The 57671-nt window shown below is 68.7% G+C and carries 47 protein-coding genes and 2 pseudogenes (1 of these 49 running past the window's edge); 30 read left to right on the top strand and 19 right to left on the bottom strand.

The annotated features are described in order from the left end of the window. The 7 genes in view from ACQE3C_RS02510 to ACQE3C_RS02480 are tightly spaced (at most 44 nt apart) and all read left to right on the top strand, a layout consistent with a single transcriptional unit that may run on beyond the window. Positions 1 to 314, top strand: partial view of an ABC transporter substrate-binding protein gene (locus tag ACQE3C_RS02510; protein ID WP_434537625.1) — the end only. Its footprint begins 1021 nt before the window's first position; the window shows 314 of its 1335 coding nt (coding positions 1022–1335); the start codon falls outside the window, past its left edge; the stop codon is at positions 312 to 314. A 4-nt stretch (positions 315 to 318) separates the two neighbouring features. Further along, entirely contained in the window at positions 319 to 1317 is a 999-nt protein-coding gene (locus tag ACQE3C_RS02505; protein WP_434537624.1) for a carbohydrate ABC transporter permease, read from the top strand. Next, positions 1317 to 2144, top strand: coding sequence for a carbohydrate ABC transporter permease (locus ACQE3C_RS02500; protein ID WP_434537623.1), 828 nt, complete (start codon positions 1317 to 1319; stop codon positions 2142 to 2144). Before ACQE3C_RS02505 ends, ACQE3C_RS02500 begins: the two co-directional genes overlap by 1 nt. A 44-nt stretch (positions 2145 to 2188) precedes the next feature. After that, positions 2189 to 4444 carry a family 43 glycosylhydrolase gene (locus ACQE3C_RS02495; RefSeq protein WP_434537622.1) on the top strand — a complete coding sequence of 752 codons (2256 nt, stop codon included), beginning with the start codon at positions 2189 to 2191 and terminating at the stop codon, positions 4442 to 4444. Beyond that, positions 4441 to 5439, top strand: a complete 999-nt coding sequence (locus tag ACQE3C_RS02490) for a glycoside hydrolase family 43 protein (RefSeq protein WP_434537621.1) — start codon at positions 4441 to 4443, stop codon at positions 5437 to 5439. Before ACQE3C_RS02495 ends, ACQE3C_RS02490 begins: the two co-directional genes overlap by 4 nt. 40 nt (positions 5440 to 5479) lie before the next feature. Beyond that, positions 5480 to 7381, top strand: a complete 1902-nt coding sequence (locus ACQE3C_RS02485) for a glycoside hydrolase family 2 protein (RefSeq protein WP_434537620.1) — start codon at positions 5480 to 5482, stop codon at positions 7379 to 7381. Then, complete coding sequence (locus tag ACQE3C_RS02480; RefSeq protein ID WP_434537619.1) at positions 7378 to 8460, top strand: aldose epimerase family protein; 1083 nt, start codon at positions 7378 to 7380, stop codon at positions 8458 to 8460. Before ACQE3C_RS02485 ends, ACQE3C_RS02480 begins: the two co-directional genes overlap by 4 nt. Before the next feature lie 527 nt (positions 8461 to 8987). Here ACQE3C_RS02480 and ACQE3C_RS02475 read toward each other — a convergent pair. Then, positions 8988 to 9218: a transposase gene (locus tag ACQE3C_RS02475; protein ID WP_434537618.1), complete on the bottom strand. Its 231-nt coding sequence runs from the start codon at positions 9216 to 9218 to the stop codon at positions 8988 to 8990. Positions 9219 to 9223: 5 nt separating this feature from the next. Here ACQE3C_RS02475 and ACQE3C_RS02470 point away from each other — a divergent pair. Then, positions 9224 to 9499 (top strand): annotated as a pseudogene (locus ACQE3C_RS02470) (transposase); the annotation flags it as partial. Between the two features lie 12 nt (positions 9500 to 9511). On the opposite strand, the gene ACQE3C_RS02465 reads toward ACQE3C_RS02470, so the two are convergent. Continuing rightward, positions 9512 to 9805 (bottom strand): hypothetical protein, encoded by a 294-nt coding sequence (locus ACQE3C_RS02465; RefSeq protein WP_434537944.1) that lies wholly within the window; start codon positions 9803 to 9805, stop codon positions 9512 to 9514. Positions 9806 to 9983: 178 nt separating this feature from the next. Beyond that, entirely contained in the window at positions 9984 to 11690 is a 1707-nt protein-coding gene (locus ACQE3C_RS02460) for a D-glucuronyl C5-epimerase family protein (RefSeq protein WP_434537617.1), read from the bottom strand. Positions 11691 to 11968: 278 nt separating this feature from the next. Here ACQE3C_RS02460 and ACQE3C_RS02455 point away from each other — a divergent pair, with 278 nt between their 5' ends. Further along, positions 11969 to 12631 carry a glycoside hydrolase family 19 protein gene (locus ACQE3C_RS02455; RefSeq protein WP_434537616.1) on the top strand — a complete coding sequence of 221 codons (663 nt, stop codon included), beginning with the start codon at positions 11969 to 11971 and terminating at the stop codon, positions 12629 to 12631. On the opposite strand, the gene ACQE3C_RS02450 is transcribed toward ACQE3C_RS02455, so the two are convergent. Together ACQE3C_RS02450 and ACQE3C_RS02445 are read right to left on the bottom strand one after the other, a co-directional pair. Beyond that, entirely contained in the window at positions 12632 to 13414 is a 783-nt protein-coding gene (locus ACQE3C_RS02450; RefSeq protein WP_434537615.1) for an FAD-dependent oxidoreductase, read from the bottom strand. A 145-nt stretch (positions 13415 to 13559) separates the two neighbouring features. Further along, positions 13560 to 14540 (bottom strand): annotated as a pseudogene (locus ACQE3C_RS02445) (NADH:flavin oxidoreductase); the annotation flags it as partial. 185 nt (positions 14541 to 14725) lie between these two features. On the opposite strand from ACQE3C_RS02445, the gene ACQE3C_RS02440 reads away from it, so the two are divergent. Genes ACQE3C_RS02440 through ACQE3C_RS02420 form a run of 5 tightly spaced genes read left to right on the top strand, consistent with a single transcriptional unit; the run spans position 14726 to position 21377 of the window. Beyond that, positions 14726 to 15142: a DUF5318 family protein gene (locus ACQE3C_RS02440; protein ID WP_434537614.1), complete on the top strand. Its 417-nt coding sequence runs from the start codon at positions 14726 to 14728 to the stop codon at positions 15140 to 15142. Then, positions 15135 to 17426, top strand: coding sequence for a transglycosylase domain-containing protein (locus ACQE3C_RS02435; RefSeq protein WP_434537613.1), 2292 nt, complete (start codon positions 15135 to 15137; stop codon positions 17424 to 17426). Before ACQE3C_RS02440 ends, ACQE3C_RS02435 begins: the two co-directional genes overlap by 8 nt. Further along, positions 17423 to 18847 (top strand): hypothetical protein, encoded by a 1425-nt coding sequence (locus ACQE3C_RS02430; protein ID WP_434537612.1) that lies wholly within the window; start codon positions 17423 to 17425, stop codon positions 18845 to 18847. The genes ACQE3C_RS02435 and ACQE3C_RS02430 overlap by 4 nt, the downstream gene beginning before the upstream one ends. A gap of 56 nt (positions 18848 to 18903) precedes the next feature. Beyond that, positions 18904 to 20061 carry a mannosyltransferase family protein gene (locus ACQE3C_RS02425; protein WP_434537611.1) on the top strand — a complete coding sequence of 386 codons (1158 nt, stop codon included), beginning with the start codon at positions 18904 to 18906 and terminating at the stop codon, positions 20059 to 20061. Positions 20062 to 20072: 11 nt separating this feature from the next. Then, positions 20073 to 21377 (top strand): O-antigen ligase family protein, encoded by a 1305-nt coding sequence (locus ACQE3C_RS02420; protein WP_434537610.1) that lies wholly within the window; start codon positions 20073 to 20075, stop codon positions 21375 to 21377. Here ACQE3C_RS02420 and ACQE3C_RS02415 read toward each other — a convergent pair. Continuing rightward, entirely contained in the window at positions 21313 to 22440 is a 1128-nt protein-coding gene (locus ACQE3C_RS02415; protein WP_434537609.1) for a glycosyl transferase, read from the bottom strand. The genes ACQE3C_RS02420 and ACQE3C_RS02415 overlap by 65 nt on opposite strands. Positions 22441 to 22484: 44 nt before the next feature. On the opposite strand from ACQE3C_RS02415, the gene ACQE3C_RS02410 reads away from it, so the two are divergent. After that, the gene (locus ACQE3C_RS02410; protein WP_434537608.1) at positions 22485 to 23765 is read left to right on the top strand and encodes a glycosyltransferase; all 1281 of its coding nucleotides are present in this window, start codon (positions 22485 to 22487) and stop codon (positions 23763 to 23765) included. Here the strand turns inward: ACQE3C_RS02410 and ACQE3C_RS02405 are convergent. Beyond that, a complete protein-coding gene (locus tag ACQE3C_RS02405) occupies positions 23762 to 25129 on the bottom strand; it encodes a lipopolysaccharide biosynthesis protein (RefSeq protein WP_434537607.1) in 1368 nt (455 codons plus the stop codon). The two genes, ACQE3C_RS02410 and ACQE3C_RS02405, sit on opposite strands and share 4 nt — an antisense overlap. A gap of 36 nt (positions 25130 to 25165) precedes the next feature. On the opposite strand from ACQE3C_RS02405, the gene ACQE3C_RS02400 reads away from it, so the two are divergent. Further along, the gene (locus tag ACQE3C_RS02400) at positions 25166 to 26389 is read left to right on the top strand and encodes a glycosyltransferase (RefSeq protein ID WP_434537606.1); all 1224 of its coding nucleotides are present in this window, start codon (positions 25166 to 25168) and stop codon (positions 26387 to 26389) included. Continuing rightward, positions 26386 to 27720: an O-antigen ligase family protein gene (locus ACQE3C_RS02395; RefSeq protein ID WP_434537605.1), complete on the top strand. Its 1335-nt coding sequence runs from the start codon at positions 26386 to 26388 to the stop codon at positions 27718 to 27720. Before ACQE3C_RS02400 ends, ACQE3C_RS02395 begins: the two co-directional genes overlap by 4 nt. Here the strand turns inward: ACQE3C_RS02395 and ACQE3C_RS02390 are convergent. Further along, positions 27631 to 28320, bottom strand: a complete 690-nt coding sequence (locus tag ACQE3C_RS02390; protein WP_434537604.1) for a hypothetical protein — start codon at positions 28318 to 28320, stop codon at positions 27631 to 27633. The genes ACQE3C_RS02395 and ACQE3C_RS02390 overlap by 90 nt on opposite strands. 89 nt (positions 28321 to 28409) lie before the next feature. On the opposite strand from ACQE3C_RS02390, the gene ACQE3C_RS02385 reads away from it, so the two are divergent. The 6 genes from ACQE3C_RS02385 to ACQE3C_RS02360 all read left to right on the top strand — a co-directional run bounded on the left by ACQE3C_RS02385 (position 28410) and on the right by ACQE3C_RS02360 (position 34935). Then, a complete protein-coding gene (locus tag ACQE3C_RS02385) occupies positions 28410 to 29867 on the top strand; it encodes an O-antigen ligase family protein (protein WP_434537603.1) in 1458 nt (485 codons plus the stop codon). A gap of 4 nt (positions 29868 to 29871) precedes the next feature. Then, positions 29872 to 30525 carry an acyltransferase gene (locus ACQE3C_RS02380; protein WP_434537602.1) on the top strand — a complete coding sequence of 218 codons (654 nt, stop codon included), beginning with the start codon at positions 29872 to 29874 and terminating at the stop codon, positions 30523 to 30525. After that, on the top strand, positions 30525 to 31616 hold the full coding sequence (locus ACQE3C_RS02375; RefSeq protein ID WP_434537601.1) for a DegT/DnrJ/EryC1/StrS family aminotransferase: 1092 nt from the start codon (positions 30525 to 30527) through the stop codon (positions 31614 to 31616). The genes ACQE3C_RS02380 and ACQE3C_RS02375 overlap by 1 nt, the downstream gene beginning before the upstream one ends. Position 31617: 1 nt before the next feature. After that, positions 31618 to 32616 (top strand): Gfo/Idh/MocA family oxidoreductase, encoded by a 999-nt coding sequence (locus ACQE3C_RS02370; protein WP_434537600.1) that lies wholly within the window; start codon positions 31618 to 31620, stop codon positions 32614 to 32616. Positions 32617 to 32727: 111 nt separating this feature from the next. Continuing rightward, positions 32728 to 34032, top strand: a complete 1305-nt coding sequence (locus tag ACQE3C_RS02365) for a nucleotide sugar dehydrogenase (protein ID WP_434537599.1) — start codon at positions 32728 to 32730, stop codon at positions 34030 to 34032. A gap of 15 nt (positions 34033 to 34047) precedes the next feature. Beyond that, on the top strand, positions 34048 to 34935 hold the full coding sequence (locus ACQE3C_RS02360) for a DUF4031 domain-containing protein (RefSeq protein WP_434537598.1): 888 nt from the start codon (positions 34048 to 34050) through the stop codon (positions 34933 to 34935). A 12-nt stretch (positions 34936 to 34947) separates the two neighbouring features. Here the strand turns inward: ACQE3C_RS02360 and ACQE3C_RS02355 are convergent, their stop codons facing one another. After that, on the bottom strand, positions 34948 to 36165 hold the full coding sequence (locus tag ACQE3C_RS02355; protein ID WP_434537597.1) for a glycosyltransferase family 4 protein: 1218 nt from the start codon (positions 36163 to 36165) through the stop codon (positions 34948 to 34950). Between the two features lie 51 nt (positions 36166 to 36216). On the opposite strand from ACQE3C_RS02355, the gene ACQE3C_RS02350 reads away from it, so the two are divergent. Further along, a complete protein-coding gene (locus tag ACQE3C_RS02350; RefSeq protein WP_434537596.1) occupies positions 36217 to 37344 on the top strand; it encodes a glycosyltransferase family 4 protein in 1128 nt (375 codons plus the stop codon). Here ACQE3C_RS02350 and ACQE3C_RS02345 read toward each other — a convergent pair. After that, positions 37333 to 39177 (bottom strand): polysaccharide biosynthesis protein, encoded by a 1845-nt coding sequence (locus ACQE3C_RS02345; protein ID WP_434537595.1) that lies wholly within the window; start codon positions 39175 to 39177, stop codon positions 37333 to 37335. The two genes, ACQE3C_RS02350 and ACQE3C_RS02345, sit on opposite strands and share 12 nt — an antisense overlap. Before the next feature lie 166 nt (positions 39178 to 39343). Here ACQE3C_RS02345 and ACQE3C_RS02340 point away from each other — a divergent pair, with 166 nt between their 5' ends. Then, positions 39344 to 42010, top strand: coding sequence for a hypothetical protein (locus ACQE3C_RS02340; RefSeq protein WP_434537594.1), 2667 nt, complete (start codon positions 39344 to 39346; stop codon positions 42008 to 42010). 6 nt (positions 42011 to 42016) lie between these two features. Here the strand turns inward: ACQE3C_RS02340 and ACQE3C_RS02335 are convergent, their stop codons facing one another. Genes ACQE3C_RS02335 through ACQE3C_RS02315 form a run of 5 tightly spaced genes read right to left on the bottom strand, consistent with a single transcriptional unit; the run spans position 42017 to position 47591 of the window. Then, positions 42017 to 43051, bottom strand: a complete 1035-nt coding sequence (locus tag ACQE3C_RS02335) for an alanine racemase (protein ID WP_434537593.1) — start codon at positions 43049 to 43051, stop codon at positions 42017 to 42019. Position 43052: 1 nt separating this feature from the next. After that, on the bottom strand, positions 43053 to 44186 hold the full coding sequence (locus ACQE3C_RS02330) for a lipid II:glycine glycyltransferase FemX (RefSeq protein WP_434537592.1): 1134 nt from the start codon (positions 44184 to 44186) through the stop codon (positions 43053 to 43055). Between the two features lie 10 nt (positions 44187 to 44196). Continuing rightward, positions 44197 to 45948, bottom strand: a complete 1752-nt coding sequence (locus ACQE3C_RS02325; protein ID WP_434537591.1) for an FAD-binding oxidoreductase — start codon at positions 45946 to 45948, stop codon at positions 44197 to 44199. Beyond that, a complete protein-coding gene (locus tag ACQE3C_RS02320) occupies positions 45945 to 46808 on the bottom strand; it encodes a lysophospholipid acyltransferase family protein (RefSeq protein WP_434537590.1) in 864 nt (287 codons plus the stop codon). The genes ACQE3C_RS02325 and ACQE3C_RS02320 overlap by 4 nt, the downstream gene beginning before the upstream one ends. A 6-nt stretch (positions 46809 to 46814) precedes the next feature. Next, positions 46815 to 47591: an SDR family NAD(P)-dependent oxidoreductase gene (locus ACQE3C_RS02315; protein ID WP_434537589.1), complete on the bottom strand. Its 777-nt coding sequence runs from the start codon at positions 47589 to 47591 to the stop codon at positions 46815 to 46817. A 99-nt stretch (positions 47592 to 47690) separates the two neighbouring features. On the opposite strand from ACQE3C_RS02315, the gene ACQE3C_RS02310 reads away from it, so the two are divergent. Further along, the gene (locus ACQE3C_RS02310) at positions 47691 to 48437 is read left to right on the top strand and encodes a hypothetical protein (protein ID WP_434537588.1); all 747 of its coding nucleotides are present in this window, start codon (positions 47691 to 47693) and stop codon (positions 48435 to 48437) included. Between the two features lie 13 nt (positions 48438 to 48450). Here the strand turns inward: ACQE3C_RS02310 and ACQE3C_RS02305 are convergent, their stop codons facing one another. Next, positions 48451 to 48969: a hypothetical protein gene (locus ACQE3C_RS02305; RefSeq protein WP_434537587.1), complete on the bottom strand. Its 519-nt coding sequence runs from the start codon at positions 48967 to 48969 to the stop codon at positions 48451 to 48453. A gap of 122 nt (positions 48970 to 49091) precedes the next feature. Between ACQE3C_RS02305 and ACQE3C_RS02300 the strand changes: the two genes are divergently transcribed. The 4 genes from ACQE3C_RS02300 to ACQE3C_RS02285 are packed head-to-tail and all read left to right on the top strand — an operon-like array spanning position 49092 to position 53176. Next, on the top strand, positions 49092 to 49985 hold the full coding sequence (locus tag ACQE3C_RS02300) for a carbon-nitrogen hydrolase family protein (protein ID WP_434537586.1): 894 nt from the start codon (positions 49092 to 49094) through the stop codon (positions 49983 to 49985). A gap of 42 nt (positions 49986 to 50027) precedes the next feature. Beyond that, on the top strand, positions 50028 to 50948 hold the full coding sequence (locus ACQE3C_RS02295) for a polysaccharide deacetylase family protein (RefSeq protein WP_434537585.1): 921 nt from the start codon (positions 50028 to 50030) through the stop codon (positions 50946 to 50948). A gap of 33 nt (positions 50949 to 50981) precedes the next feature. After that, the gene (locus tag ACQE3C_RS02290; protein WP_434537584.1) at positions 50982 to 52553 is read left to right on the top strand and encodes a GAF domain-containing protein; all 1572 of its coding nucleotides are present in this window, start codon (positions 50982 to 50984) and stop codon (positions 52551 to 52553) included. Continuing rightward, positions 52550 to 53176, top strand: a complete 627-nt coding sequence (locus tag ACQE3C_RS02285) for a response regulator (RefSeq protein WP_434537583.1) — start codon at positions 52550 to 52552, stop codon at positions 53174 to 53176. Before ACQE3C_RS02290 ends, ACQE3C_RS02285 begins: the two co-directional genes overlap by 4 nt. A gap of 6 nt (positions 53177 to 53182) precedes the next feature. Here the strand turns inward: ACQE3C_RS02285 and ACQE3C_RS02280 are convergent, their stop codons facing one another. The 3 genes from ACQE3C_RS02280 to ACQE3C_RS02270 form a co-directional block, all read right to left on the bottom strand. Continuing rightward, positions 53183 to 54373 (bottom strand): acetate/propionate family kinase, encoded by a 1191-nt coding sequence (locus ACQE3C_RS02280; protein WP_434537582.1) that lies wholly within the window; start codon positions 54371 to 54373, stop codon positions 53183 to 53185. Positions 54374 to 54416: 43 nt separating this feature from the next. Further along, positions 54417 to 56489 carry a phosphate acetyltransferase gene (gene pta / locus ACQE3C_RS02275; protein WP_434537581.1) on the bottom strand — a complete coding sequence of 691 codons (2073 nt, stop codon included), beginning with the start codon at positions 56487 to 56489 and terminating at the stop codon, positions 54417 to 54419. A 76-nt stretch (positions 56490 to 56565) separates the two neighbouring features. Continuing rightward, a complete protein-coding gene (locus ACQE3C_RS02270; protein ID WP_434537931.1) occupies positions 56566 to 57558 on the bottom strand; it encodes an IS481 family transposase in 993 nt (330 codons plus the stop codon). Positions 57559 to 57671: the final 113 nt, after the last annotated feature.

Genomic DNA, 57671 nt, shown 5'->3' with positions numbered 1-57671 from the left:
AGGCCTCGCGCGTGTTCCTCAACTGGATCTCCCAGCACTCCCTCGAGTGGGCCAAGGGCGGCCAGGTGCCGGCCCGCAACTCGGTGCGTGAGTCGGCCGAGTTCCAGGCCCTCACCGGCCAGGCCGAACTCGCCAAGCAGATCGACGACCTGGTCTTCCTGCCCGCCGTGGCCGGTATCGGCGACGCCGGTGCCGAGTTCGACAAGGCCTTCAACGAGATCGTCCTGGGCCAGAAGGACGTGAAGTCGACCCTGGACGGGGCCGTCGAGCGCGCCAACAAGATCCTCGAAGCCAACGTCAAGAAGTACGGCTGAATCGATGAGTGCTGGCCCCGCCACCCGGGCGCGCTCGTCCCAACCCACAGGGACGGGCGCGCCCCGGCGGCGCCGCAGCCACGTGCACGGAAACCCGCTCGTGCCCTGGCTGTTCATGGCGCCGTTCCTGCTGCTGTTCTGCAGCTTCGTGGTCGCACCGGCCGTCTACGGCCTGTGGATCTCGTTGCACGACTGGGACTTCACCCTCGAACGGCGTCCCTGGGTCGGCCTGCAGAACTACGCCGACATCTTCGACCCCGAAGCGGTGATCAGCCAGCCGTTCTGGAACGGCATGAAGAACACCGGCCTGTTCGTGCTGCTCAGCGTGCCCTTCCTGATCAGCCTGCCGCTGGCCCTGGCGCTGCTGCTGAACCGCGAGTTCCCCGGACGAACCTTCTTCCGCGCCACCTTCTTCGCCCCCTACGTGCTGGGGGTGGCCGTGATCGGCGTCATGTGGCGCTACCTGCTCGACGGGCAGTTCGGCTTCGTGAACTATGTGCTGCGCACCGAGATCTCCTGGACCAGTTCCCAACCCTGGGCGTGGGTGTCGCTGGTCGGGGTGACCGTGTGGTGGACGATGGGCTTCAACGCCATCATCTACATGGCCGGCCTGGCCGACATCCCCACCGAGCACTACGAGGCGGCCTCCCTCGACGGCGCCTCCGCCTGGCAGAAGTTCGTCCACATCACGCTGCCGGGCCTTCGTCCGGTGCTGATCTTCATCTTCATCACCACCGTGCTGGCCAGCGCCAACATGTTCGGCCAGTCGTTGCTGATCACCAACGGCGGCCCCACCGAGACGACCCGCACCGTGCTCATGGTGATGACCGACCTCGGCTTCAGCCAGTCCCGCGCGGGTGCGGCGGCAGCCGAGTCCTACATCCTGGCGCTGTTCCTGGCCGTGGTCTCGATCGCGCAGTTCTGGCTGCTGCGTGACCGCGGCGCCGCCCTGGAACGCCGCGCCGCCAAGGCCATCAAGCGCGAACAGAAGGGAGCCCTGTGATGCGGCGCGCCACCCGAAACCCGTTCTTCTGGCTGCTGCTGGTCGCCCTCGCGCTGGTCTTCATCGCCCCGATCGTCTACATGATCCTGACCGCGTTCAAGACCAACGTCGACGCCCAGACCGCGCCACCGTCGCTGCTGCCGCGTGAATGGACGACCCAGGCCTTCACGACCTTGTTCAACGACCCGGGCGCCCCGGTGCTGTCGTGGCTGCTGAACTCGGTGCTGATCGCCTCGATCTTCGCGGTCGTCTCGGTGCTGGTCTGTGCGATGGCCGGCTACGCCGTGGCCCGGATGCAGTTCCCCGGGCGCAACGCGGTGTTCGTGGCGATCATCTCGACGATGTTCATTCCCGGGTTCGTGTTCCTGATGCCGAACTTCGAACTGCTCAGCAAGCTGGGCTGGCTCGACAGCTACCAGGCGCTGATCCTACCCGGCGCCGCCAGTGCCTTCGGCATGTTCTTCATGCGCCAGTTCTTCCTGTCCCTGCCGCACGAGCTGGAGGAATCAGCGCGGCTGGACGGCGCGGGCCCGGTGCGCATCTTCTTCTCGATCATGCTGCCGAACGCCCGCCCGGCCGTGGTGACCCTGCTGGTGCTGCAGTTCCTGGCCAACTGGAACGACTTCCTGTGGCCGCTGTACGTGCTGTTCAGCGAGGACATGCTCACCCTGCCGGTCGGCCTGTCGCGCCTGCAGGGCTCCTACACCATCGACTACCCCGTGGTCATGGCCGGCGCCTCCCTGGCTGCGGTGCCGGTGCTGATCCTGTTCGTGTTCGTCCAGCGCTACGTCATCCAGGGCGTGGCCGCGAGCGGCCTCAAGGGCTGACCCAGATCCCCTCACCACCACCCCTCACCAATTAGGAGACAACGATGTCGACCACCCATCCCCTCCGACTGCGACGCTGGTTCGCGGTTGCCCTGGCCGCCTGCCTGGCCCTGACCCTGGTCACCCCCGCCGGCTCGGCCGAGCCGGGCGGGGCGACCTACACCAACGACATCTCCGCCCCCTATGCCGACACCTACGCCGACCCGGCCGTCATCCAGGGCAAGGACGGCTGGTGGTACACCTACGCGACCGCCGACCCGCTGCGCTCCGGTGGCCCGAGCGTCGTCGGCCACATCAGCCGCACCCGCGACTGGGTGAACTGGGAGTACGTCGGCCCGATCTTCACCGCGGCGAACCGCCCGTCCTACGCCACCGCCAACGCGGGGCTGTGGGCGCCCGACGTGCGTTACATCCAGGGCCGCTACGTCATGTACTTCACCGTCACCGACACCACCCTGAACCCCGGCGGCGACTACGCCATCGGGGTGGCCACCGCCGACGACCCGAAGGGCCCCTGGACCCCGACCGACGAGCCGATCATCGCCCCCCGAGGCCCCGGCAACGGCGACTGGTTCAACACGATCGACCCCAGCGGGTTCACCGACACCGACGGCAACCAGTACCTCTACTGGGGCGGCTACTACGGCGGCACCCACGTCACCCGGGTCAGCGCTGACGGCCTGAGCGTGGTCGGCGAGCCCACCCAGGTCGGCCACTGGGACCGCTACGAGGGCAGCTATGTCGTGGAGCACGACGGTTGGTACTACATGTTCGCCTCCTCGGCGAACTGCTGCGCCGGCCCCTCGACCGGCTACTCGGTCTTCTCCGGTCGTTCGAAGTCGCCCATGGGCCCCTTCCTCGACAAGGAGGGCCGGGACATGAACGCCTCGGTCACCGGCGGCACCCTGGTCGTCACCCAGAACGGGAACAAGTGGATCGGTGCCGGCCACAACGCCATGTTCACCGACGCGGCAGGTCGCGACTGGTTGCTGTACCACGCCATTGACAAGAACAAGCCGTGGCTGAACCAGCCCCACGGCATCAACCGTCGCCCGATGCTGATGGACCCGATCGACTGGATCGACGGCTGGCCGGTCGTCAACGCCGGCTCCGGGCCCTCGGCCACCCCGATGCCGGCACCGGTCACCCAGTCGCTGCTCAGCGCCACCCCGTGGGACCCCGCCGACGGCATCGAGCGGGCCACCCGGGTCAGTGACCCCCAGGGTGGCGACTCGGCCCGTATCAAGGGCACGTCGAACACCTCGAACCTGCCCGCCGGTGACTTCCGGCTGCGCTTCGACCTGTTGTCCGACGAGCCGATGAACATCTTCATCGGCAAGAACAACCAGGTCAAGCTGTTCGTCGACCCGGTCGCCGGCACGCTGGAGGCAAAGGCCGGTGGGGCCTCCGGCACCGACACCCTGCCCACCATGCAGGGCTGGACCAGCGTCATCGTCGAACTCGACAACGGGCGGCTGACCGCCTCGGTCTCGATGGAGGACTTGGCCGACCCGGCCGCGGTCGTCCGGCTCGACCTGGGTCGCTACAGCCTGAACGAGGGACCGGTCCGGTTCATCGGGCAGGGACTGGTCGACAACCTGACCGCCGCCCGCCCGGCCGTCGAGGCGACCCGGCTCGCCCCGCAGCCGCTCGCCGGCCAGGTGCTGTTCACCGACCAGTTCAACGGCACCGACGTCGACCCGTCCTGGACCTGGGTCCGCCCGCAGACCGACACCCGGGTCACCGGCGGCAACCTGGTCTGGCCGCTCAAGGCGGTCGATGTCGTGGGCACCGCCAACACCGGCGCCCTGTTGATGCGCAATGCCCCGACCGGGGATTGGATCGCGACGGTCAAGTTCACCCTCGACCTGGGCAGTGGCACCAACAACCGCAACTTCCAGCAGGCCGGGCTCATCGTCCGCAACACCGACGATGACTTCGCGCGACTCGGGTCGGTTTCGATCTGGGGCACCCGCACCGTCGAATGGGGACGAGAGACCTCGGCGGGGCCCGGGGCGGGCCTGTCCTGGGGCGGGGCGATCGTCGGGCCCAGCAACCCGACCATGTACCTGCGCATCGCCCACCACCAGCAGTCCAACGGTGACCACCTCTACCGGGCGGCCATCAGCCACGACGGGGTGACCTGGACCTGGGGGGCCACCTGGACCTTCGCGGCTGGCACCACCCCGCAGATCGGGCTCTACGCCGGTGGGGGATCGCAGTTCAACACCGCCGCGACCTTCGACTGGTTCACCCTCACCACGGCCAACAGCGCTCCGGGAACCTGGCCGCAACCGTGAGGAAAGCCGTCGTCCCATTCGTCCTGGCGCTGCTGCTCGCGATCGCGGGCTGCAGCGGCCAGGCCGACCCCCAGGACCCAGGAGACACCATGGGCTTCACCAACCCGGTCTACCCGTACAACTTCCCCGACCCGCAGGTCATCGCCGACGGTGAGGGTGGCTACCTGGCCATCGCCACCAACGGCAACGGGATGAACGTGCAGGTGCTGACCAGCCCCGACATGGTCAGCTGGACCCAGGGCAGCGATGCGCTCCCGGCGCTGCCGGGCTGGTCGAGCTCGGGCAAGGTCTGGGCACCGGAGATCATCGAGTGGACCGACGGCAGCTACCGTCTCTACTACACCACCAGGGCCCCCGACCCGGCCTGGCAATGCCTGTCGGTGGCGGTCAGTGACACCGCCGCCGGGCCCTACGTGGACGAATCGTCCGAGCCGCTGATGTGTGAGATCGATGAGGGTGGGTCGATCGACGCGACCCCCTTCATCGACTCCTCGGGCAAGGCCTGGCTCTACTGGAAGAACGACGGCAACGCCATCGGTGTCGACACCTTCATCAAGGTCGCGGCGCTGAGCGCCGACGGGATGAGCGTCACCGGCGAGACCACCAACCTGTTCCAGCAGGACCTGCCGTGGGAGGGCAACCTGGTCGAGGGGCCCGCCCTGGTCGAGATCGACGGCCTGTTCCACATGTTCTACTCGGCCAACGACTACGGCTCCGACCGCTACGCCGTGGGCCACGCGGTCGCCGAGAGCCCCACCGGGCCGTTCACCAAGCACCCCGACCCGGTGCTGGTGACCAACGAGGTCGCCGCCGGCCCCGGCCACAACCAGATGATCAAGGTCGGCGAGCAGTGGTGGATGGTCTACCACGCCTGGTTGCCCGGCGAGGTCGGCAACGAAGCCTTCGGCCGCCAGATGTGGCTGTCGAAGGTCGACTTCGACGGGCGCACCGTCACCGTCCAACCCCCCACCCTCGACCAGCCCACCAAACCCTGACCACCCCACCCAGCTCACCCAAGAAGACCGGAGACACCACATGACCACGACTGCCGCCACGCTGGCCTGCGTCGAGCCAGCCTCGAAGGCTGACGGCAGCTACCCGCGGCCCACCCTCGTCCGCTCGGCTGCGACCCTGCTCGACCGGGTGGTGGGCTTCGCCCACGACGACGACCTGGTCGGCCTCGACGAGCGCTGGTTCGCCGACGAGTCGGTCTTCACCCAGCAGATCCAACTGCCCTTCCCGCCCGAATCGGCGGCCTCGGGGCTGGGGGCGACCGGCTTCCACCCCTGCCTGTGGTACCGCATCGAACTCTCGGACGAGGACCTCGCCGGGGCCGGGCACGAACCCGGACGTCGCCTGCTGCTGCACTTCGGGGCGGTCGACTACGAGGCCACGGTCTGGGTCAACGGGCACCAGGTGGGCACCCACCGCGGCGGCCAGACCCCGTTCAGCATCGACATCACCAACGCGTTGTTGCATGCGGGGGATGACCCCCTGCACCCCCACGATGGCCCGCAGGTCGTCGTCATCAGGGCCTTCGACGACCCGCTGGACACCCGCCAGCCCCGCGGCAAGCAGGACTGGCTGCCCGAACCGCACGCCATCTGGTACGAGCGCACCAGCGGCATCTGGCGCACCGTCTGGCTGGAGTCGGTGCCGCCGCTGCACCTGGCCCGGGTGGTGTGGCGCCCGGACATCTCCAACGCCCAGGTCAGGGCCGTGGTCGAGCTGAACCGCCGCCCGCTCGAGCCGGTCGATGTCGAGCTGGCCATCGCCTTCGACGGTGATGTGCTCGCCACGACGAGGGTCGAGGTGCAGGAACAGTCGACCGAGGTGGTGCTGTCGCTGGCCCGGGTCACCAGCGGGGTCGATTTGGAGGCCTTCCTGTGGTGGCCGCACCGTCCGGCGCTGATGGATGCCGGGGTGGTGGTCCATGGTCGCGACGGCAGCCGCGACGAGGTGCGTTCCTACCTGGGTTACCGCGAGGTCGGTACCAACCCGGCTGGGCTGACGCTGAATTCGATCCCGTTCCAGCTGCGTTCGGTGCTCGAGCAGGGCTACTGGAAGCAGTCGTGCCTGACCCCGCCCTCGGTGCAGGCGATGAAGGACGAGGTGCAGCTGATCCTTGACCTGGGGTTCAACTCGGCGCGCATCCACCAGAAGGTGGAGGACCCCCGGTTCCTGTTCTTCGCCGACACTCTCGGGCTGACCATCTGGGGCGAGACCGCCGCCGCCTACTCCTTCGATTCGCAGGCGGTGGCCTGGCTCACCCAGGAGTGGGTCGACATCGTCCGGGCCAACGAGACGCACCCGTCCGTGCTGGTGTGGGTGCCGTTCAACGAGTCGTGGGGGGTCACCCACATCTCGCGGCGCCCGGAGCAGGCGGCCTTCACCCGGGGGCTGGCCGACCTCACCCGCGCCCTGGACCCGACTCGTCCAGTGATCTCGAACGACGGGTGGGAACACACCGACTCCGACCTGATGACCATCCACGACTACGAGTGGCGCGGTGAGGTGATGGAGAGTCGCTACACCCCTGAAGGAGTGGCGCAGCTGCTCAGCGTCTGCGGCCCGGCCGGGCGCCCGCTGGTCGTGGGCGACCGGCAGCGCAGTGACGCCCCGGTGCTGTTGACCGAGTTCGGCGGGGTGGAGTTCGTCACCAACCGCAGTGCCGACGAGACCTGGGGCTATTCGTCAGCCCAGGACGCCGATGACTACGAGGCGCGGGTGCGCGCGATCATCGAACCGGTGCGCCGCTCGCCGGTGCTGTCGGGGTTCTGCTGGACCCAGCTGACCGACACCCTGCAGGAGGCCAACGGGTTGTGTGACGAGAATCGGGTGCCGAAGCTGCCGACCGAGACCATTCGCGCGATCATCAAGGGACACGAGCAGTCGCGCATTCCGATCGAGACGATGAACGAGGTGATCAAGGGATGAGTTCGACCACGACGAACGCCCCCGAGGCGGTGGGCAGCCTGCCCGACGGACGAGCGGTGCAGCGCTTCACCCTGGCCGGGGTCGGTGCCGGACGACTGCAGGTGCTGGACGCCGGGGCGGCCGCGATGAGCTACCGGCTGGTCGCCGACGACCCGTCGACCGAGGTGCTGGTCGGCTTCGGTGATGCGGTGGGCTACCTCGGCGGGCTGGCCGGCGGCTACTTCGGCTGCATCGTCGGGCGCTATGCCAACCGCATCGCCGGTGGACGTTTCACTGTTGACGGGGTCGAGCACCAGGTGGTGACCAACGAGGCACCGAACACCCTGCACGGCGGCGCCGACGGGTTCTCGCACCGGGTCTGGACACTGCTCGAGTTGTCCGACGACCGGGTCGTGCTGGGGTTGAGTAGTCCTGATGGTGACCAGGGTTTCCCCGGTGCGGTCGAGGCCACCGCCACCTACACGCTGGTCGAGGACGGTTTCACGCTGGACTTGGCGGCGACCACTGACGCGCCGACCCCGCTGGGTCTGACCAGCCACCTGTACCTGAACCTGGCCGGTGGTGGGACGATCAATGAGCACCTGCTGCAGGTTCCGGCCAGCAGGTACGTGCCGATTGATGCGGCCTCGATTCCGACCTCGGGGCCGGTGCCGGTGGCGGGGACCCCGTTCGACTTCCGTGAGCCGGCGCCAATCGGTGCGCGGGTGCGAGTGGCGGACGAGCAGATCGGGCTGGCCAAGGGCATCGATCATTCGTTCGACGTCGATGGGGCCGGGCTGCGCGAGGTGGCGGTGGTGCGTGAGCCGGTCACCGGGCGGGTGCTGCGGCTGGTCTCGGATGCGCCGGCCCTGCAGGTCTACACGGGCAACTTCCTGGACGGGGCGCTGGTCTGGGCGGGTGCAGTTGGTGCCGGGGCCGGTGGGGGCGAGGCTGGGGCGCAGCGGTTGCGGCAGGGTGATGCGATGGCACTGGAACCCCATGACCATCCCGATTCCCCGAACCAGGACTGGGCCGAGGGCGTGATCCTTCGTCCGGGTCAGCGGTGGAGCCGTCGGATCGAGTGGCACTTCGACGGCTGAGGGGAGGCCACCACGGTCTGGCTCCGCGGCGAGGCAGGCGGGACGCTATGAGGCGCCTGCTGTCATCATCGGGGAAGTCGAGCCTGATCCGGTTCGAGGTCTGCTCCGGACTCCACCCCAGCACCCAGCCAACGCCGTGACTCAACGGCCTCTACAAGACCGAGTGCATCCGCACCACGATCTTCCACCCCGGTCCCCACAAGAACCCTCGTCGACGTCGAGTACGCCACCGCCGGCTGGGTGGATTGGTACAACTGCGGTGACTCCTGGGGGTCTGGTCTTGTCGAGGGCTGCCTTCGTGGTTCCATGTCGGCGTGGAGGTAGATGTCGGTGGTGGAGGTCTGCTCGGGGCCTAGCCTCGATCTTTCATCTGGTGGCTGTGGGTGGTTGTGATGCCTTGGGGGTCGGCGTCTGGGGTTGATTCTGGCAGGTGGGTGTGACAACTGGGCCTGTTGTCGCTCGGGTTGGGCGGGATGTCCACGGGTCCGGGGTGTTGCAGGGGTTGGTGGGGCAGGGGATGGCCGGGGTCAGGTGGGCGCGGGGAGGGTCGTCAGGCGTTCGGTGGCTCGGCTGAGCAGGTGGGCCCATGGGTTGTGGTCGGCGATCCGTAGCCGGACCTGGCGTGCGGATCGGACCAGAACCGCGGGGATGGCGAACAGGCGTAGTCGTAGGCGTTTGGGTTCCCAGCGGCGGGCGTCATGGCCGGTCAGGGCCAGGAGTTGGCACCAGGCGGTCAGGTCGAGGTGTCCCGCACCCACCGGAGTTGAAGGAGCGAGCGGTGCGGCTCGTGGTCGAGGCCCGTGGTGGTCCTGGGGGTGATCGTGGGGCCTGCAGCCGGATCGGTCAGCAGTTGGGTGTGCCGGCGGACACGTTGCGGGGGTGGGTCGCGCGCAGGGAGATCGATGAGGGTCGACGCCCGGGAACGACCACCGACGACGCGACCCGGCTGGCGGAGTTGGAGCGCGAGGTCAAGGAACTACGCAGGGCGAACGCGATCGGGCGCAGCGCATCGGCTTTCTTCGCGGCGGAGCTCGACCGGGGGGTGATGCTCCTATTGTTTGTCAAGCGGCGCTTTCGAGTTCATCGCGACGGAGACGCAGAGGCGGGTGCCACCCGACGCGCTCACCACAGCCGCGCGGATCGCCGCCAGGACCTCCTTCTTGCTCTTGCCGGCGCTGGTGAGCTTCGCTGCGTAGGCCCGGGTCTCAGGGTCCGTGGCGAGACGGACCTTCGCGATGTGGTGCAACGCGGCGCCGCGTTGGCGTGTCGGTCGCCGCCGCGGTTGAGGCGATGCCGGGATGTCGCTCGACAGGTTTATGGCGTGGCGGATGGAGATGGCGTCCATGTGGCGTTGGACGATGCCCTGCGTATGGGACAGGCTTGGGCTCGGGAGATCGAAGCGGTGCGGAACAGGCTGTTGACATGACCGCGAACCCGAGGGGCCCATGAATGCTCTCTCGTCGCCGCCGTCGGATCTACATCGATGGTTCGCGGGCCGGGGGGGAGTACCTCGGCCCGCAAGCTCAACCCAAGTAGCGCGGGCCGAGGTGCACACTCGACCCGGTGGGCAGCCACTTGCCCTTGAACACCCCGTTGATCACGCGCACGTACTGTCGTCCGCCGACGGTCGCGGCCATGTCACACAGTGCCGTCGACTGGCCCTTTGACCAGCTGGCCTGCACTTCGGTGCCGGCACGGTCGAAGCCGCGGTCGTTCTTGGAGATGCCCTTGATCTTCACGTTCGGCTCGAAGTAGAGCTCCATCGGTTCACGGAAGTTCATCCGGTCGACGTTGAAACCCTCCAGGAACACCCGCCCGGGCTGCTCGTTGATCCACCAGCCGGGGGCCCGGCCGCCGGCCAGCCGGATCCACTTGCGCAGGTGCTTGTTGGCGCCGGCCTGCCCGGCCCGGGCTCCCTGCCGGGCATCGGCCGGCAGCCGGGTGTCGACCTTGAAGGTGACCGTCCAGACCCGGCCGTCGTCCTCGTCGGAGTCCCACACCTTGCGCAGGTGGTAGGTGCCGGCCTTGATCCAGACCAGCCCACCGCCGCGGTGCACGGGGAAGTCGCGGGCCAGGGCAGTGGCCCACCAGGCCATCGGGGCGTACCCGGTGCGGTCGTAGATCGTCCACATCGCCCCGGCATTGGCCGCGTGGTAGAACTTGTGCGTCCTGGGGTCAACCTCGGGCTGGGCGTAGTAGAACGAGCACTGCTGCGGGTTGCGCACCTTCGGGGCGTAGTGGGCGGCGGTGGCCATGCCGGCGAAGACCAGCTGGCGAACCTGTTCGCGGTGGGCATTGCTGAACGGGGCCGGGAACATCGCCGCCAGCCCGTACAGCGCAGTCAGGTGGATGTTGTAGGTCATCGTGGGCACACCGCTGGCGACCGGGAACCCTTCGAACCACAGGTACCCGTCGGAGTCCTTGGCCGTCACCCAGTAGCCCGGTTGGGCAGGGTCACGCGGACGACCGAACGCCGCGAAGGCCTTCTCGGCGACCTGGACCCACGAGGAGTCGCCGGTCAGCTCGTGCATCCCCAGCGCCACCTGCACCGCCCGCTGCTGGCCGAAGGCAGACACCCACGGGTCGGGCAGCTTCTGGCCGTGGTGCTCGGTGGGCATGTCGTAGGTCGCCCACAGCACCCCGGCCTGGTCGACCAGGTTGTCGCGCATGGTCCTGCCCTGGGCGAGGGCGGCGTCGCGGTAGGACGAGACGCCGGTCATCTGCCAGGACAACTTCAACTTGCTGAACCAGGTGCCGGCCAGGGTGGGGTGGTGGATCAGCTTGCCGTCGGTGCGCCGGTAGAGGATCGACCCGTCGGCCTGCAGCACCTGGTCGGGCGCCGGGTTGTAGCGCAGCGAGACCGGGCTGAAGCCGGCCGGGACATTGTTGGGGTCGAGGGTGGTCGACTTCGTGCCCGGGTCGGTGGGGTCGACCTCGGGAAGGCTCGACATGCGGGCCTCCATGCTCGCCAGCGGGGTCGGGTCACCGAAGTAGCCGGGGTCGATGCGGGCATGTTCGTCAAGCGGCACCACGGGCCGCGTCCATGGGTGCTGCAGCTGGCGGAACTGGCCGAAGGGCAGCACGGGGCTGGAGGAGAACTGGAAATCGGTCAGGTTGCCGGGGTCGGCCATCGCCGGTGAGGTCAGGTTGAAGGCGTCGAATGCGGGTAGGCCGAGGCCGGCGAGGCCCAGTGCCGAGGCGCCGCGCAGCAGGTTTCTCCGATCAAACATCACGCCAAGGATGCTCGCCGAGAAGGATGAGAACAAGGTGAGAGACCGATGAACTTCTGAAAGACTCTCAGGCATCGGTTTGGGGACGGAGTTATCGGATGAGTGCCACCATTGCAGTGCTGCTGGGCGTGATCATGGCGACGACCTCCGCTGTCGTGAGCCCGGGTGTCTGGACCCGGGTGCCGCCCGCTACCACCACGCCGACTCCAACGCCGACGCCGAGCCCAACGCCGACGCCGAGCCCAACGCCGACGCCGAGCCCAACGCCCACGCCGAGCGTGGAGCCCACCCCGACCACGAGCGCAACCCCGGTCGTCCGCGCAGCCACCGTGACCACCACCGCGGCACCCGCCGTGGTGACCACCGCCCCACAGTCGCGCACCGGCGGGGGCGTGATCCACGCCCCCGGCGACGACGTGACCCTCGCCGACCTCAAGGCGATCTTCGGCTCCAAGGTGTCCACCTCGCCAAGGGTGGCCGAAGGGCTGCCCTCACTGAACCGGGCGATGCGACAGGCCGGAATCACCACCCCCGAACGCAAGGCCGCCTTCCTGTCGACCCTGGCCTACGAGTCGACCTTCGACTACGCCCTGCAGGAGGCCGGCCAGACCGCCACCTACCGCGGCCGCGGCTACATCCAGCTGACCGGGGACTTCAACTACGGCCCGGCCGGCAGCTACCTGGGCATCAACCTGCTCGGCAACCCCAACCTGGCCGCCAGCCTCGACTACTCGGCCCCCATCGCCATCTGGTACTGGACCGTGCGCCGCCCCCATTCCAACGCCGCCGCCGACAACTTCGACATGGGCCTGATCAGCCGCTACGTCGGCTACCGCGCCTCCGGCACGCAGGACCTGTTGCGCTGCGACGGGTTCAAGCGGGCCTACCAGCATTTCAGTGGCAAGCCCGCTCCGGCGAACACGAAGTGCTACCGCTATTGATCAGATGTTCCGCGCGATGTGGAACCCGCCGTGCACCGCGGTCAGGATGCTGTCCGGCTCGATCACATCACCGACCATCTCGACATCGACATGCTCGATGAGTTCGTCGAACAGTTCGTTGTTGGAGGTGTAGCCCGAAGCGATGATCGAGGTGTCGGTGACCAGGTGGTGCTCGGTGCCGTCCACCTCGTAGGTGACGATGCCGTCGCCGAACTCGGTCAACTTCGCGCTGGTGATGAACTCCACCTCGGTGTCTGCCAGCAACTGGTCGAGCGCCTGCTCGTTGTTGCGGCAGTGCTCGACGGTCATCAGCCGCTGCGGCAGCATCTCGATCACCGTCACCTGCTCGGCACCCTCGGTCTTGCAGTGGGCAGCCGTTTCGGCGCCGACCAACCCCGCCCCCAGCACGACGACCTTCTTGCCGAACTTCGCCTTGCCCGTGAGCACGTCATTGGCCAGCACGACATTGGGTCCGTCGATGCCCTTGATCGGCGGGATGGTCGCTCGTGACCCGGCGGCCAGGATGACCTTGTCCCAGTTGCCGGCCAGCACCTCGGCGGCGGTGGCCGTCTTCATGGTCTTGACGGTCGCATCGCTGCGGTGGGTCTTGTTGACCAGGTACTCGGCGTAGTCGAGCACGTCCTTCTTGAACACCGGGCCGCCGGCGGCAAGCAGCGCCCCACCCAGCCGGGCCGTGCGCTCCCACAGTTCGACCTCGTGGCCCCGTTCGGCCGCGATGATCGCCGCCTCCATGCCACCGGGGCCACCGCCGATGACCAGCACCCGCTTGCGTTCGGTGGCCGGGGTCACCGGGAAGTAGTCCTCGGCGTAGGTTGACCGCGCAGTGGTAGTGGTTGCCCGAGAACCCGGCGAACAGGCACTCGTTGCAGCCGATGCAGGGGACGATGTCGTAGGCGGTGCCGCGGCGCACCTTGTTCACCCAGTGGGGCTCGGTCAGCGCCCCGTGCGCCAACCCGACGAAGTCGGCCATCTCGTCGACCAGCACCTGTTCGGCGAGGTTCGGGTCCTGCAGCTTGCCCTGGGTCCGCACCGGCACCGAGACATGCTTGCGGATCTCGGCGGCCAGCCACGCCTGCGTGGGCGCCTCCTGGTAGACGGTGTCGATGGCCTTGTACCAGGCCTCGTAACAGCCCATGTCGACGTGCAGGGCATCCACCCCGGCCGCCTCGAGCTTCTTGGCCATCTCGATGCCCTCGTCCAGCTCACGACCACCGGGCACACCGTGGTAGGCCGTGAACTTGTAGATGATCGGGAAGTCGGGCCCGACAGCCTCGCGGACCGCGGCCACCACCTCGAGCGGGAACTTCAGTCGTCCGTCGAGGTCGCCGCCGTACTCGTCGGTGCGCTTGTTCCACAGCGTGGACGAGAACTGGTCCATCAGGTAGCCGCCGTAGCCGTGCATTTCGACGGCATCGGCGCCGGACTGCCTGGCCATCGCGGCGCCCCGCCCCATGCACTCCACCAGGTCGGCGATCTCCTCGGTGGTCAACGGCTCACAGATCAGGCCCGGGAACCAGAACGACTCGACCGCACTGGCGGCCTTGGGGGCGATGTCGGCGGCGAAGGGCAACTGCATGCGTCCCAGCCCCGGGGTCAGCTGCACGCAGAGCTTGGCCCCGTTGTGGTGCACCCGGCGAGCCAGGAAACCCACCTGGTTCAACGAGCGCTCACTGCCGATCACATTGCAGGCCTTCTGCTCGTACTTCGTGTTGACCTGGTTCGCGCCGGTGATGATCAGGCCGAACCCGCCCTTGGCGCGTTCCTCGTAGTACCGGATCGACCGGTCGTGGAAGCTGCCGTCCGGTTCACTGGTGGTGCCCATGGGGGCCATGAAGACCCGGTTCCTCAGGGTCATCGAGCCGATGCGGCTCGGTTCAAGGAGCTTCATTGCGACTTTCCTTTCGTCCGCCGGTGGGGTGCTGTCACCTCGACTGATGTCACCAGCACACCACCGTTGGCTACGGGAATCACCCCACCTTGTGAAAACATTCACTAATCTGGTGGGTGGATGCGCGGGCGCCGGTGATGGCGCCGCACGCGCCGCTGTTGCCCGATGGCCCTAGTCTGGAATCCATGCAATCGCGGCGCCTCGAAGTGAGCTATGCGCTGCAGCGACGGGCCAGGCTCGAGGCGCTGCGGCGACCGAGTCGCGCCCTGGCCGAGGACCCCTGCGATGCCGACCCGCTGCTGGTCTCCTCGGCGATCCACCACGGCGAACCCAGCAGCATCGAGTGCCCCATCTGCGCCTCGGACAACATGATGGTGCTGAACTATGTCTTCGGTGACCAGCTCGGGCAGTTCTCGGGACGGATCAAGTCCACCGAGGAACTTGACGAGATGGAACACCAGTTCGGTGAGTTCACCGTGCGGGTGGTCGAGGTCTGCCCCGACTGCCGCTGGAACCACATGATCAGTTCCTACATGCTGGGGGACGGCAGGAAGCGCCGCCCACCCCGGCGCCAGCAGACAGTCGAGGACATCTATGACTAGCCCGGACAAGCCCGCCACCGAGGAGACCGGCCAGGACAAGCCGGCCCGGCGCGCGGCCACCGAGAAGACCCCGCCGCGCCGCGGCCGCCGGGTCTGGAAGATCATCGGGCGCACCTTCGCCGTGCTCGGCATCCTGGCCCTCGTGCTGGCGCTGGTCGCCAGCATCGGTGCGCTCGTGTTCTACCAGCGCACCCAGCTGCCCGACCCGAACCGGGACTTCAACACCAACACCACCTTCATCCACTACAACGACGGCACCACCCGGATGGGCAACTTCGCGGTGCAGAACCGCCAGACCATCGACTTCGAGCAGATGAGCCCCTACATCAAGGACGCCGTCGTCGCCGCCGAGAACCGCACCTTCTGGACCGACCGGGGCATCTCACCGACCGGCATCGCCCGCTCGGCGCTGTCGATCCTGCGTGGGGGAGAGATCCAGGGCGGTGGCTCGACCATCACCCAGCAGTACATCAAGGTGTACTACCTGACCAGTGACCGCACGATGACCCGCAAGCTGCGCGAGCTGGCGCTGGCGGTGAAGATGGGTCGCGAGGTGCCCAAGGAGGACATCCTGCGCGACTACCTCAACACCATCTACTTCGGCCGCGGCGCCTACGGCATCCAGGCCGCCAGCCGCTCCTACTTCCTCACCGACGCCAAGGACCTGACCATCGAGCAGTCGGCGGTGCTGGCCTCAGTGCTGAACAACCCGAGCCTGTTCGACCCCAGCGAGGGTGAGAGCAATGCCGAGCGGCTGCTCGAGCGCTACCGCTACGTGCTCGACGGCATGCTCGAGATGGGCACCATCACCCAGGCCCAGCACACCCAGGCCTACGCGGCGCTCCCGGAGTTCCCCGAGATCCCGATCAACCAGCGCTACGCCGGCCCCAACGGCTACCTGATGATGATGGTGCGCGACGAACTGCTCAACCGCGGGTTCACCGATGCCCAGATCAACGGCGGCGGGCTGCAGGTCACCACCACCTTCGACAAGACCCTGCAGGACCATGCCGTCAAGGTGGCCCAGGAGTACACCGCCAAGGTGGCCGCCGACGCCAGCCCCGCCCAGGACGCGTCCCAGTTGCACATCGCGCTGAGCTCGGTCGACGTCGAAACCGGTGAGGTGCTGGCCCTCTACGGCGGCGCCGACTACCTGCAGAACAACCGGAACTGGGCGACCACGCCCCGCGCCGCGGCCTCGACCTTCAAGGTCTATGCCGCCGTGGCCGGCCTGCGCAACGGCTTCAGCCTGCGCTCGACCTTCAACGGCAACACCTTCACCCCCGAGGGTGACAGCGTCACCGTCCGCAACGAGTTCGGCCACCAGTACGGCTCGGACGTCAGCCTGCTGCGGGCCACCGAGCAGTCGATCAACACCGCCTTCGTCGACATGACCCAGCAGATCCCCAACGGCCCGGCGGCGGTCGTGCAGGCCGCCAACGACGCCGGTGTGCCCACCGGTGCCGGGTGGGACCTGAACAACCGCATCTCGCTGGGCACCGCCGAGGTCAGCACCCTCGACAACGCCATCGGTTTCGCGACCCTGGTCAATGACGGCAAGCGCGCCAGCGCCCACGTCATCAAGGAGGTCAAGGACCTCGACGGCCGGGTCATCTACGAGGCGAAGACCACCCCGACGCAGGCCATCGAGGCCGATGTCGCCGCCGACGTCACCCACGCCCTGAAGTCGGTGGTCGACCAGGGCACCGGTGGTGCGGTGCGCAACCTCGGCCATGACATCGCCGGCAAGACCGGCACCTCGGGCATCGACGACACCATCACCTCGGCCTGGTTCGTGGCCGCCACCAAGCAGATCTCGACCTCGGTGATGTACGTCGTCGGTGAGGGCGGCAACGGTGACCTCGACCCCTACAAGCGCCCCGGTGACGGCACCTTCTACGGCGGCACCTACCCGGCGCAGACGTGGGCGTCCTTCATGGAGGTCGCGCTGCAGGACAAGCCGAACGTCCCCTTCACCGAACCGGCGTGGGTGAACACCGACGGTGGGTCCTCGACCACTGAGGCGACCGAACCGCCCTCGACCGACACCCAGACCAGCGAGGCGCCGTCGACCACCGCGAGCAGTGAGCCGCCGTCCTCCGAGCCGCCGACCACGACCGAGCCGACGACTGAGGCCCCTCCGACCACCGAGGCCCCACCCACCACCACGGAACCGACCGACGAGCCCACCGACGAACCGACCGGTGAACCCACCCAGACCCAGCAGCCGACGACCAGCGTGCCGGCGACCCAACCCACCAACACCGGGGGTAGTACGCCGTGAACCTGCGGGTGGAGCCTGCCCGACTGGGGGGCGCGACCGGACGACATGCCCGCATCCAGGGCATCTTCTTCGACCCGGCCCCCTGGTTGATCCTGATGGCGACCCTGCTGTGGGCGCTGCGGATGGGCCACCAGAGCCTCTGCCAGCAGGACAACCCGGACGAGCCGGTCAAGACGATGCTGCGGCTGTGCTACAGCGATGTCCCGATCATCTGGCAGACCAACCAGCTCGGTACCGGGGCCACGGCGAGCGGTGAGAACGGCCTGCCGCAGGCCCCGATCGTGTCGCTGTTCATCGCGCTGGGCCGCGCCATCACCGGGTTCATCGTCCCGATCAGCCCCACCGCCTCACCGCAGCAGACCCTCGATTCGGGCAACGTGTTCGTCGTGGTCAACGCGGTGCTGCTGTTCTGCTTCTTCCTGGCCTGGGTGATGGCGCACATGCTGATGGGCCGCACCTCGACGGTGGGCACCACCCGCACCGCCACCGGGCGGCTCGAGAAGCCGCCGGCCCGCAGCTGGGACGGCGCCTACATCGCCTTGTCGGTCGGCGTGTTCACCGTCGGCCTGGTCAACTGGGACCTGATCGCCCCGGCGCTGACCGCCTGCGCCCTGCTGGCCTGGGCCTGGGGACGACCGGTACTGGCCGGGGTGCTCACCGGCATCGCGCTGGGTGCCGGGATCTCCCCACTGGCGCTGGTCATCGCCGTGGCCGTGGTGTGCCTGCGGTCGGGTGCCCTGGACGCCCTGGCCCGCTACGCCATCGCCACCCTGGCGTCGCTGTCGGTGATCCTGGTCGGCGGGCTGCTGGCCTCACCGAGTGCGGTGCGCCGCTCCTACCTGGGCCTGCTCGACCCCGACGCCGGGCTGGGTTCGCTGTGGTGGATCCTCACCGATGCCGGGCTTGCCTCCAGCCTCGTGCCGGGGTTGAGCAAACTGCTGATCGCCGTCGGTGTCGGCGCGGTGGTGCTGTTCTGCTTCCAGGTGCCGGCCCGGCCCCGGGTGGCGCAGGTGGCCGCCCTGGTGCTGCTGGTGGGGCTGATGCTGGCCCCCACCTACAGCCCCCAGTACGTGCTGTGGTCGCTCGGCATGGTGGCGCTGGCTCGTCCGAAGTTGCGTGACTGGTTCCTGTTCAGCCTCACCGAGGCGCTCTACTGGGCTGCGGTGTGGGGCCACCTGCAGGGCAACCTGCGGCTCGGCACCGGCGACGACATGGCCTACCCGCTGGCGATCATCGTCCGCCTGGCCGGCGCCGGGTGGATCATCTGGCAGATCACCGGGGACATGCTGCGGCCCTGGGCCGACCCGGTCAGGGTCGGCACCGTCGACGACCCCCAGGGTGGGGTCGTCGACCTGGCCCCGGACGCCGCCTGGATGTCGGTGCCGCCGGCCGAGCACGCCACCCCGGCCGGGCGCAGCTAGTGGTGGCCACCGACACCCCCCGGTCGAGGACCCGCCTCGCGGCGCGGGGACGCCGGATGGGCACCAGCAGCGAATCAGCGCTCGTGGTGGCGCTGGTCTGGGGGGCAAGCCGGGCACTGCTGGTGATCGTGCTGCTGGCGACGGTGCTGCAGGGCCGCGGGTTGGCCGACGCACTGCGCGGCTGGGACGCCGCGATCTACACCCGGCTGGCCGAACAGGGCTACACCCCGGGCACCGACTACGCCTTCTTCCCCGGCCTGCCGCTGCTGCTGAATGGGTTGTCCAGGCTGGGCATCGACGCGGCGCTGGCCGGGGCGCTGGTCTCACTGGTCTGCTCCGCGCTGGCCGCGTGGGCGTTGTACCGGTTGGGCAGCCAGGGCTTCGGCGGGCGCCGCCGCCACCAACCTGTGGCCGGCGCCATCGCCGCCAGCCTGTGGCTGCTGGCCCCGGTGACCGTGTTCACCTCGGTCGCCTACACCGAGGCCCCGTTCTGCGCGGCGGCGTGGTGGTCCTGGGAACGGGCCCGCGCCGGCAGGTGGGGGCAGGCCGCGCTGCTGGCCGGGCTGGCCTGCACCCTGCGGGTCTCGGGCCTGTTCCTGGTGCTGGCGCTGCTGGTGCTGGCCATCGTCGGCAACGACCCGCAGGACGGGCTGCCCCGCACGATGCGTGAGCGGCTGCTCAACGCCTGCTGGCTGCTGGTGCCGGTGGGTGTGCTGTTCGCCTACCAGTACTGGTTGTTCACCCAGACCGGTTCATGGACGACCTGGTTCGACGCCCAGGAACAGGGCTGGAACCGCGAGTTTACCTGGCCCCACCAGGCGTTGCGGCACACCATGGACGCGGCCGACCCGGCCGCCTGGCCCGATCGTCCGGCCGTCGGCTGGGTCTTCGCTGCGGAGATCGCGTCGATGGCCACCGGCGTGGTGGTCACCATCGTCTGTCTGCTGAAGCAGCGCTGGGCCGAGGCGGTCTGGGTCGGCGTCCAGGTCGCCGCCCTGGGCACCAGCTACTGGTACATGTCGGTCAACCGGGCCGTGCTGTTGTGGTTCCCGCTGTTCATCATGGTCGGGGCGCTGCTGGGGGCACCCTTCCAGAAGCGCACCGGGCCCTGGCGCATTCCGGCGGCGGTGGCGATCGGCGTGGTGATGACCCTGTCGACGGTGCTGCTGATGGTCTGGGCCAGGCTGTGGTTCACCGGGCAGTGGGCTTCGTAGGGTGGGGCCTCATGAGGTTGCGTGAGGTCGCCGGCTGGGCGCTGCTGCCGGCACTGCTGGTGATGCAGTTCTTCGACCTGCGCCGCGGACTGGTCGGCGAGGACTGGACCTGGTCGGCCTTCCTGTTCGGCTACGCCGCGATCGTGCTGGTCGGCCTGCCGCTGGCCTGGCCGGACCTCAAGGAACTGCCGCGACCGACCCGGGTGGGGCTGGCCGCGTTCACCGTGCTGCTGGTCTGGGCCTTCGTCTCGGTGCTGGTCAGCGGTGAGTCTCCGGTGACCTCACGCACCACCGCCGAGGTGGTGCCGCCGGACACCTGGACCGGCCCGCCGCTGCGCCACCGACTGGTCCCGCTGCTCACCGCCTGGCTTACCATGGCCGCCGGGGTGGTCAGCGTGCTGCTGGTCCCGGCGGTGCGCCGGCTCTCCACGCTCTGGTGGGCGGCCTGGCTGCTGGTGGTGACCAGCCTGGTCGCCTGGCCGCGGGCGGTGCTCGTCCACGACTCGCCGCGACTGGCCACCGGCATGGGTGGCTCGGCCACGATCCACCTGGTCTTCCTGCTGTGCGTGGGACTGTTCCTGGGCGCGGCCTGGCAGGGGCACCGACCCCGTTGGTCCCTGGTCGGGGCGGCGGCCGCCGCCGGGTGCCTGCTGCTGACCGGGTCACGCTCGGGGCTGTTGAGCCTGGCCGTGCTGGTCGTGCTCGTGCTGGTCTGGCTCGGACGACGCCTCAGCATCAGGCTCGCCGCCGCCGCACTGGCCGGGGTGGTGCTGGTCGGGGCCGCGGTCATCGCCTTCGTACCGGCCGCCCGGCACCTGGTCGTGTTCGGCGACGAACTGCGGGGCACCAACCTGGCCACCGCCTGGCGGGTGTTCACCAGTGACCCGGTCACCACGGTGTTCGGGTTCGGGTCGGGTCGACTGTGGCCCTGGTATGCCTTCGATGCCCGCTACTGGGCGGTGCCGTGGCGCGGCCAGGTGCACACCAGCGTCGGTGACGTGCTGACCAACCCGCACTCGGTGCTGCTCGGCGTCGGTGTCGAGCTCGGCATCGTCGGGCTGCTGCTGCTGGGCGTGCTGGTCGCGGTGCTGCTCGTCCGGCTGGTGCAGGGGTGGCGGCAGCGGAGCGACCAGGGCTTCGGCAGCTTCGCCGACGGGCTGACCCTGGCGCTGGTCGCCGGGCTGGTCGCCTGGACCTTCGACTTCTACCTGTTCAAGAACTTCGCGGTCAGCTACTGGTGGTGGGCCTGCTTCACTGCGGTGTTCGTGGTCGCGCCCGCACGTCGACCTCACCCAGCACCCGAGCCACCTCAGTGACCCGCCCCGCCCAGGAGTGCTCCTCGCGCACGGCCAGCACCCGCGCCCGGGCCTGGTCGACCAGCTCAGGACGCGCGTCCAGTTCGGTGAGCAGTTCGGCGAACGCGCCGCGGGAGTAGGGGACCGTCCAGCCCAACCCGTGCTCGGCGACGAAGCGGCCGGCCAACGAGCCCTCGCTGGCGATCATCGGCAGGCCGTGGCCGAGGTACTCGTAGACCTTCAGCGGGGCGGCGAAGTTCCAGTACTCCTGCGGTTCGGTGGCCACGACCGCGACATTGGCGGTCTCGAAGAAGGGCGCGGTCTCGGGCCCGTTGGCGTGCACCACCGTCAGGTTGTCCCCGAGCCACTCGGCGTAGCCCGGGCGGGCATCGGCCCATTCCGACTCGCGGGTGCACAGCACGAACTCGACCTGCGGGGTGGCGTGCACGGCGGCCAGGAACTCGTGCAGCCGGTAGTTCGACTTGGTCCCCCCCACGTAGAACAACCGGATCGGGTGCGCGGACGTGTCCTGGCCGGTGAGTTCGCCGCCCTCGTGGCCGGGCGGCAGCGCCGAGACCGGGACGTGGCGGGGCAGCGGCACGTAGGCCGCCATCTCGACGCTGGGCAGGAACAGGTGGTCGACGCAGCGTCCGTACTGCCACAGGTCGTAGTGGTAGGCGGCCTTGGCGCCTATCCGCTTGGGCAGCGAGGTGCCCTCCTTGTACATCGGGAAGCGCCAGTGGATGTCACGGTAGAACAGGCCCACCGGCACGTGGTGGCTGCGCAACTGGCCGAAGAACGAGAAGTCCAGCAGCGGGTGGGTCGGCAGGTGGTGGGTCTCGGTCAACGCCGTCGGCATTGTCGAGGACTCGGAATAGCAGAACTCGAAGAACTCCCCGGCCCTGATCGAGGACATCACCTCACCGATCGCCACCCGGCGCTCGGCGGCGGTGCCCGCCACCACCGCCACGTCATAGCGTTCCTGAAGCGCCCGCAGCATCTTCACCGGACGCACCCCACCGCCGGTCGGGTTGGTGAACTGCAGCGGGTAGGGCACGTGGTAGATGACGCGGGCCGTGGACATGGCATGAAGTCTAGGCTGGGCTGATGGATGAATAGACTCACCACATGTCGAGCGTCGTGTTCCTGCTGACCAATGTGTTCCCCTACGCCAAGGGTGAGGAGTTCCTCGAGAACGAGGTCAGCCACCTCGCGGCCGGCTTCGACCGGGTGGTGATCGTGGCCACCCAGACCACCGCCGAGGCCACCCAGACCCGCACGGTGCCCGACAACTGCACCGTGCTGCGCGCCGGGGTCCCACGCCCCGGGGGAGCGGCGGCCGCGATGACGGTCACCCGCGGGTTGGCGCACCTGGCCCGCCGCCCCCAGGGCCTGCCGGTGCACCCCGGCAAGGTCGCCACCGAGTCACTGTTCGAGGGCCGCGCCCAGAACAGCCTCACCCGGCTGGTACCCCAGCTCGACGGGCTGCGGCTGCACGCCGAGGACCACATCGTCGTCTACTCCTACTGGTTCCACATCACCGCCCGCGTGGGGATGCTGCTCGCCGAGGTGCTGCGTGAGCGCGGACTGCGGGTCGCGAAGCTGGTCAGCCGGGCCCACCGCTACGACCTGTACCCCGAGGAGTCCCCGTTCGAGCACCTGCCCGAACGCCAACTGCTGCTCGACGCCTACGACGAGGTGCACCCGGTCAGCGACCACGGCACCGCCCTGCTGCGCCGCCAGTGGCCGCGCTACGCCCCGAAGGTCACCACCCGCCGACTGGGGACGAAGGACCCGGGCGCCCTGGTCGAGTGCCAGCAGGACCCGCCCCACGTGGTGAGCTGCTCGTTCGTCCTGCCGGTCAAGCGGGTCGACCGGATTCCCGGCATCCTGCAGCGGGCCGACGAGGCCACCGGGGACATCGGCTGGACCCACTTCGGGTCCGGCGACCAGCTGACCGAGGTGAAGGAGCAGGCCGAACGCGACCTCGGCGACCTGGTCGACATGCCCGGCTACGTGCCCAACAGTGAACTCGCCGAGCGCTACCGCGAACTGCGCCCGGTCGCCTTCCTGAACGTGTCGGAGTCCGAAGGGGTGCCGGTCTCGATCATGGAGGCGATCGCCCTGGGCATCCCGGTGGTCGCCACCGACGTCGGCGGGGTCGGCGAGATCGTCCACGACGGCGTCAACGGGTTCCTGCTGCCGAAGCAGTTCACCGACCTCGAGGCTGCCGCGGCGCTGAACTCCCTGGTCACCATGCCGGCCGAGCAGTACCGGGGGTTCTGCCGCGCCGCCCGGGAACGCTGGGAGGCCGAGTTCAACGAGTCGGTGGTCTACGCTCGGTTCGTCGAAGAACTCCGGTTGCCGCCGCAGCATTCCGGACGACCGCTGCCCAACGTGGGCGGCTAGGCGAGGGCCTCGTCCTCGTCCTTCTTGAGCCCGAAGCTACGGTCGTACTGCCAGCTGACCAGCAGCGCCAGCACCAGGAAGACCACCAGCAGCCCGGCCATCGCCCACGACACCTGGCTCATCGTCACCAGCAGGTCACCGGCGAAGAACGCCAGGATGCTCAACGGCACCGCCATGTAGGCGATCGAGAACAGCAGCATCGTCAACTGCCGCTGCACGGTCACGAACACCGTGCTGATCGGTGAGGTGATGAAGTTCAGGTACAGCCACGGCACCAGCACCCGGCTGATCTCACCGGCCAGTTCCCACTGCTGCCCCAGCACGAACGGCAGGATCCACGGCCCCAGCGCCCAGATCAGTGCGAACGGGATGATGCCGACGACCGCCGAGCGGACGATCGCCTGCCGCACGATGCGCACCATGTCGCCGCGCTTGACGGTGGCCAGCCGCTGGAAGAACACCTGTGCCACCGCGGCATTGATGAGTCCCATCGGCGCCTGCAGCAGCCGCCAGGCCATCCCGAACTGGCCGACCGGCCCGGCCGCGTAGTTGGCGCCGACCAGCGCGTTGATGCCGTTGAGCCGCACCGAGTCGACCAAGGCGTTCGGCCCGTTCAGCACCGGCATCTTCCAGTACCGCCTGGCCACCTCACGCTTCGAGGCGGTCTCCCCGGTGATGCGGTACTGCCCCTTGGTGTTGCGCAGCAGGTTCCACAGCGAGGCCGAGTAGCCGGCGATCGTGGCGATGACCAGGCCCGAGACACCCATCCCGATGAACCCGGTGCCGACCTGCAGGCCCGAGACCGAGACCGACTGGTAGATCTTGTTCTGCGCGACCTGGCGGAAGTTCTTCGTCCGGGTCAACCAGTACGACATCACGCCCAGCTGGGTGACCAGGAAGACCATCGGGCCGGTGAAGTACAGCCAGAACCGCAGGCTCGCCTCGGTGGTGGCGGCATCGGGCTGGGCCTGGTCGGTCATCACGTGCGCCAGCCACGGGCTGATCACCAGCATCACCACGATCGTGACCAGGCTGATGCCGACATTGATCCAGGTGCTCAACCGCAGCAGCTGCCGGGCGTCATTGTCACGTTCGGGCAGCACCACGGCCAGCTCGTAGCGGCCGGCCGCGACCGGGACGATGGCCGAGACCGCCGACATCACCAGCACGTAGACCCCGAACTCGGTGTCGGTGAACAACCGGCCTACGAAGATCATCGCGACGAACTGCAGCACCTGCGCCGAGGCGGTGCCGGTCATCAGCGTGAGCACGTGCTTGAGGAACTCCTGGCCGGCCAACCGCCGGCGCAGTTTCGCCACCAGGCCCGTCGGGGCAGGCTCGTCCGGCTGGGGATCGTCACTCACATCGGCCCATGCTACGCGGGTGGCAGAATCTAGGGCATGCGACTGCTCGTGATGACCCGCGCCTTCCCGTACCCGCCGGGTGAGCAGTTCGTCGCGCCCGAGGCCCAGCACTGGGGCAGCGCCACCGTGATGCCCTGGGCAGCCGGTGGCACCCCGGTCGAGCTGCCCGCCGGGGTCAGGGTCGATCTCACCCTGGCCCGGGCCAGACGAGGGGCCCGGCTGCTCGCCGGCCTCAAGGCCCTGGTCAGCCCCCTGCTGTGGAGTGAGCTGCGCTGGCTGCGCAGCAACCACCGGATCACCCGCGCCGGACTCGCCGAAGTGGCACAGGCCACCCGCAACGCGCTGCTGGTGCGTGACCTGCTGGTCGACTGGACCGCCGAGCACGGCCCCATCGACGTGGTCTACAGCTACTGGTTCGACGTGTGGACCTTCGGGGCGCTGCTCGCCAAGGGACGCGGTGTGCACGCCGTGGTCACCCGCGTGCACGGCTACGACCTGCACGAGGACCGCCACCCGGCCGGCTTCCACGCCCTGAAACGCCAACTCGCTCCCGGGCTGGACGCGCTGCTGCCGGTCTCCCGCAGCGGCGGCCGGTTGGCCATCGAGAGCTTCGACGTGCCCGGTGACCGGACCCACCACGCCCCGCTCGGCACCCACCTGCCCGAGGGGCTCAGCCGCACGTCACCCGAGGGTGAACTGCACCTGCTCAGCGTCGCCAGTGCCCTGCCGGTCAAGCGCGTCGACCGGCTGGTCGACGCCACTCGCACGCTGGCCCGCTCCCGGCCCGACCTGCAGGTCCACTGGCGCCACCTGGGTGGCGGGCCGCTGCTGGCCGACCTGCAGGCCCGCGCCGCCGGCGCCCCCGACAACCTGCACATCAGCTGGGCCGGGCAGGTCAGCCCCGACGAGGTCGCCGCCCACCTGGCCGACCAACCCGTCGACCTTTTCGTCAACACCTCCGAATCCGAAGGGGTGCCAGTCTCGATCATGGAGGCGATGGCCCACGGGGTGCCCACCCTGGCCCCGCGGGTCGGGGCGATCGACGAGATCGTGCACACCGCTCAGCTGTTCTCGTCCGAACCCACCCCCGACGAGATCGCCACGGCGATCTCGGACTGGGCGCAGCGCTGCAAGCAGCCCGAGCCGCGCGAAGAGGCCCGTAGGATCGTGGCCGAGCGTTACGACGCCGACGCCAACGCCCGGCAGCTGATGGACCTGCTGGCCCGCATCGCCGACCAGCCCAGCAGGAGGACCCCGTGACCCGCTACCCGATGCTGCGGCGCACCCGCGACGCGTCGATCCTGCTGGCGGTGGTGGCGGTCTTCCTGGTCCTGCGGCTGCCGTTGAGCGTGGTGCTGGCCGGGCTGCTGCCCATCGTCGTGCTGGTCTGGGACGGTGTGCGGCTGCCGAGCCGCCAGGCGATCCTGATGTGGGTGTTCCTGCTGGCGGCGCTGGTGATGTCGACCTACGCCTGGCTGACCAACTCGGGGGTGCCGCTGGTCAACAACGCGACCATCATGCTGGTGATGATGGCCATGGTCGCCGCGCTGACCTGCACCTCGGCGACCCGCAATGCGTTCCGCTACTTCATGAACGGCATCCTGCTCGGGCTGTGGATCTGCCTGCTCAGCGCGGTCTTCGAAGTGGTCTCGGGCGTGAAGCTGCTGCCGCTGATCTACCCCGACGCGAACACCGCCGCCGCGGTGGCCGGCAACCGGTTCATCGTCGCCTCGTTCTTCCCCAACTACAACGACTTCTCGGTGGCGATGGCCATCTTCGGGGTGATGCTGACCGCGCAGTTGCTGCTGGGGACGAGGAAGGGTCCGCTGGTCAAGATCGCCCGCATCGGCGCGCTGCTGGCGCTCACTTTCTTCATCGTGGTGATCGGCTCACGGGGGGCGCTGCTCGGCCTGCTCGGTGGCATGGTCCTGGTCGCGTTGACCGCGGCCCGGCTGACCCGGCGCCGGCTGCTGTCGGTGCAGAACATGCTGGTGCTGGTGCTGTGCGCCATCGCGGCCGGCATGTTCCTGATGGCCACCCCGTTCGTGCAGGACACCTCGACCGCCCTGCGCGGGCTGATCATCGACAACACCATCGGCATGCTGCTGGACGACCCGCACAGGCTGTGGGCCGGGTGGAGCAACATGGTGCTGTTCCGTGAGGAGGCGGCCGAGTTGTTCCCCGACCTGCTGATGGACCCGCACAACCTGCTGCTGGAACTGGTCACCATGTACGGCCTGCCCGCGATGGTGACCTACCTGCTGGTGTGGTTCCAGATCACCTACCGCGGGCTGTGGCAGCTGCGGATCATGGCCGGCTGGCGGGAGGCCTCGGCGGTGGTGGTCAGCGTGCTGATGCCGGTCATCGGCATCGTGCCCAGCTCGTCACTGCGCTACTACTGGGTGTTCATGTTCATGGCCGCCGCGATCGCGGCCCTGCAGATGTACGAGCGCCACCGGCACCTGCTGGCGGCGCAGGTGGCGTCCTCGTCCGAGGGGGACTCAGCTGGCCCGCTTGCGCTGGCGGCGGCCCACGGTGAGGTCGAGGGCGACCGCGACCAGGAAGCCGAGCGCCACCGCGCCGACCACTGAGACGGCCAGCAGCTCGAGGGTGGTTGAGGGCTCCGGCTGGATCGGGCCCTCCTGCAGGTAGATCACATTGGCGCCCAGCGCCACCCCGCCCTCGGAGCCGGTCGAGGCCGGCACCAGGTCCACGAAGGAGTTGACGATGGCGGTGACCCGGTCGATGGCCTCCTGCTCGGAGTCGGCCTTCACCGCGAAGGTGATCACCAGCGAGTTGTTCGGCCAACCGACCGTCAGCCCCGCATCAAGCTCGGTGCCGGACAACTCACCGGACGGGTCGAGGGTCTTCGCCGCGTCGTTGAGCACCATCGGCGAGTTCGCCAGCTGGGAGTAGCTGCGGGCCACCATCGGCAGCATCGCCGCCTGCTGGGTCGCCTCGGCCTCGCTGCTGACCGCGCCGGGTACCAGCCCGACGGTGGCATTGGCGACGTAGCTGTCGGGCCGGGTCAGCGCGAACACGGTGCCCAGCACGAGCACCAGGGCCGCGACGACGACCGCGGGAACCAGGTAGCGCTTGAGCGAGATGATGTAGCCGATCACGTCGAGGGCCTTGTCATCCTCGTACATCGTCTGCAGGGTCGTGGCGGGGGTGCGGGGCGCTTCAGTCACCCCGCCATCGTAGATGCTCGGCCCCGGCGCAGGTCACCGTCAGGTCACAAGTTCGGGTCGGCGTGGTCGCGCGTCGTAGTCTGGTCGGCATGGCCCGTCGACCCCAGTTTGCCCACAGTGGCCCGCTGGCCCGTTCGATCACCTGGTACGGCTGGTCGTTCGTGGTGCTGTTGTCGGTGATGTCGCTGGTCAACTTCGAGGCGCCGGTGCCCGGGCTCGGGACGGTCACCCTGTTCACGCTGGTGATGCCGTTCTACGTGGCCGCGGGTGTGGTGTTGATGGTGCTGCGCTACCGCGAGGGCCAGCGCCTGGCCGAGGCCGCCGTGCCCGGTGACCTGTCGGCCGCCGCCCCCGGGCGTGGCCCCGCCAGCCGGGCCTATCGGTTGGACTCCCCACAACGTTTCGCCCGGATCACCGCCGGCGCCTGGGCCTGCCTGGTCGCCGGCACCGCCCTGTTCGGCTGGGCGCTGCTCACCATGGCCTGGAGCGACCCGTTCATCTGGGTCGGCCGGGCGCACGTGGTCACCGATGTCGGTGACGGGCACATCCTCGTGCCGCTGTTGAATGCCCTGTTCGCGATGTGGGGCGGGTTCGCGGTGATGGCCGCCACCCCCCGGTTGGGCCGGCTGCGGCTGCTGTGGTGGGTCTCGTTGGCGCTGATCCCGTTCACCCTGCTGGGCTGGGTGCGGGTCTCGATCACCCAGGGCCACCTCGAACCCCGGCTGTGGAGCCAGATCGGCGGTTCGGCGGTCTTCCCGGCCGTGCTGCTGCTGGCCGGGGCCATCGCGCTGGCCAGCTTCCTCAACCAGTACCGCCCGAAGCTGTCGCTGTGGATGGTGGTGGCCCACCTGGTGCTGCTGTTCCTGACCGGTTCGCGCGGCGGGCTGCTGATGCTCGGCGTGCTGGTGGTGCTGCTGGTGGTCCGGCTCGGACGACAGCACACCGGCGCCGGTGAGCGGCTGCGCAGCCTGCCGCCCAGCGTCTTCGTCCTCGGTGGGTTGGCGGTGCTGGTCGCGCTGGTCAGCTCACCGATCCTGGGCCGCTTGGACGAACGCTCGGCCGGCCGGCTGATGACCTGGCGGGTCGGCATCGGGGCCTGGGATGACTCGTGGGTGCACATCCTGTTCGGGGTTGGCAGCGGCACCATCTGGCCGTGGTTCGCCTACGAGTCGGGCTGGCAGCCGCACCCGTGGCGCAGCCGGGTCACCGGGCCGTTCGGCTACACCCTGTACCACTCGCACTCGCTGTACCTGGAGGTCATCGCCGAACTCGGCATCATCGGGTTGGCGCTGCTGATGGCGGTGGTCTGGCCGATCGTGGCGCGGTGGCTGCGCGGTGGCAGCAACGCCAATGTGGTGGTCACCTCGGCGGTCTGCGCCTGCCTGGTCGGGTTCAACTTCGACCTGTTCCTGTTCAAGAACTTCGCGGTCTCACTGGTCTGGTGGACCGCCGCGTTCGGGGCCCTGCTCAGCGGCATCGACCGCGCGCCCCCGGGCAGTGTCCTCAGATCTGAGGGGGATGTCCCGCACGGCGCGAAGGCGACGTGACAGAATGGCACGAGTGCCGTGCCCGGCATCGTCCGAAGTGGAGGAACCCCCCTTGAGCAATGCGCGAATCCAGCCCTCGGCTGACCTCGATGACGGGGTCGAGATCGGCGACGGGTCATCGGTCTGGCACCTGGCCCAGGTGCGCGGTGGGGCCGTGCTCGGTGAGAACGTGATCGTCGGCCGTGGGGCCTACATCGGCACCGGCGTGCACGTCGGCAACAACTGCAAGATCCAGAACTATGCGCTGGTCTACGAACCAGCCCACCTCGAGGACGGGGTGTTCATCGGGCCGGCCGCCGTGCTGACCAATGACACCTTCCCCCGCGCCATCAACCCCGACGGCACCGCCAAGAGCGCCGACGACTGGGAGGCGGTCGGCGTGACCCTGAAGCAGGGGTCCTCGGTGGGTGCGCGCGCGGTGTGCGTGGCGCCGGTGACGATCGGCCGCTGGGCCACCGTCGCGGCCGGTGCCGTGGTGACCAAGGATGTGCCGGACTACGCCCTGGTGGCGGGGGTCCCGGCGAAGCGGATCAGGTGGGTCGGCCGCTCCGGCCTGCCGCTGGAAGACATTGGCGAGGGCCGTTTCAGGGACCCGAAGACCGGCGACGAGTTCGTCGAAGCCAACGAAGTGCTGACTCTCGTGGAGGAGAACAACTGATGACTGCTGAGTTCATCCCGCCGGCCAAGCCGCTGATCGGGGACGAGGAACGTGAGGCCGTCGACCGCGTGCTGCGCTCGGGCATGATCGCCCAGGGCCCGGAGGTGGCCGCCTTCGAGACCGAGTTCTCGGAGCACTTCCAGCTCGGACGCCCCTGCGTCGCCGTGAACTCGGGCACCTCCGGCCTGCACCTGGGGCTGCTGTCGTGCGGCATCGGTGCGGGGGACGAGGTGATCGTGCCGTCGTTCACCTTCGCCGCGACCGCCAACTCGGTGGCCCTGACCGGCGCCACCCCGGTGTTCGCCGACATCGAGCCCGACACCTTCTGCCTCGACCCCGTCTCGGTGGAGGCCTCGATCACCGACAAGACCAAGGCGATCATGCCGGTGCACCTCTACGGGCACCCGGCCAACATGGTCGCGCTGCGTGAGCTGGCCGACAAGCACGGCCTGCTGCTGTTCGAGGACGCCGCCCAGGCCCACGGGGCCTCGCTGGGTGGCACCCCGGTCGGTGCCTTCGGTGAGTTCGCGATGTTCTCGCTGTACCCGACCAAGAACATGACCTCCGGTGAGGGTGGCATGGTCTCGGCCGCCAACGAGACCATCGAGCGCAACCTGCGGCTGTACCGCAACCAGGGCATGCTGCAGCAGTACCACAATGAAGTCGTGGGCCTGAACAACCGGATGACCGACATTCATGCCGCGATCGGCCGGGTGCAGCTGACCAAGGTCGGTGCCTGGACCGCCACCCGCCAGGAGAACGCCGCGTTCCTGTCGGCGAACCTCGAGGGTGTCACCCCGCCGCCGGTGGCCGAGGGTGCCGTGCACGTGTACCACCAGTACACGATTCGGGTTGCCGAGGACCGTGACGGCCTGGCCAAGGCACTCAAGGAGGAGTACAACATCGGCTCGGGCATGTTCTACCCCGTGCCGAACCACCGCCTGAAGCCCTTCCAGTCGCCGGTCGAGCTGCCCGAGACCGAGCGGGCCGCGCTGGAGTGCCTGTCGCTGCCGGTGCACCCGTCGGTGACCGCGGAGCACCTGGAGCGCATCGTGACCGCAGTGAACACCCTGGCGAAGGCAGGTGCCTGAGATGGCGAACCTGCGCGCCGGCCTGATCGGCATCGGGTCGATGGGCAAGAACCATGCCCGCAACCTGCGCGCCATCGACGGGGTGGACCTGGTGGCCGTGGCTGATGCCTCGGGCCAGGACCCGTTCGGTGTCGCCGGTGGCCTGCCGGTGCTGCCCGACATCGACGCCCTGCTCGAGACCCCCGACCTGGACTACGTCGTGGTCGCCGCCCCCACCTTCACCCATGAAGAGATCGGGCTGAAGATCGCCGAGGCCGGCAAGCATGCCCTGATCGAGAAGCCGCTGGCCGCCTCGACGCAGGCTGCTCGCACGCTGGCCGAGGCGTTCTCGTCCAAGGGCTTGGTGGGCGCGGTCGGCCACATCGAGCGGTTCAACCCCGCCCTGCAGAGCCTGCGCAAGCGGCTCGAGAACGGTGACCTGGGTGACCTGTACCAGATCGTCACCCGTCGTCAGGGGCCCTTCCCGAACCGCATCGCCGACGTCGGTGTGATCAAGGACCTCGCCAGCCATGACATCGACCTGACCGCCTGGGTGACCCAGCGCAAGTACGAGTTGGTGGCTGCCCGGTCGATGTTCAAGTCGGGCCGCGAGTACGAGGACATGGTCAGCGCCACCTGCAGCCTGTCGGGTGGGTTGATGAGCAACCACCTGGTCAACTGGCTCTCGCCGACCAAGGAACGGCTGACAGTGGTCACCGGGGAGCGCGGCATGTTCGTCGCCGACACCCTGACCGCCGACCTGACCTTCTTCAGCAACGGGACCGTCGAAACCACCTGGGACGACATCGCCAACTTCCGCGGCGTCTCCGAGGGCGACATGACCCGCTTCGCAATCCCGAAGCCGGAGCCGCTGCGCACCGAGCACGAGAACTTCCGTGATGCGGTGCTGGGCGTTGAGGGCGCGACCATCGTCACCCTGGACGAGGGCGCCCGCGTGGTCGAGGTCTGCGAGGCCATGATCGAGTCGAGCCTGACGAACCAGTTCGTCGCCATCAGCTGAGCGGCGCGGCCCGCCCGGTCCGGGGCGGGCCTCGCGCGCTCGTCCAAGCTGCAGCCGAAGGGCACCAGGACGGTAGACTCGCACCCGCACCACACACTATAAGGAGCCCGGATGAAGATCGCGGTTGTCGCGCTCGGCAAGATCGGCCTGCCGCTGGCCGTCCAGTTCGCCGACAAGGGTCATGACGTCGTCGGCATCGACGTGCAGCAGAAGGTCGTCGACCAGGTCAACGCCGCCAAGGAGCCGTTCCCGGGTGAGGCGCACCTGCAGGAGAAGCTCGCCGAGCTGGTGCCTGCCGGCAGGCTGCGCGCCACCACCGACTACGCCGAGGCGATCCCCGGCGTCGACGCCATCGTCATCGTCGTGCCGCTGTTCGTCAACGACGAGACCTGGCAGCCCGACTTCGGCTGGATGGAGGCCGCGACCCGTAGCTTCAGCGAACACATCACCCCCGGCACGCTGGTCAGCTACGAGACCACGCTGCCCGTCGGCACCACCCGCAACCGCTGGAAGCCGATGATCGAAGAGGTCTCCGGGCTCACCGAGGGCACCGACTTCCACCTGATCTTCAGCCCCGAACGTGTGCTCACCGGCCGTGTCTTCGAAGACCTGCGCAAGTACCCCAAGCTGGTCGGCGGCCTCTCGCCCGAGGGCACCGCCAAGGGCATTGAGTTCTACGAGCAGGTGCTCGACTTCGACGACCGCCCCGACCTGGCCCCGAAGACCAACGGTGTCTGGGACATGGGTTCGGCCGAGGCCGCCGAGATGGCCAAGCTCGCCGAGACCACCTACCGTGACGTCAACATCGGCCTGGCCAACCAGTTCGGCAAGTTCGCCGAGAAGAACGGCATCGACGTCTTCAAGGTCATCGAGGCCTCCAACTCGCAGCCGTTCAGCCACATCCACCGCCCCGGCATCGCCGTCGGCGGCCACTGCATCCCGGTCTACCCGCGGCTCTACCTCTACACCGACCCCGACGCCAGCATCGTCCGGGTCGCCCGCGAGGCGAACATGACGATGCCCGAGCACACCATCGCCAAGGTCGAGGACGGCTTCGGCGGTGACCTCAGCGGCAAGCGCATCGTGGTGCTCGGCGCCTCCTACCGCGGCAAGGTGAAGGAGACCGCGTTCTCCGGCGTGTTCCCGGCGGTGGCGGCACTCAACGCCCGTGGCGCCGAGACCCTCGTCCACGACCCGATGTTCACCGCCGAGGAACTTGAGAAGTTCGGCTTCACCCCCTACGAACTGGGCCAGCCCGTCGACGGCGCGGTGATCCAGGCCGACCACCCCGAGTACAAGGAACTGACCCCCGAGCAGCTGCCGGGCATCCAGGTGCTCGTCGACGGGCGCAACACCACCTCCGCCGCGAACTGGCCCGGGGTCACCCGCTTCGTGATCGGCGACGGTGAGGCCTGAGCCGGCCGAACAGCCGTGATCCTCATCGACCCGGCGGTCTGGCCGGCCCACGGGACGGTGTTCAGCCACCTGGTCAGCGACACCTCACTGGCTGAACTGCACGAGTTCGCCCGGGCGGCCGAGATCCCCGAGCGCGCCTTCGACCACGACCACTACGACGTGCCGCTGTCGCGCTACGACGACCTGGTCGCCCGTGGCGCGGTGCCGGTGAGCGCGAAGGAACTCCTGCAACGCCTGGTCGCTTCGGGGTTGCGCATGCGCACCACCGAACGGACCCCGAAACGGGTCGTGGCCCTGCAAAGGCTGGCCGAGTCCTGGCAAGAACTGCTGCCCGGCCACGACGCCATCGGCGCTGAACTGGTCGAACGCTGGACCGAGTCGCACCGCCACTACCACGACGTGCGCCACCTGCTGCAGGTGCTCACCGCCCTCGTCCAGGTCGGCCCACCGACCACCCCGGACGACGACCGCACCCTGCGGCTGGCCGCCTGGTTCCACGACGCCGTCTACGAGGGCACCGAGCACGACGAGGAGAACTCCGCCCAGCTCGCCGAACGCATGCTCGGCCGGTTCCTGCCCACCCGTCAGGTCGACGAGGTGGCCAGGCTCGTCCGGCTGACCCGCACCCACGACCCGGACGAGCATGACCAGGCCGGGGCCCAGCTGGTCGACGCCGACCTGTCGGTGCTCGGCCAACGCCCGGGCCGCTACGACGTCTACGTCCGTGATGTCCGCGCCGACTACGCCCACGTGCCTGACGAGCTGTGGCGTTTCGGGCGCCTCCGGGTGCTCGACCACCTGCTCGGCCTCACCCCGCTGTTCCGCACCGCCCGGGGCCGTGAGCTGTGGGCCGAGCGGGCCACCGAGAACCTGACCGCCGAACGGGCCCGCTGGGCCGGCTGACGACCCGGGGACTCAGCCGCGCAACGCGTCCAGGAAGGTGGCCGCGAGCCGGTCGTAGGCGTGGTGCTCACGCACATAGGCCACCTGCGTCGCCCGGATCCGGACCCGCTGGGTGGCGTCCAGGTCGACCACCTCACGGATCGCCCGGGCAATGTCGGCAGGGTCCTTCGCGGAAGCCCGCACCGAGCACCCGGCATAGACCAGCGGGGTGTGCTCGGAATCCAGGGCGTCGATGATTGGCACCCCGGTCAGCATGTAGTCGAAGATCTTGTTGGCGCTGAAGCCGTAGCGGTACAGCTTCGACTTCTCCGAGCCGATGTAGAGCCCGTCCATCGCCGCCAGCGTGTGGTGCACCGACGCCTTGGGGATCGACCCGGTGAAATGCACATTGGTCAGCCCCAGCGAGGCCACCAGCGCCTCCAGGTCGGCCCGGTCCTTCCCGTCGCCGATGATCACCGCCTGGATCGGCTGGTCGCGCAGCACCCCCATCGCGCGGACCAGGTCGTCCATGGCATTGCTCACCGACAGCCCACCGGCGTAGCCGATCACGTCATTGCCCTGGGCCTGCAGCTGCTTCACCAGCGCCAGCACCGCCTCGTCACCGGGCCCGGGTTCCTGGTCGAGCTGCACCCCGTTCGGCACGTTCACCACCGGGGTGTCGATGCCCAGGCCACGCACGTGTTCCTCGGCATTCGGCAGGATCGAGACGATCACATCGGAGTTCCGGTAGGCCGACAGCTCGGCGCGGGCCATGGTCGCGATGAACGGGTGCTTCGAGGAGTAGCCGCCCAGCTCCTGGGGGGTCAGCGGCCACAGGTCGTGGATCTCGTGCACCAGCCGGGCCCCGGTCAGCTTCGCGACCCGCTGGGCCAGGTAGGTGTCGAAGGGGTAGGTGGACGACGCGATCACCGCGTCCGGCAGCGTTGCGTGGGCGATCTTGGTCGCATCACGCAACCCCTTGCCGATGAACTCCATCATCGAGACCACCCGCTGGGCACCATTGCCCTCGTACTCGCGGGTACGGATGAACCGGAAGGGCACATTGTCGATCAGCTGCACCTCACCGGTGCGTTCGACGACGGGGTTGACCTTGCGCAGGTGGCTGTACGACCCGGCCAGCAGGGTCGTGCGCACCCCCACTTTCGCCCACTCCTGGGCCATCAGGTGCGGGCGGAACTCCATGCCCAGCGTCGGCGAGCCGGCGTAGTGGTCGATGTAGAGAACACGCACGATTCCTCCTCGGTGGGCCCGAACAACTTTAGCGTCCTATAGTGACAGGCGGTGAACACTACTGATCCCGCGGCCCGCGTGCCCGACCACGTGCAGGTCCTGCACCTGTCCACGGTGCACGACTCGCACGACAACCGCGTCCGCAACAAGGAGGCGCTCGGCCTGGCCAGGGCGGGGGTCGACGTCGGTCTCGGCATCCGGGGTGAGGCGGACGACGCCAGCGGCGCGTTCCCCGTCTACGCCCTGCCGCGGCCCCGCAACCGGGTGGCCCGGGTCACCGGCAGCCAGGTCAAGGCCTGGAAGCTGCTCAGCCGGCTCAAGCCTCGGCTGGTGCACATCCACGACCCCGAACTCGTCCCGATGGTCTGGCTGTGGAAGACCACCCACCGCGCCCGCGCGGTCTACGACGCCCACGAAGACCTGGTCAAGCAGATCTCGACCAAGAAGTACCTGCACCGCGGCGTGCGGCCGGTGATGCGGCTGCTGTCGAAGGGCCTGGTCGGCTGGGCCGACAGGGGCATGGACGCCATCGTCGCCGCAACCCCCGAAGTCGCCCAGTGCTTCCGGAACCCGAACACTACCGTGGTGCGCAACTACCCCTGGCTCAGCGACTTCGGGTCGCACCCGCAGCCCGTGCCCGGGCGCATGGTCTACGTCGGTGACCTCACCGAGGAACGCAAGGTGAGCCTGATGATCGCCGCGACGCGCCGCGCGCGCGAACGGGTGCCGCAGGCACACCTGGTGCTCGCCGGCCGGGCTCGTCCGGCGGTGAAGGCCATGCTGGAAGAACAGTCCGACGATGAGGCGGTCACCTACCTGGGCCAGCTCGAACCGACCAGCATCCCGGCGGTGGTGGCCTCGGCACAGCTGGGGCTGATCCTGCTCGAGCCGCTGCCCAACTACGTCACCAGCCTGCCCACCAAGCTGTTCGAGTACATGGCCGGCGGCGTCCCCTTCCTGGGCAGCGACTTCCCGGCCTGGCGGACGATGTTCCCGGCCGGCGGGCAGTTCGTCGATTCGCAGGACGAGGACGCGGTGGTCACCGCGATGGCCGACCTGCTGGCCGACCCGCAGCACTGCGCCGCCCTGGGGGCGCAGGGAAGGGCCTACCTCGAGGAGCACTTCACCTTCGAGGAGCAGGCCGGGGAACTGGTCAGGCTGACCCGCTCACTGCTGTGAGGCGTTGATCCCGGCCTGTTCCAGGTTGCGCAGCCGGGCCGCCTCGGCGGTGGTCTGCGCGGTCAGCTTCTCCATGTCCTCCGGGTTGTTCCCGTCGATCTCGTCGAGGCGCGCCGGGTCGAGCGGCGGCACCTGCACCTGCTCGATCATCGGGTGGCTGGTCGGTTTGGAGTCCTCGTCGCCGCTGAACAGCACCTCGTGCATCTTCTCGTTCGGGCGAAGGCCAGTGAAGATGATCTTGATGTCCTTGCCGGAGCGGGCGATCAGGCCCTTGGCCACGTCGAGGATCTTGACCGGTTCACCCATGTCGAGCACCAGCACGTCACCGGGCTCACCGATCGCACCGGCCTGGATGACCAGCTCACAGGCCTCGGGGATGGTCATGAAGTAGCGGGTGATGTCGGGGTGGGTGACCGTGATCGGCCCACCCTGCTCGATCTGGTTGGTGAAGGTGTGCAGCATCGAACCCCGCGAACCCAGCACATTGCCGAAGCGCACACTCAGGTAGGTGCGCCCTGTCTTCCGGGCGTAGTGGGCGGTCAGCTCCTCGGCGATCCGCTTGGTCTTGCCCAGCACCGAGGTGGCATCGGCGGCCTTGTCGGTCGACACGTTGACGAAGCGCGTCACCTCGTACTTCTCGGCCATCCGCAGCAGGTTCAGCGAGCCCTCGACGTTGGTCTTCCAGCCCTCCATCGGGTACTGCTCCAGCATCGGCAGGTGCTTCAGCGCCGCGGCGTGGAAGACCACGTCGGGCCGGTGGTCGGCGAAGACCCGGTCGAGCGCCTCGGCGTCGCGGATGTCGCACAGCACCATGTTGGGGGTGTCCAGCAGGCCCTGCTTGTAGATTGACAACTGCACCCCGTGCAGCAGCGACTCGTCCCGGTCGAGCATGACCAGTTCCTTGGGGCCGAACTTGTGCACCTGGCGGGCGATCTCGGAACCGATCGAACCGCCGGCACCGGTCACCAGGACCACTCGTCCGCTCAGGTAACCGGCGATCGAGCTGAGGTCGGTCTTGATCTGCGAGCGGCCCAGCAGGTCGGCCACGTCGAGCTGGTGCAACTGGTTCAGGGTCACATTGCCGTGGATCAGTTCCTGGGTGTTGGGCATCACCAGCACGTTGATGCCCTCGGGCTCGGTCATGCTCGAGACCCGACGCATCAGCTCACGCTTCGCGGTGGGGATGGCCACCACCACGGTCTGCACCCCGGCGCGATTGGCCACCTTCACCAGGTCGTCACCGGTGCCCAGCACCCGCGCCCCATGGATGCGCAGGTGGCGCTTGTCGCGGTCGTCGTCGACGAAACCGACGATCCGGTATGGTGCGTCGGGGTCGTAGGCCAGCAGCCGGGCCAACTGCTGGCCGGCGTTGCCGGCGCCGTAGACGATCACGTCCTGCGCCTTGTCACGGGTGGAGGAGTTGATCGAGGAGAAGATCGTGCGGATCACGAACCGACCGGCGGTCATCAGCACCACCGCGCCGAAAGGCACCAGCACCGTCACCCCACGCGGGTAGCCCGGGGGAGCGAAGAAGTAGAAGAAGCCCATCAGGCCGCCGCCGATGATGATGGTCACCGCGGCGATGTTGACGGCCTCGTCGAAACTGCCGATGGTGTGCCGACCCCGGTACAGCTTCGTGAGGAACCCGATCACCAGCTGCAACGCCATCGCCAGGACGGCGTACTGGTAGATCACCTGGCGCTCGTCGGCGGTCAGCACGTGGAAGTTGTAGCGTTCGGCGACCATGAAGGTCGTGGCCAACGCCCAGGAGGCCATGTCCCAGACCGCGAGTCCGGCGCGAATCAGGATGGTTCGCACTGAAGGTCGTGCCATGGACGACTACCTTTCGGGCAGGGACGTGAACTGTGGCAGTCTATCGTCACGGGCTGGATGAAGTCTCACTGATGATCTTCAACCCCGGCACCTTCTGCACGAAAACCGCCCCCTATCGTGTTTCGTGGCCCATACTCACGCCCGCGAACAGGAGGGACCCAGTCACATGCGCTTCGGCCCTGCCCTGCGTCTGTTCGCGGGGTTGCTGTTGGTGGTGGTGATTCCGTCACTCATCCTGGTGCCGCTGCTCGCCACCGAGAATCCCTCGCCGACCGGGCAGCGTGTGACCGCTGCGGTCGTCGACCTCGATGTCGCCCAGGCCGTGGACGGCACCACGATGGCGTTGGGCCGCAGCCTGGTCAGCCACCTGGTCGAGGAGTCGGGCGAGGTGCGCTGGGTGCAGGTCACCGAGGCCGATGCCCGCCGGGGAGTGCAATCGGGCCGCTACGCCGCCGTCGCGACCGTCCCGGCCGACTTCACCGCCAAGACCCTGGCCGCCGCCGCCGGGGGGCCGGCCGAACCGCAGGTGCGGGTCGTCAGCTCGTCCATGACGCCGGCCGCCCAGCCGCAGGTCAACTTTGCGGTCGCGCGGGCGACCAGCCAGACCGTCGGTGCGGCGGTGGTCGACCGGGTGTACCTGACCTTCAGCGACGCGAACTCGGCCTTCAAGGCGGCAAGTGACCAGGCCGGCGCGCTGGCCAAGACCGCCGGCGAACTCGACGACCAGGGCAAGCAGGTCGAACAGCAGGCCGGTGAGGTGGACACCACCCTGGGCCGGATCGGTGAGCAGACCGGTCGCCTCGGGAACGGCCCCGGGCTGCCGAGCCTGACCACCACGAACCAGACCCTCACCAACGCCACCCAGCAGGCCGGCACCAGCGGCGCGCTCAGCCTGGAGGCCCGGTTGGCCATCGCCAACGCCGCCGCCGAGGCGGAGAGTTCCCGGCTGGCCGGGCAGGCCAGCGCCAGCACCATCGCAGAGCTCGACCGGCTCGCCAAGCAGCTCGACCAGCAGGCCACCGACCAACAGGCCGGGGTCAGCGGCTACACCACCTCGGTGGCGGCCGCTGCCCAGCGCCAGCGCGGCATCGATGCGAGCCTGCGCGGCATGAAGACCCAGCTCGCCAGCCTCAGTACCCAGCTGAAGGACGTCACCAGCGCCACCGGGCAGGGTTCGAACGTGCCGAAGTCGCTGAGGAAGGCCGACCAGGACGACGACACCTCGCTGGAGGCCGCGCTCGCCGCGCTGCAGGCCCTGGTGAACCAGCTCGAAACTGACGACTCCGCCGACACCGCGGTCACGCTGGCCACCGAACTGAAGTCGCTGGCAGACCAGCACGACAGCGGGATGGGCGACCTGCGTGACCGGCTCACCGACCTGCGGCAGCGCTACGCCCGCCCCGGCGTCGGCAACCAGGACGACCTGCCCGTGAAGTGCCCCTACCTCGGTGACCAGGGCGGCGGCCGCGACTGCCAGGCCTGGCGCGCCGGGGTGGTGACCGGCCTCGACCTGTCCCTGGCAGAACTCGATGAGACCAGCATCAACGACAAGTCCGCCGAGCTGCGCGCCAAGGCCGCGCAGAACCTGACCAGCGTCACCGCTGTCCGCGACGGCCGCGATGAGCTGCTCAAGGCCGCCCGCAATGCCGTGGTGGCGCTGCAGAACGCCATCGCCAACGGCACCCCGCCGGCCGAGGTGATCGAGAAGGTCACCGAGATCGCCGGTGAGGCAGAGCTGTTGTCGACCACCGCCGAGACCCTGGCGTCCGATTCGACCGAACAGACCGCGGCGCTGCAGGCCCTCGACAGCGACAGCCCCACCGTGCAGCAGTTGTCGACGGCCGCGCAGTCGGTGAACGAGACCCTCACCCAGCAGGACGCGCAGATCGCGGCGCTGACCGCGACCGTCGCCGACCTCAGCGGCAAGCTCGAGGGCCTGACCGGCGTCGTCGCCACCCTGCGCGAACAGACCACCGACCTCGAGTCCACCGGCGCCGGGCTGCGTGCCACCCTGCAGCAGTTGCAGGCCGAGCAGCAGCAACTGCAGACCGAACTCGACGGGGCCAAGACCACCATCGACGAGCAGGACGAGCGGCTCAACCGGTTGAGCGGTTCGACCGCCGAGGCCCAGGCTGCGGCCCGCGCGCTGGCCACCCAGGTGCAGCAGCTGCGCACCACGACCGGGCAGGTCAAGCAGGACTCCCAGGGCCATGTCACCACCCTGCAGAACAGCAACTGGCCCAGCCTCGACGAGACCGAGCGGCAACGGGTGACCTCCCTGCTGGTGGACCAGCCGGCCCCCGAACCCGATGCGGTCGACAACCTCGGCTGGACGGCCCTGGTGGCCACCATCGCCATCTGGGTCGGCGGTCTCGCCGGCACCTTCATCACCGCCAAGCTGTTCACCGGCCGGCGCGGTGCCACCGTGATCGCGACCGTGGCGACCACCGCACTGGTGGGTGGGGCAGTGAGCGCCTGGCTGGTGCCGCAGACCACCGCGGCCGCCGTGCCAGTGGTCGCGGTGGTGCTGGTGGCCAGCCTGGCGGCGGCCGTGGTCGCCGAGGCGCTGCGGCTGGCGATCGGGCCCGGCGGGGTCTGGGCGGGGCTCACCCTGCTCGGCATCACGGTGCTGGCGTTCATGCCCACCTCGCCGACGTGGCTCGACGTGGTGCGTGAGGTGGCCGTGACCAGCCCGATGCTCGACGGCCTGAGGATCACCCTGTCGGGCGGTGGCTCGGCCGGTGGGCAGGTCGCCACCATGCTCGGCTGGACGGCCGTGGCTGCCGTGGTGGCGGTGCTGGCCAGTCGCCGGTTCCGCCCCGCGAAGGACTGAGCAGCCCTACTCGTCGACCACCTGGTCGACCGTGGCGGTGGTCAGCCGCAGCTCGACGGGCACTTCGTCGCCGATGGCGACCCCGGCGGCGCCGGGCAGGAAGACCAGGCTCGACTGCATGTGCGGCGGCTCGACGAAGCTGCGCTTGCGACCGGCGATCGTGTAGGGGCTGAGCGCATGCCCGGAGGCGTCCAGGGCACCGGTGGCCAGGGCCACGGCGCGTTGCTTCAGGCTCGCCGCCGAGGTGGGGGCGCTCAGCGCCACGCCGTTGGCGGTGCCACCGGAGACGACGACCACCCAGCCGTCGCGGCTGGCTCGCCGCTGCCAGTAGCCGACCCGTTCCCCGCGGCGCACCGGGTGCAGGTCGAGCACGCGGGCGGTGGTCCGGCGGGTCTTCGGGGCACCCAGCCACAGGGCCGTGCCCATCCGCAGACGTGCCTCCACATTCAGTTCGGAGCGCAGCGTGGCGTAGTCGTCCAACGGCAGGTGGCTGAGCCACACCGGCGCTTCGACGGCGGCCTGGGCGGCGGTGGCCAGTTCACGGGCCTCGGCCAGCGGGTCGGGGCTGCGCATCGGCAGGTGGATCGTCCAGCCCTCGAACCGCGCCACGGGCGCCAGGCTGCGCAGGGCCGGCAGGTCTGCCCGGCCCAGCCCGTGGCGTTTCATCGAGGTCAGCAGCTCGGCGAGCAGGCGGGCCTGCGGGTTGAGTTCGAGGATCGTGGTCAGGTCGTCGACACGGCTGACGGTGGTGATCACCTGCGGGTCACCGAGCAGTGCCGTGGCCACCGGGTCGTGGCGTGACCACGGGGTCAGCACGACGATGTCGCCGTCCCAGCCGCCGGCGCGTACCTGGTCGACCTCCAGTGAGGTGCCGACAGCCAGGGTGTCCACGCCGAGGGCGCTGGTTTCGGCGGCGAGCCGGGCCAGCCCGAAGCCGTAGCCGTTGCCCTTGGCGACTGGCACCAGCCCGGGCACGTCATTGCGCACCGACTGCAGGTGCTCCCGCCAGCCGGCGGCATCAAGGTGCAGTGTCAGGGTCATCTCACTTGCGCCGTTCCATGTAGGCCATGAATGCCCGGTAGAGCACTGGGTTGATGGGCTTGTCCCACTCGCCGACGTAGCTGACGGCCTGGCCGCCGGTGCCGACCTTGAACTGGATCAGCCCGATCTCGGGGTGGTCCTCGGCGACGGCCGGGGTGATGCCGCGCAGGTCGTAGACCTCGGCGCCGGCGGCGATCGCATCCTGGATCATCTGCCACTGGATGCGGTTCGAGCCGCGCACCTCGCGCTTGGCGTTGGTCGAGGCGCCGTAGGAGTACCAGGTGTGCCGACCGACCTGGACGAACGTGGTGGCCGCGACCAGGTCACCCTCGTGATGGGCCAGGTAGAGCGACATCCGCTGCTCGTCCTCATCGCGCAGCGCGTCCCACATGGTCTCGAAGTAGGCCAGCGGTCGTCCGGTGAAGTGGTCGCGTTCGGCGGTCTCGAGGTAGACCCGGTGGAAGTCGGCCAGTTCCTCACGGGTGCCCAGCCGCACCTCGACGCCGGACTTGTCGGCCTTCTTGATGTTGCGGCGCCACAACTGGTTCATCCGCTTCAGCACAGCATCGGCGCCACCGTCCAGCGGCAACCAGAAGTTGTACTGCGGCTGCCCGGCGGTGAACCCCTCGGCGGCCTTCGGGGCCTTCCAGCGCAGGTGTTCCAGGGTGTTGGCCAGCCGGGTGGCGGCGTGGCTGGTCTCGTCCGGGGTGACCTCGGCCAGCGTGGTGACCGCGGGGTCGGCGATGGCGGCCTTGATGGTGTCGGGGTACCACCGGTTGGCCACGATGGTCGGCCCGATGCGCACCGCGAAGGCACCCTGCTTGCGGGCGTGGCCGACCAGCACCTCGAGCAGGTCGGCCACGTCGTAGCGGGTCCAGTCCAGCACCGGCCCCTCGGGCAGGTAGGCCAGGTAGCGCTTCAGCTTGGGCAGTTGCCGGTAGAGCACCAGCCCCACACCGATGAGCTGGGAACCCTCGAACCAGCCCAGCAGCTCGGGCTTCCACTCGGGCTTGACCTTGGCCCACGCCGGGGTCTGCAGGAAGCTGACGGTGGTGGGGAAGTCACTGCCGGGCGCGGCGACACGGTTGAGGAACTCGAGGTGCTCGCCCGCCTGGATCTGCCTGATCTGGATCACGGGGTCCAATCTAGGCCCCGGGCTGCCTCGAGTTGCTGGAAACCCCCGGCACACCGTCGTGGATGATCTTGCCCGGGTTCAGGTTGTGACCGGGGTCGACGCCCTCGAACAGCACCCGCTGCACGTGCACACCGGCCTCGGAGATGTCCTGGGCCATCCACGGCGAGTGCTCCTCGCCGACACCGTGGTGGTGGCTGACGGTGCCCAGCAGGTCGACGAACGACTGCTGCACGGCCTGCTTGACGGTGTCGTAGCTGTCCAGCACCGTCTCGGGGTTGTTGTCGGCCACCGCGAAGGTGAAGTACTGGCAGGCACCGATGCGGTAGCTGTGCGAGATGTGGCACATGATGAAGCCCTTGTGCCCGGTGGCCGCGAACGCCTCCTCGGCGCGCTTGACGGTCTCGTCATGCATCTCCAGCGCGCGGGCCCAGGTCGAGGTCGTCTCCGACACGTCGGCGGGAATGCCACGGTCGAGCAGGAAGTCGCGGATGTAGGGGATGTCGAACTTCTTCTCGTCGTACATCGAGCCGGGGCCCTTGCCGACGCTCATGCCGCCCCACTTGCGCACGATCTTGGCCACCAGGCCCTTCTGGAAGCGCACGTTGACCGCAGACCCCTCGAAACCGATGAAGCTCAGGCAGATCTGGTCGAGGTCCCAGCCCTTGGAGAGCATGACCTTCTCGACGGCCTTGTTGACGTACTTGCTGATGGTCGACTTGCTGCCCGAGCTGTTGGCCATCGAGAACTTGGTCTCGTTGGCGTCGGAGACCCGCACCATCACCGGGGAGGCGTCGGAGTGGCAGATCTCCTCGGCGGCCTTCAGGCCCGACGCGTAGTCGGGGAAGAAGTAGGCCTGGATCTCCTTCTCCTCGGCGATCCGGTGCACGTTCATCGACACCTCGGTGATGACGCCCAGGCGCCCCTCCGAGCCGATCATCATTTCGCGCACGCTGGGGCCGGACGAGGACGACGGCAGCGGGTTGAGGTGCAGTACCTGGGTGCACTGACCGGGCACCCGGTCGACGGCGGAGGCCGAGGGGATCACCACGCGCATGCCGCGGGTGATGTCGGCGATGTCGCCGTACTTGTCGGACTGGTTGCCCGACGAGCGGGTCGCCACCCAGCCACCGACGGTCGACCACAGGAACGAGTCGGGGAAGTGGCCCAGCGTCCAGCCGCGGGCATTGAGCTGCTTCTCCATGTCGGGGCCGTAGGTGCCGGCCTGGATTCGGGCCAACCCCGAGGTTTCGTCGATCTCGAGCACCTTGTTCAGCCGGCCCATGTCCATCGAGATGACCTGCCGGGTCTCACCGGGCACCGCCTCCAGGGCGGCCACGATGTTCGAGCCGCCGCCGTAGGGGATCAGCACACCGTCGGCGGCGATCACGGCGTCGACGATGGCGATGACCTCGTCCTCGGTGCCGGGGTAGACCACGACGTCAGGCACCCGGCCCAGGTTGTTCTGGCGCAGCCGCACCAGGTCGCGCACACCCTTGCCGTAGCAGTGGGCCACGCGCACCTCGTCGTCGAGGAAGACGTTGGCCTCGCCGCTGACCTCGACCAGGGTGGCCTTCAGCTCGTCGCTGAGCTGGCTGGCCGGCACGTCGAGGTCGCTGAACTTCGGCCGGGTGACCGGAATGGCATCGAGGTCGACGCCGATGTTCTTGAGCACGAACGGCTTGAACTTCGGCTTGTTGTCGATGGAGTACGAGACGCTCTCATCGCCCCAACCCCACCACTTCTGGTTCTTGACGCCGGTCACTTGTTCTCCTCGTTGTTGGCGCGCGACTTCTCGATCGCGACGGCTCGGGCGTAGTCAGCCATGGTTTTCATGCCGTAGGCGCGGGCAGTCGAGTCATGGAGCTCGATGATCTTGCGGCGCACGCGCTCATTGAAATGGTGGGTGATCTCGCCCGCATTGGGGCGCATCGGGTGGCCGTAGACGACATGGACCGGCGGGCGGCCCTTCGGCATGCCCTTCTGGTGCGGCGGCCAGGCAGCGAAGGCACCCACGATCGCAAACGGGACGATGGGCACGTTGCGGCTGATGGCGAGCCCAGCGGCACCGGGGGTGAACACGCCCATGGCACCGTTGTAGGTGCGTCCGCCTTCGGGGAACAGCAGGATCGGGATGCCGTCACTCAGCAGGGTCGAGGCCAGGCCACGGTGCGAGGCCGCCCTGCGCTTGGCCTTGATGTCCTCGGGGCTGTCGGGAATGCCGTTGGCCTTGCGTTCCTTCTCGGCGGCCCGCTGCTCGGGGGTCTTCTTCTGGCGGCGCTCCACCGGGAATGCGTTGAACAGGTGCGAGACCGAGGCCGACTTCCACCAGTTGGTGAACCAGAAGTCGGCGGCCGCACCGGCCGACAGGTAGCGGGCCAGCCGCGGAGGCAGCGACCCGAACACCAGCGGGGTGTCGAAGTGGCTGGAATGGTTGCCGACCGCGACGAAAGTGTCGGGGCAGTCGGCCAGGTTCTCCACCCCGTGCACCGTCACGTCGAGGATGCGCCACACGTACGGCTTGACCACCAGCATCCGGGTGGCCCGACGGGCCGCGGCCTGCATCGGGTTGCTGTACTTGCTGCTGCGCTCGTCGCGCTTCGCGGCTTCCTCAGGGGGTGCCATCGCGGGTCACTTCTTGCGACGGCTGGACGAGAGCCGCCGGCTGAACCATCGGATGAAACCCTTGGGGCCGTAGGTCGCCACCGCGATGGCCAGCTTCCACTTGAAGGTGGGGATGGAGACCAGCTTGTTGCGGTCGTTGTCGCGCAGCGCCTCGGAGACGAGCACGTCGATGTCGACCCAGACCACGTCGGGCAGGCTGGTCTTCTTGATCTGGGCGCGGTCGTGGAACTCGGTGTGCACCCAGCCCGGGCACAGGGCGGTCACCTTGATGCCGGTGTCGTACAACTCCGAGGCCAGCGCCTCGGTGTAGGTCAGCACCCACGACTTGATCGCCGAGTAGTTGCCGCTCATGATCCACGCCGAGGTGGAGGCCACGTTGATGATGTTGCCGTGGCCGCGGGCCTTCATCGCCCGCCCGGCGGCGCCGCTGAGTTCGAGCACCGCCCAGACCATCACGTCGAAGGCGCGCCGCTGCAGGTCGAGCTTGGACTTGTCGAGCAGGTCGGCGTGCAGGCCGAAACCGGCATTGTTGACCAGCATGTCGATCGGCCGGTCGACCGATTCGAGCCGGTCGGCCACCCGGGTGACGTCCTCGGCGATGGCCAGGTCGGCCGGGAAGACCTCGGCGCTGATGCCGTACTGGCGTTCCAGGTCAGCCTTGATGGTGGTCATCCGCTCGGTGTCGCGAGCCACCAGGACCAGGTCGTAGCCGCGGGCCGCCAAATGTCGCACGAACGCGTGACCGATCCCGGCAGTTGCGCCGGTCACCAATGCAGTTGCCATGGTTCCCAACTTACTTGATCGGACGACATCGCGTGATTCGGCCCGACGAGCAGGTAGTTTCGAGACTGCGTCCCCCTCAACGCGCCGAAGGAGTTCATCGTGCAACGCCGCCTCTTCCTGGGCCTGGTGCCCGTGGCCCTGCTCGCCGCCGCCTGCAGCAGCGACCAGCCCCCCGACCAGTTCGACGTCACCACCGCACCGGTCGAGACGGCCGCCCCCGACGCCTTCGCCTACCAGGTCGGTGACCTCGACCCGCTGGACTTCGCCCAACGCCTCGCCTCGGTCAACGCCGAGCAGCGCTCCTACAAGTTGACCATCGAGACCCCCGAGGGGGAGCAGGTCAACACCATGCAGGTGCTGCGCGAACTCGACCAGGACGGCTCACTGCGGCTGCACGCCTGGGGTGAGATCGACCAGTTGGTCCAGGAGTTGATCACGATCGGCGACCAGCAGTGGCTCAAGGTCGACGGTGCCTGGCAGCCGGTCGCCGGGCTGCTGCTGTTCGGTGGCGAGGGCGACAAGGTCGAGATCTTCACCTCCATGCTGACTGCCATCGCCTACGAGGGGCCCGACGAGCACGGCCACCGGTTCAGCGGGACGATAAACGTCGCGGGGTACGAGAACCAGGAGACCCACGACCACGACGACCATGACCATGATCATGACGACCATGACCACCAGGACGAGCAGACCACGCCCGTCCCCGCGGACGTCACCTTCTGGACGGATGCCGCGCTGCGGGTCGTCCGGCTCACCCACGCGCTGGACGACGACGCCCGCGAACGGCTGACCACCGAAACCCGCACCGCCTTCGGGCAGGCCTTCAACATCAGCGCCCCGATGTGAGGCCGGCCCGGCCTCAGCGGTCGTCGAGGTCGTCGCGGAAACGCTCCCAGGCCTCTTCCCACTCGGCGGCCCGTACGGGGGTGTTCAGGGCGGCGATCAGGTCGCTGGTGGTGTCACGGTCGCTCTCCCCGGTGATCAGCACCGTCCGCACCGCGGCGGGGGCCAGGTCGTCCAACGTGCCCTGCTCGACCAGGCGCTGCAGGCAGGTGAGCACCGCCTCCACCGCGTCACCGCCGCTCATCCCCGCGGCGGCCAATGCCTGCGGCACCGCCACGGAATCATGGCGCAGGTGGGCGTGGGGGTTCCAGCGCATCTCGAGCACCGCGCCTTCGTCCTCGACGATGTGCTCGGCGCCGCGGGCGAGCATCGCCCGCAATTCGTCGGCCCCGGTCTGCACACTCAGGGTCACGACCGCCGGTGAACCGGCGTCGAGCAGGCAGCCCAGGGCAGTCACCTCGGTCTGGGCATCGACCAGCTCGCGATAGGTCGCGGCGATCACGTCCTGCAGGTCATTGCGTGCCTCGGTTCCCATGACAAGACGATAGCCCAGCGCCACTGGCCGAACGGCTAGCCAAGGTGTAGACGCATGGCCCTGCACCGCCCGCCTAGCGTGATGGATGTCACATCACACGCAATGGAGGGTAGTGATTCGTCATGTCCAACAAGGTCAAGATCTCGGTCGCGAGCTTCGCGCTGCGCCCGGTCAAGAGCTTCGAGGAGTTCGCCGACCACGCGCGGGGACTGCTCGACCAGGCCGCCGGCAGTGACCTGGTGCTGCTGCCGGAGCTGTTCACCCTGGAACTGTTCACCATCCAGGAGGGCTGGCAGGACGACCCGGTCTCCGCGCTGCCGCGGGTCGACGCCTACACCCAGCAGTACAAGGACCTCTTCGAGGCCGAGGCCCGCGAACGCAACCAGTACATCGTGGCCGGCACCCACCTGGAGGCCCGCGGGGACTCCTACTACAACATCGGCTACCTCTTCGGCCCCAACGGGGAGCTCTGGGAGCACGCCAAGACCCACATCTTCCCCGCCGAGGGTGACTGGAAGACCGAGGAGGGCGACCAGATGCAGGTCATCGAGCTGCCCTTCGCCAAGGTCGGGTTCAACATCTGCTACGAGACCGAGATCCCCGAATGCTCGGCCAGCCTGACCGAGCAGGGCGCCGAGATCATCGTCTGCCCCTCGTACACGTTCACCGAGTACGGCTACTGGCGGGTGCGCCACTGCGCCCAGGCGCGGGCCATCGAGAACCAGGTCTACTTCGCCCATTGCGCCACCGGCGGCTCACCGGGCGGGCCGATCCCCAACGGCTGGACGCAGTCGTCGATCCTGTCGCCCTGTGACCTGCCCTGGTCACCCAACGGGGTGGTCGCCGAGGCCGCCGAGCCGAACACCGAGAACGTGATCACCGCCGAGGTCGACCTCGACCTGCTGCGCCAGAACCGCATCGACGGTGCCGCCACCACCTACAAGGACCGGCGCCGCCGCGCCGGGACCTACCACGACTGGCCGTCGCACCTGGACGCCGCGGCCACCGTCGGCTGAGACCCCACCCCACCACCGAGACATTCAAAGGAGAACATCACCATGGGCCACCTGCAGCTGCCCGAAGGCAAGAAGATCGCCGTCAACCTGGGCACCGACTTCGACGCCCAGTCCCTGTGGATGGGCGGCTTCAACAAGCCGAGCCCCTCCTACATGTCCCGCGGCGAGTTCGGTGCCAAGGTGGGCGTGCCCCGCCTGCTCGAGCTCTACGAACGCTTCGACGTCAAGACCACCTGGTTCACCCCGGGCCACACCATCGACACCTTCCCCGAGGAGTGCGAGAAGATCGCCGAGAAGGGCCACGAGTTCGGCCACCACGGCTACTTCCACGAGAACCCGACGCTGATCGACGCCGGCACCGAGGAAGAACTCGTCGAGCGCGCCTTCGACACCTTCGACCGTCGCCTCGGCATTCGTCCGACCGGCTACCGCTCGCCCTACTGGGACTACTCCGACAGCACCCTCGACATCGTCGAGAAGATGGGCTTCAAGTACGACTCGTCGCTGATGGGCCGTGACCTGGAGGCCTACCGCCCGCGCCGCTGGGCCATCGACTGGGAGAACGGCAACAAGGCCGGCAAGGCCAGCCACGTCATCGAGCTGCCGGTCAGCTGGTACCTCGACGACTTCCCGCCGCTGGCCTGCATCACCGGTTCCTCGACCGGCCAGCAGGACAGCAACACCATCTACGAGCGCTGGCGTGACATCTTCGACTACGGCTACGAGCGGGTCGAGAACGCGGCCTTCGTCTCGTGCGTGCACCCCCAGATCGTCGGCCAGCCCCACCACATGCTGTGGTACGAGCGCCTGCTCGAGCACATGGTCTCCAAGGACGGCGTCTGGTTCGCCACCACCGACGAGATCGCCGACTGCTGGGTCGACGACGAGGAGGACATCGCCAACATGGCGCTGCCCGACATCCGCACCACCGCCTCGCGCCCGGACTACTACCCGAACTTCTGAGTGGCGCTGTGTGAGGTAGCGCATACTTGCTCCATGGGTCACTCGCTTGCGGGCGTGGTCCGCTGGCACCCGGACGCCCTGGCGGACGAACTGGCCGAGCCGCTGCACAACCTGCGACTCGGCCAGTTCGCGTCCGACGCGGTGGTGGTCTTCGCCCCGCACCGCCAGCCACCCCGGGTCGTGGCCTGGGACAGCCCTCTCGCGCCGCTGTTCACGGTGGACGAACCGGTCGAGCTGAACGTCCGTTGGCCCCGGCGCCCGGCCAGTTGCCGGGAGGTGAGCATCGCCTCGACGATGCGCCCGGTCACTCTGGACTTCGACAGCGCGGTGGTCATCCCGTTCACCACCGACACCGGCCGCGGGCTGGTGCTGTTCGGGTCGAGCCCCCACCCGGACGAGGCCGCCGCCGGGCAGGTGCAGGAGTTCTCACGGCAGCTCGACGACCTGCGCCGCGAGCTGGGTGCCACCCGTCACGCCGATGTCGACCGGGCCTACCGCACGGTCGCCCGGGCCGCCTCCAGTGAACTGGCCCCCGACCAGGTCTTCGACGTCACCCTGGCCGCCGCCCGCCTGCTGGTGGGCGCCGAGGTCGCCTACCTCGGGTTGCCGGTCGACGACGAGAACTTCTACTTCCACCGCTCCCTGGGCATCCGCACCCGCGACTTCCTCGACCTGCGGGTCGCCTGGGGTGAGGGCCTGGGCGGTGCCGCCCGGGCCCTGGAACGACCGGTCCGCTCACTGAGCTACCGCGATGACACCAACCTGCACCGGGCGCCTGTGCAGGAGACCCTGGCCGAAGGCATCGTCTCGGCGCTGGCGGTGCCGGTGCGTGACCGCGGCCCCGTCGAAGCGGTGCTCTACGTCGCCAGCCGCCGCCCCCGGGCCTACTCCGAGGACGACGAACGAATCCTGGCCGACTTCGCCAGCGCCACCCACCTCGGCCTCGACCGCGCCGACCTGGAGACCGCCCGCACCGCCCGGATCAGGGAGCAGGAGCGGGCCCGGATCGCCCGGTCCCTGCACGACGACCTCATCCGCCGACTGACCAGCATCGGGTTCGCCGCCGACTCCCTGCAGGAACGGGTCGGCGACGACCTGGCCGGGCAGGTGGCCGCGATCACCGAAGACCTGGGTGCCGCGATGGCCCTCGTCCGGGGTGAGCTGCGCGACCTGGTCGCCCACAACGACGACCACGACCAGGGCCTCGACGAGGTCGCCGAACGCATCCTGGCGGTGCCCTCGCTCGGCTCGATGACTCGCGCCACCAGCTTCGCCGGCCCGTTGGTGGCCGACCAGGCCCGGGTGAGCCCCGAGGTCGCCGAGGCGATGACCCGGGTGGGCCAGGAGGCCGTGTTCAACTCCGAGACCCACTCGGGTGGCACCCGCTGCTCGGTGAGTTTCGACATCGCCGCCCACCGCTGCACGATGTCGATCACCGACGACGGCAGCGGCCAACTCGACCACCCCCGCGAGGGCCACTACGGCATGGACCTGATCCGCCGGGAGGTGCAGCGGGTCGGCGGTACGGTCAGCTTCGAGGCCGGGCCCACCGGCGGGTTCGAGGTGCACGCCAACTTCCCGCTGGCCGCGGGGACGCGGCCGTGATCACCCTGTTCTCGGTCGATGACCACGAGGTCATCCACCTGGGCCTGCAGCAGCTGGCAAGCGCAGAACCCGACCTGGAGTTCCTCGGCGCCACCACCGACCCGGCCCGGGCACTCGACCTGGTCGCCGGGCTGCGACCCGATGTGGTGCTGCTCGACCTGTTCATCGGTGAGGAGCAGGGCTGGGACACCTGCCGGGCGCTGACGACCGCCGTCCCCGACACCAAGGTCATCTTCTACAGCGGCTACGGCAACGCCGAACTGGTCGACCGGGCGATCAGGTCGGGGGCCTCGGGCTACCTGCTGAAGGGCACCAGCCTGGCCGGCCTGCCCGAGATGCTGCGCACCGCGCAGCGCACCGGCCAGGCCCTCGATGCGGACCTGCTCAAGGAATGGATGGACTTCCGCCGCCGGCTGGACGAGCGCCCCACACTCACCAGCCAGGAGTTGGACCTGGTGCGGCTGATCGCCGAGGGCCTCGACAACCACCAGATCGCCGAGGCCCACCACCTGTCGTTCCACACGGTCAAGTTCCACATCGGCAAGATGCTGAAGAAGACCGGGGAGACCAACCGCGCCGGACTGGTCCGCTGGGCGACCGAGCGCCACCTGCTGGACCAGTGAACCGCCTCACTCGGCCAGCGTGGCCACCACCTGGCGCACCATGGCCAGTTCCTCATTGGTCGGCACGACCAGCACCTTGACCTTCGAGGTGGGGGTGCTGATGGCACGCGCCTCCTTCGAGCGGGTGGCGTTGGCCTCGGCGTCGAGTTCGACACCGAAGGGGGCCAGCCGGTTGACCACCAGCTCGCGGATCCAGTCGGCGTTCTCACCCACCCCGGCGGTGAAGACCAGGGCGTCCAGGCCGCCGAGCAGCGCGGTGTAGGAACCGATGTAGCTCACCAGCCGGTGCACGTAGACGTTCACGCCGTTGATGGCACGCTCGTCGCCCTCGTCGACCAGCACCTTGACCTCACGCATGTCGGTGCGCCCGGTCAGGCCGAGCATGCCGGACTGCTTGTTCAGCACGTCGTCGATCTTGGCGGCCTTCCAGCCCTTCTTGCGGTGCAGGAAGGCGACCAGGCCGGGGTCGATGTCACCGCTGCGGGTGCCCATGACCAGGCCCTGCATCGGGGTCAGGCCCATCGAGGTCTCGATCGGGCGGCCACCGTCGATGGCCGAGGCCGAGGCCCCGTTGCCCAGGTGCAGGACGATGATCTTCAGCTCTTTGCGGGTCTTGCCGAGGAACTCGGCGGCCGCGGAGCTCACGTAGTCGTGGCTGGTGCCGTGGAAGCCGTACTTGAGGATGCCCAGTTCCTCGCTGAGGTCGGTCGGCAGCGCGTAGGTCTGCGCCTCGGCCGGCAGGTCGGAGAAGAAGGCGGTGTCGAAGACGGCCACGTGGGGCACGTCCGGCAGGGCGGCCTGGGCGCCCTCGATGCCGGCGACAGCAGCCGGGTTGTGCAGCGGGGCCACCTCGTAGAGGTCGATCAGCTTGTCGACGACCGCCGAGGTGATCATGGTGGTGTGCTTGAAGGTGCGCCCACCGTGGACGGTGCGGTGGCCCACGGCGATCACCTCGTCCAGGTTCGGGCCGTGCTGGCGGAACTGTTCCATCACCGTGCCCAGCGCGCCGGCGTGCGTGCCGAAGCGGTGCTCGACGTGGTGGGTCTCGCCGCCCACGGTGTGGTCCAGCGTGCCGACGGCGTCCTGCCCCACCTTCTGGACCAGGCCGCTGGCCACCACGCCTTCGGTGTCGGCATCAATGACCTGGTACTTGATCGAGGACGAGCCGCAGTTCAGCAGCAGGATGAGACGAGCCATGACGAGGGCCTTTCGTGAGTGGTGCGGGTGTGAATGGGTGGGGTCAGGCCGAGGGCTGGTCCATCTGGGCCTGGATCGCGGTGATCGCGACGGTGTTGACGATGTCGTCCACCAGCGCCCCGCGGGACAGGTCGTTGACGGGCTTGTTCAGGCCCTGCAGCACCGGTCCGACCGCGACGGCGCCGGAGGTGCGCTGCACCGCCTTGTAGGTGTTGTTGCCGGTGTTCAGGTCGGGGAAGACGAAGACGGTGGCCTGGCCGGCGACCTCGGAGCCGGGCATCTTCTTGCTGCCCACCGAGGGGTCGACGGCGGCGTCGAACTGCAGCGGGCCTTCCACCTTGAGCTGGGGCGCCTGCTGCTTGACCAGTTCGGTGGCCTCACGCACCTTGTCGACGTCGGCACCCGAACCCGAGCTGCCGGTGGAGTAGGACAGCATGGCCACCTTCGGTTCGATGCCGAACGCCTCGGCGGTCTCGGCGGAACTGATCGCGATGCTGGCCAGTTGCTCGGCGGTGGGGTCGGGGTTGACCGCGCAGTCGCCGTAGACGACGACCTGGTCGGGCATGCACATCAGGAACGACGAGCTGACCACGCTGACCCCGGGCTTGGTCTTGATGAACTCCAGGCTGGGCTTGATGGTGTTGGCGGTGGTGTTCACCGCGCCCGAGACCATGCCGTCGGCCATGCCGAAGTGCACCAGCATGGTCGCGAAGTACGACAGGTCGGTCAGCCGCTCGCGGGCCTGCTCGAGGGTGACCCCCTTGTGGGCGCGCAGCTTCGCGTACTCCTCGGCGAACTTCTCGATCAGTACCCGGTTGTCGGGGCTGATCACCTGGACGCCGGTCAGGTCCAGGCCCAGGGACTGTGCCCGGGACATGATCTCGGCCTCGTCGCCCAGCAGGATGATGTTGGCCACCCCGCGCCGCAGCAGGATCGCCGTCGACTCCAGGATGCGCGGGTCGCTCGCCTCGGGCAGGACGATCGTCTTCTTGTCGGCACGGGCCCGCTGCATCAGCTCGAACTCGAACATCAGCGGGGTGCGGATCTCGGTGCGCTGCTCGTCCAGGGCCTGCAGCAGCCCGGCGACGTCGACCCGCTCGGCGAACACCTTGCGCGCCACGTCCATCTTGCGGGTGGAACCGGTCGCGGTCGACTGCATGCCGAACAGCTTTTCGGCGGTGCGGAAGGTGCCGATGCTGGTGAACCCGATCGGAACGGTGACCTCGGTGCCTGACATCAGTCGGTTGATCGTCGAGGGGATCGGGTAGCCGCCGACCAGCAGGATCGCGGCCAGGTCGGGGAAGGACTCGGACTGGTGGGCCATCAGCAGCCCCGGCAGCAGGTCGAGCCGGTCGGAGGGAGCCACCACGGTGAACTCCGGTTCGAGCCGGTCGAGCACGTTCGGCAGGCTCATGCCCGCCACCAGCACCCCGAGCGATTCGCGGTCGAGCAGGTCGGGGTCACCGGTCCACATCGACGCACCGGTGGCCTCGAACTGGGCCCGCACGGTCGGGGCGGCGAGCACCCTGTCCTCCGGCAGGGCGGCGGTGACGTACTGTTCACCCAGGCTGCGCAGCTGCTGGTCGACCAGGTCGGTCTCGCCGGGCTCGACGCGGTTGGCGATCACCCCGATGACGTTGACCTTGTTGGCGGCGAGCTCGTTGATCGCGGCCGTGGCCGCACGTTCGATGTTCGCGACGCTGCGGTCCTGGCCGGAGACCACCAGCAGCACCGGCGCGTTCAGGTGGGCGGCGATGTTGGCGTTGTAGGCCATCTCGGTGGCGGCGAAGTCGCTGGCGTAGTCGGAGCCGACCACCACCAGCGCATCGAAGCGGCTGCGGACCTGGCCGTACTTCTGCACGATCAGGCTCATCGCCGCATCGGGGTCGGCGGCCATCTCGTCGTAGCTGACCCCGACGGCCTCGTCGAAGGCCTGGCTCACCCCGGGCAGGCCGATGAGGGTCTCGGTCACCTGGTCACGGCGCAGGGAGCGCACCAGGGGCCGGAAGATGCCCACCGAAGCATGCTGCTGGGACAGTGCCTCCACCAGGCCCATTGCGATCACGGACTTGCCCACTCGCCCCTGGGGCGCTGCCACATAAACGACTTTGTTCACGCACCGAGCTTAACGGTGAGCTACGACACGAATCCGGTCAGGGTCTGTCATGGGAAAGGCTGGCCCCGTCACCTGCCTAGGTGTTGGAGCGCATGACGTTGGTGACGCGTGCCGGGGTTCGGGTGGCTGGGGGTTGGTCTCGGCAGGCGGTGTGGGGTCGATGGTAGTTGTAGTGGATGTTCCAGATCTGTATTGCCCGGGTGCGTTGGTCCTCGCAGTTGTAGGGCCGGGCGTAGAGCACTTCTTCGGCCAGGATCCGGTTGTAGCGCTCAACTTTCCCGTTGTGGCGAGGTGTGTAGGCGCGGATGAACTGGTGTTGGCGTGCCCAGCCCCGCAGCGAGCGTTCGACGATCGCTGCCCTGTAGGGGTTGCCGTTGTCGGTGACCACGCGGGTGACGCGGGTGATCCCGTGCGCGGCGAACCAGGCCCTGGCCCGGTTGATGAACCCGAGCACGGTGGTGGCCCGCTCGTCGGTCAGGGACTCGGTGTAGGCGAGCCGGGAGTATCCGTCCACGGCGGAGTGGAGGTAGCGGTAGCCGACCCGGGTGCGGTGTTTCGCCTTGTCCTGGTTCGATCCGCGGCCATGGGCCCGCCAGCCGCCGCCCTCTCGCAGCGCGCCGACCTTCTTCACGTCGACGTGGACCATGTGGCCGGGGTAGCGGGCGATGATCCGTGCCGGCGCACGGGTCGGTTCTCCCTCGACGTCGAGCCAGCGGCGATGGTTGAGTCCCAGCCGGGTCAGCCAGCGTGCGACGGTGGCGACGCTGGTCCGGTGCCCACGCTCGTGCAGTTCGGCGGTGATCAGCCGGGCCGACCACTTGTGGTCGCGGCGTAGTTGCTCGATCAACTCCACCACCTGCGGTGGGGTCTGGGTCGGTGAACTGTGGGGTCGGCTGGAACGATCCAGCAGGCCTTCCTCGCCGTGGAGGCGGTGACGGTTGACCCATTTCGACAGACAGGCCCTCGACACTCCGGCCTCGGCGGCGACGTGGGCGATCGGGCGGTGTTGGCACCGGATGACCAGGCGTCGACGTGCTTCAAAGGTCAGCGCGGCATTACGGTGGTGAATCAAGGGCGGGCTCCTCGTTCCGATGGTTGTCTCGCAACTCCCATCCTGCCGAGGACCCGCCCCCTCTCACGTCCCGGCGCGTGCAATCAACCTCATGACCCGCAACACCTAGG

The sequence above is a fragment of the Aestuariimicrobium sp. Y1814 genome (assembly GCF_050113895.1).
Classification (GTDB): Bacteria; Actinomycetota; Actinomycetes; order Propionibacteriales; family Propionibacteriaceae; genus Aestuariimicrobium.
Note: the sequence above shows the minus strand (reverse complement) of the source record. Positions and strands in the feature narration are given on the sequence as shown.

What these genes read in the sequence shown, in the direction of transcription:
- ACQE3C_RS02505 (WP_434537624.1), top strand. Translation starts at nt 319, where the DNA reads ATGAGTGCTGGCCCCGCCACCCGGGCGCGCTCGTCCCAACCCACAGGG.
- ACQE3C_RS02500 (WP_434537623.1), top strand. Translation starts at nt 1,317, where the DNA reads ATGCGGCGCGCCACCCGAAACCCGTTCTTCTGGCTGCTGCTGGTCGCC.
- ACQE3C_RS02495 (WP_434537622.1), top strand. Translation starts at nt 2,189, where the DNA reads ATGTCGACCACCCATCCCCTCCGACTGCGACGCTGGTTCGCGGTTGCC.
- ACQE3C_RS02485 (WP_434537620.1), top strand. Translation starts at nt 5,480, where the DNA reads ATGACCACGACTGCCGCCACGCTGGCCTGCGTCGAGCCAGCCTCGAAG.
- ACQE3C_RS02480 (WP_434537619.1), top strand. Translation starts at nt 7,378, where the DNA reads ATGAGTTCGACCACGACGAACGCCCCCGAGGCGGTGGGCAGCCTGCCC.
- ACQE3C_RS02465 (WP_434537944.1), bottom strand. Translation starts at nt 9,805, where the DNA reads ATGGACGCCATCTCCATCCGCCACGCCATAAACCTGTCGAGCGACATC.
- ACQE3C_RS02460 (WP_434537617.1), bottom strand. Translation starts at nt 11,690, where the DNA reads ATGTTTGATCGGAGAAACCTGCTGCGCGGCGCCTCGGCACTGGGCCTC.
- ACQE3C_RS02440 (WP_434537614.1), top strand. Translation starts at nt 14,726, where the DNA reads ATGCAATCGCGGCGCCTCGAAGTGAGCTATGCGCTGCAGCGACGGGCC.
- ACQE3C_RS02435 (WP_434537613.1), top strand. Translation starts at nt 15,135, where the DNA reads ATGACTAGCCCGGACAAGCCCGCCACCGAGGAGACCGGCCAGGACAAG.
- ACQE3C_RS02425 (WP_434537611.1), top strand. Translation starts at nt 18,904, where the DNA reads ATGGGCACCAGCAGCGAATCAGCGCTCGTGGTGGCGCTGGTCTGGGGG.
- ACQE3C_RS02420 (WP_434537610.1), top strand. Translation starts at nt 20,073, where the DNA reads ATGAGGTTGCGTGAGGTCGCCGGCTGGGCGCTGCTGCCGGCACTGCTG.
- ACQE3C_RS02415 (WP_434537609.1), bottom strand. Translation starts at nt 22,440, where the DNA reads ATGTCCACGGCCCGCGTCATCTACCACGTGCCCTACCCGCTGCAGTTC.
- ACQE3C_RS02410 (WP_434537608.1), top strand. Translation starts at nt 22,485, where the DNA reads ATGTCGAGCGTCGTGTTCCTGCTGACCAATGTGTTCCCCTACGCCAAG.
- ACQE3C_RS02400 (WP_434537606.1), top strand. Translation starts at nt 25,166, where the DNA reads ATGCGACTGCTCGTGATGACCCGCGCCTTCCCGTACCCGCCGGGTGAG.
- ACQE3C_RS02385 (WP_434537603.1), top strand. Translation starts at nt 28,410, where the DNA reads ATGGCCCGTCGACCCCAGTTTGCCCACAGTGGCCCGCTGGCCCGTTCG.
- ACQE3C_RS02380 (WP_434537602.1), top strand. Translation starts at nt 29,872, where the DNA reads ATGGCACGAGTGCCGTGCCCGGCATCGTCCGAAGTGGAGGAACCCCCC.
- ACQE3C_RS02375 (WP_434537601.1), top strand. Translation starts at nt 30,525, where the DNA reads ATGACTGCTGAGTTCATCCCGCCGGCCAAGCCGCTGATCGGGGACGAG.
- ACQE3C_RS02370 (WP_434537600.1), top strand. Translation starts at nt 31,618, where the DNA reads ATGGCGAACCTGCGCGCCGGCCTGATCGGCATCGGGTCGATGGGCAAG.
- ACQE3C_RS02365 (WP_434537599.1), top strand. Translation starts at nt 32,728, where the DNA reads ATGAAGATCGCGGTTGTCGCGCTCGGCAAGATCGGCCTGCCGCTGGCC.
- ACQE3C_RS02345 (WP_434537595.1), bottom strand. Translation starts at nt 39,177, where the DNA reads ATGGCACGACCTTCAGTGCGAACCATCCTGATTCGCGCCGGACTCGCG.
- ACQE3C_RS02340 (WP_434537594.1), top strand. Translation starts at nt 39,344, where the DNA reads ATGCGCTTCGGCCCTGCCCTGCGTCTGTTCGCGGGGTTGCTGTTGGTG.
- ACQE3C_RS02335 (WP_434537593.1), bottom strand. Translation starts at nt 43,051, where the DNA reads ATGACCCTGACACTGCACCTTGATGCCGCCGGCTGGCGGGAGCACCTG.
- ACQE3C_RS02320 (WP_434537590.1), bottom strand. Translation starts at nt 46,808, where the DNA reads ATGGCACCCCCTGAGGAAGCCGCGAAGCGCGACGAGCGCAGCAGCAAG.
- ACQE3C_RS02315 (WP_434537589.1), bottom strand. Translation starts at nt 47,591, where the DNA reads ATGGCAACTGCATTGGTGACCGGCGCAACTGCCGGGATCGGTCACGCG.
- ACQE3C_RS02305 (WP_434537587.1), bottom strand. Translation starts at nt 48,969, where the DNA reads ATGGGAACCGAGGCACGCAATGACCTGCAGGACGTGATCGCCGCGACC.
- ACQE3C_RS02300 (WP_434537586.1), top strand. Translation starts at nt 49,092, where the DNA reads ATGTCCAACAAGGTCAAGATCTCGGTCGCGAGCTTCGCGCTGCGCCCG.
- ACQE3C_RS02295 (WP_434537585.1), top strand. Translation starts at nt 50,028, where the DNA reads ATGGGCCACCTGCAGCTGCCCGAAGGCAAGAAGATCGCCGTCAACCTG.
- ACQE3C_RS02290 (WP_434537584.1), top strand. Translation starts at nt 50,982, where the DNA reads ATGGGTCACTCGCTTGCGGGCGTGGTCCGCTGGCACCCGGACGCCCTG.
- ACQE3C_RS02280 (WP_434537582.1), bottom strand. Translation starts at nt 54,373, where the DNA reads ATGGCTCGTCTCATCCTGCTGCTGAACTGCGGCTCGTCCTCGATCAAG.